This is a genomic window from Donghicola mangrovi (assembly GCF_013377535.1).
GTDB lineage: Bacteria > Pseudomonadota > Alphaproteobacteria > Rhodobacterales > Rhodobacteraceae > Donghicola > Donghicola mangrovi.
The window spans coordinates 57,672-111,307 of record NZ_JABCJE010000005.1 but is presented as its reverse complement, the minus strand read 5'-3'; the positions used below and the strand labels follow the sequence as shown (position 1 = coordinate 111,307).

The window sequence follows — 53,636 nt, the reverse complement described above, 5'->3', positions numbered from 1 at the left end:
TCAGCCCCTGCCCCCGCAGCCCTCGGCCAACGAGATCCCTGCCGAGGCTCTGGCCAAGGTGAGTGAAGTCGAGAAGAAGGCAAAGCGCCTGACCCTGATGGAGCTGACCGAGCGCACCTGCAAATGGCCCGTGGGCGATCCGGCGACCCCGGACTTCTGGTTCTGCGGCCACCCTGTCCAGCAGGGCAAGCCCTATTGCGAGGCACATGTTGGCGTGGCGTTCCAGCCCGTGAACAACAAGCGGGACCGTCGCCGCTGAACTCTTGGCGCCGGTGCCCTGTGGGTGGCGGCGCGTTAATGAGTATTTAAAGCAAAGAAGAAGCAGGGGGCTGGATCAGGCCCCTTTCGTCGTTTTTGGTTGCAAGGTGGTGTTGCCTTGTGGCCGCTAGCCGGTGGACCGACCATGAGCCAGAACCCCCCGAACCTGCGACCCGACCTTGCGCCCCGTGCGCTGATCCGTGACGAGGCCCGCCCCGGCCAGCCGACCATCGGGATGGTGTCCTTGGGCTGTCCCAAGGCGCTGGTGGACAGCGAGCGCATTCTGACCCGCCTGCGGGCCGAAGGCTATGCGATCAGCCCTGACTATTCTGGCGCGGATGCGGTGATCGTGAACACCTGCGGGTTTCTGGATTCGGCCAAGGCAGAGTCTTTGGAAGCGATCGGCGAGGCGCTGGCCGAGAATGGCCGCGTGATCGTGACCGGCTGTCTGGGGGCAGAGCCCGAATACATCACCGGCCACCACCCCAAGGTTCTGGCCGTCACCGGCCCGCACCAGTACGAGCAGGTGCTGGATGCGGTGCACGGGGCGGTGCCCCCCAGCCCCGATCCGTTTGTGGATCTGCTGCCTGCCAGCGGGGTCAGCCTGACGCCCCGCCACTACAGCTATCTCAAGATTTCCGAGGGCTGTAACCACAAGTGCAAATTCTGCATCATCCCCGATATGCGCGGCCGCTTGGTCAGCCGTCCGGCTCATGCCGTCGTGCGCGAGGCCGAGAAACTGGTGCAGAACGGGGTCAAGGAACTGCTGGTGATTTCACAGGACACCAGCGCCTATGGCGTCGACATCAAGCACGCCGAGGAGCGCGGCCACCGCGCCCACATCAAGGACTTGGCGCGCGATCTGGGGTCCTTGGGGGCGTGGGTGCGGTTGCACTATGTCTACCCCTACCCCCATGTGCGTGACCTGATCCCGCTGATGGCAGACGGGCTGATCCTGCCCTATCTGGACATCCCCTTCCAGCACGCGCACCCTGACACGCTGAAGCGGATGGCGCGCCCTGCCGCTGCCGCCAAGACGCTGGACGAGATCGCCGCTTGGCGCGACGTGTGCCCCGACATCACCCTGCGCAGCACCTTTATCGTCGGCTACCCCGGCGAGACCGAGGCAGAGTTCCAGACCCTGCTGGATTGGTTAGATGAAGCACAGCTGGATCGCGTCGGTTGCTTCCAATACGAAAACGCCGCGGGCGCCCGTTCCAACGATTTGCCCGACCATGTGCCCGACGAAATCAAGCAAGAGCGCTGGGAACGCTTCATGGAAAAGGCTCAGGCCATTTCCGAAGCCAAGCTCGAGGCCAAAGTTGGCAAGACGCTGGAAGCGATTGTTGACGAAATCGACGAAGACGGGATCGCTACCTGCCGCACCTGGGCCGACGCCCCCGAGATCGACGGCAACCTCTTTATCGACGAGAGCACCGAGAATCTGTCAGTCGGTGACATCGTTAAGGTCGAGGTCGACGAGGCCGGAGAGTATGATCTTTGGGGAAAAATATCCGACTGAGAACGAAGCACCCCTAGGGACGAATCTTGGAAAAGCGGCGCAAAAGCGCCGCTTTTTCCGTTTTCAGGGCAGGTCCGTACAGTTTGACCCATTCGCCCTATTGTTCACGTATCGAGAACAAGCAAAAACCACAATCGGCCCTCAGACTTTTATTCAAAGTTCCGATTAATTTCCCTTTGTTTTCATGAGGATGGATTTATCCGCGAAACAATCCCGTCCCTAGGCGTTTATTTTTTCGTAATTTTTTCAAATAGCCCCTAAACAGAAGAAAATTTGATGGCACAATAAGTTGGTCCTGAAATGTACGGGGCGTTCCAATTTGAGGATTAATTTATGCTAAAGTTTCTGAGTGCAGCTGGAATGTGCCTGCTTCTGGCCACCGGCGCGCAGGCGACGACCGTGAATTTCGCGGGTCCCTACGGGTCGACCGGCACCTTCGAAGACAACGGCGGTAACGGTTGGTACAAGGATAAGTCTGCCACTTATCCCGGTACCGATTTCCTGTATCGCCTGAAAGGTTCGAACAGCAAGTCCGACACCAACATCATCACCTCGCTGACCTTCACCGGCTTTACCGGTGTGGTCGCGCTGACCACCCAGTGGGTCTATGGCACCTACGACAAGAACGGCGCAAGCAACGACCCGTTCGGTCTGATCATCAACGGCAAGAAGGTGCAGCTGTCCGACGACGCCGGCATCAGCCTGCAGGGCGGCAAGTACGAATTCACCGTCAAGCCGACCGACAGCTTCTCGTTCTACATCGACTCGCTGGATGACAAATTCGGCAAAGCGGTCGCGACGATCTACGGCAAGGGCGACCTTGCTCCGATCCCGCTGCCCGCAGCACTGCCCATGGCCGCAGCTGGCCTGATGGTTCTGGGTGGCTTTGCCTCCCGCCGTAAAAAGCGCAAACTGGCGTAATCTCCAACTACGTCTGGATGTGCTTTGGGCGGCCCGGCCCCAACCGGGTCGCCTTTTTCCGGGTCAGGTCGCGAAGGCGTCCAGCCATTCGCGCACACAGGTCTGGACATGGCGGAAGCGATCACCCCCCAGATGCTTTCCGCCATACCACCGCGTGACCACGATCACCGTATCGCGGACGTCATCGCGCTCCAGCATCCGCAGGATCACCATGCCTGCGCCGCTTTCTCCGTCATCGTTTTTCAAGGGTTCGCCATCGGACGGCAAAAGCGCCCACGTGTTGTGGGTCGCTTTGGCGTATTTCTTGTCCCGCTTCAGCTCTTTCAGGAAAGCTTCGGCCTCGGCCTTGTTACGGGCGGCCCCACCCGAGACCGCGTATTTCGATCCGCGGTCTGTCACGACTTGTTCCAGCTGTTTCATGCCCCCGCCATAGCAGGCGCGGGCGCGGGTGCGGAACCCTAGATCTTCAGCTTGGCAAAGGTGTCCGCGTTCCGGCAGAAGTCGGGGGTCGCGTCGGCACCGTCCTTGTGGGCGGCCAGCCAGTCGTTGCACTCGCAGGGGCTGGTGCAGCCGGTGCACTTGTTCACCATCTGGCGCAGGTCCTCGCCGTCCAGATTGCCGCGTTGCATGGTCTCGATCAGGTCAACGCCAAGGGTGTCCGCCATTTCGGCAACCAGCTTGGCATGGTGTTCAAAGCGTTCGGATACAGACATTCGGGGCCTCCAGCACATAAGGTTCCCCGGCAGTGCAACATTAGTTGCGCCCCGATACGTTGACCCAGATCAATAACCCACCAGGGCGGCGGCTTCCCGCACAACCTGCAGGCGTTGGGCATTCGGCGGATGAGAGCCCAGGAACCGGTCACCGGGATCAGGGATACGGGCAAAGAATTGCGCGCCCCGCACGGGGTTATACCCGGCCTCGGCGGCGATCAGCGTACCCAGTCGGTCGGCCTCTAGCTCGTAGCGTTTGGCATAGTAGCGCGAGCCCACGATCGCCCCCAGATTGACCGCATCCTCAAGCGCCTTGTCCTGCAACCCACTGGCACTGGCCAGATTTCCAAAGATCACAGCGCCGGCTTTGGCGCCCTCGGTGCTTTTCTTGATGTGCCCCAGCAGGTGGTGAGAGGCCTCGTGCCCCAGCACAAAAGCCAGCTCGTCCTCGTTCCGGGCGTCGGCGATCAGAGCGACGGTAAAGATGATGATCGGACGGCCCCAGCGGTCCTGCGTCTGATAGGCGTTGGGCGGCGCGTTCGGGTCCGCATCCACCATGATCGTCAGATCGCACAGAAACCGCTCGGTCTCCTCTCGGCAGATCGATTCGGCCACGGGCTCGACCCGCGACACCACACGCACGAATCTCTCGGCTGCCGCATCGGCCTGCGCAGAGATCCCCGCCGTCTGATCGGGGGCGCCGGTATACCCGCGGGCGTCGGGTTCTTCTGGAAGGGGCACAGCACAAGCGGCCAGCAAGGCCAGCACAGGAAAGAGGAAGAAGTGTTTCATGTCAGAGAGAGAATGGCGTGTTCGGCGCGCCTGTTCCAGCGCGTTTAGTCTTACCGATACGTATGGGTAGAAGGCCATTTTCACCGAAAATAAAGGAAAAATTCATCTTTTACAAAGATAGTGCGCCCCCTGTGGCAGGCAATCCACCACGATGTCGCGAAGGGGGACCATTTCCCTTTTGCATCAATCCCTTAGGTAGATATGCACCAAAGTACAGGGTGCTATGATGCGAATGCGTTCATCTAAATGTCATGCAAGGCTTGATTGCCGCTAACAGCAGGGTACGCTTGGCATATGTTTTCGATAGAGCACGAGTTTGACGCAACTGTTGTAACCTTGGTCGATGAGGGCCCCTCCCCCTTCGCCGAGGATGTGATCATCAACGCCTTCGAGGATTGCGTCACACTAGAACAATATGACCAGCGAACCGATCAGGTGATGAAAGTCACCCTGAGCCTGAGCCAGCTGCGCGACCTTGGGGCCGCGCTCGACCTACCCGAAGGGGTCTATACGCTGCGCCGGGCCGAGGCCTGATCACAGGACGCGAAAAACCTTGTCACGGCTGGTATGCCCTCTTACCAGCTCTAGCCGTGATTTCGGTACGCCAACCGCTTTGGAGAGCAGCTTCACCACAGCGGCATTGGCCTTGCCATCCTCTGGCACGGTCGTGACATAGACGCGCAGCGCGCCGTCCTCTTCCTTGATCGCGTTGCGCGACGCCTTGGGGGTAACGCGGATTGCGATTTCGGTGCCTACTTGGGCCAGATGGGTCAGGTCGGGATCAGCCATAATTGCCCTCTAGCACTCTGGTGCGCCCCCGCCTAGTCTGACCGGAAATTTCGGGGGTTAGACTGATGGCTACAGGATTTTTCTGGGACGAAGGGTGTTTCTGGCACGGGGGCGGGCACTATGCGTTCACCTATCCGGTGGGCGGCTGGGTGCAGCCCCTCGTCGCGGGCGGCCTGCCCGAGGCACCGGAAACCAAGCGCCGTCTGAAAAACCTGATCGACCGCTCCGGCCTGTCCAAGGAACTGCGCATGTCCGGCGCCGATCCCGTGACGTGGTCGGAAATGCTGCACGTCCACCCTGAGCCGTTCCTCAGCGAATTCAAACGCCTGTCCGATAACGGCGGCGGAGAGTTGGGGGAACAGGCCCCCTTTGGCCCCGGTGGTTTCGAGATTTGCGCGCAGTCCGCAGGCTTGGTGCGCGGCGCGCTGTTCTCGGTCCTGACCGGCCAGACTGCCAACGCCTATGCCCTATCGCGCCCACCGGGCCACCACGCCCTGCCCGATCACCCCAACGGCTTCTGCATCTTGGCGAACGTCGCCATCGCCACCGAATGCGCCATCGCCGAAGGGTTGGCCGGCCGCGTCGCCATCATCGACTGGGACGTGCACCACGGCAACGGGACCGAGGCGATCTTCTATGACCGCCCCGATGTGCTGACCATCAGCCTCCATCAGGACCGCAACTACCCCGAGGACACTGGCGCCTATACCGATCGCGGCGCAGGCCCGGGCGAGGGGTTCAACATCAACATCCCCCTGCCCCCCGGCACCGGCCATCACGGCTACCTCTATGCGTTTGATCAGATCGTCCGCCCCGCGCTGGATGAATTCCGCCCCGACGTGATCATCGTCGCCTGCGGGTTCGATGCGGCGATTGTGGACCCCCTGTCGCGCATGATGTGCACCGCCGAGACCTATCGCCTGATGACCCGCAGCCTGATGGAAGCCGCCGAAGAGCATTGCGAAGGCCGCCTCGTGATGGCACACGAAGGGGGCTACTCGGAATTTTACGTCCCCTTCTGCGGCCATGCCGTGCTTGAGGAGATGTCAGGCAGCACAATCACCGTTCCCGACCCCTTGGCCGAAACCTATGACGCCCGCCAGCCCGGCCCGCGACATGATGCCATGGTCGAAGCGGAAATTAACGATATCGCCGCGCACGTTCTGCCCTAAAGGGTTGAACTGACGCGCCCCACTGCCGACATAGGCCCTAGTAATTTTAGGACGACCGATGACCGAGAAAAACCAAGCCGCCCTCGATTTCCTGCTGACCCGTCAGAGCTATCCCATTCTGGCGCTGCAACAGCCCGCACCGGACCGCGAGACCCTGACCACCATCCTCACCGCCGCCGCCCGCACCCCCGACCACGGGAAACTGGTGCCTTGGCGCTTTGTCGTGCTGGAGAAAGCCGCGCTGGAGCGCGTGTCGGGCATGATCGCGAAACGCGGGCCGGAACTGGGGATCGAGCAGGCCAAGATCGACAAGCCCGTCGGCGTCTACGGCAAAAGCCCCGTCGCCGTTGTCGTTCTGGAAAGCCCCGTGGACAGCGACAAAGTCCCCGCGGTCGAGCAGACCTATTCCACCGGCGCCGTCTGTCTGGCGCTTGTGAACGCCGCGACTGCCGCCGGTTTCGGCGCGAACTGGGTGTCGAACTGGTTCAGCCATGATCGTCAGTTCATCACCGAAGCCTTCGGTGCCGAACCTCACGAGCGTGTCGCTGGCATCATCCACATCGGCACCAAAGGCCCCGAGGCCCCCGACCGTCCGCGCCCCGATCTGGAGCAGATCGTCACTTGGGTTGCTGAATGACCCAGATCCTCAAGGCCCTGTCGCTGAGCCTCGCACAGCTCAGCGATCCGCGCTTCCGGTCGGTCCTCCTCAAGGGGATCGGCCTTGCCATCGCTCTGCTGGCAGGCATCTACGCCATCGTCATGTGGATCGTCGGCTGGCTCTTGGGGGACTCGGTCACCCTGCCGTTTATTGGCGAGGTCACTTGGGTCGATAACGTGGTGTCGTGGGGCTCGATCCCGCTGATGCTGCTGCTCTCGACGTTCCTGATGGTGCCCGTGGCCTCGGCCATGACCGGCATCTTTCTGGACGACGTGGCCGACGCGGTCGAGGATCAGCACTACGCCGGTCTGCCCCCCGCACAGCACGTCCGTCTGGCAACCAATATCGGGGACTCCCTGCGCTTTATGGGCGTCATCGTGGTGGCGAACCTTCTGGCGCTGGTGCTGTATCTGATCTTTGCGCCCTTTGCGCCGCTGATCTTCTGGGCCCTGAACGGGTTCCTGCTCAGCCGCGAATATTTCCAGATGGTCGCTGTGCGCCGCACGGACCGCGCCGGAATGAAGAAGATGCGCCGCAAGAACGCGCTCAGCCTGTGGCTGGCGGGCGGGCTGATGGCCCTGCCCCTGTCGATCCCGCTGTTGAACCTGCTGGTTCCGGTGGTGGGCTGCGCCGTGTTCACCCACCTGTATCATCGTCTGCCGCGTTAACCGCGGCAGACCAATTTACTTGCCCACCTCGATGGGCTGGGGGCGGATGGATTTCCACGGGTCCATGTCCCGAATGGACAGACCGCCAAACACAATCACCGATGCAATCGCTGCCCAGATGAGCGTGCCCCAGATGGTCACGATCAGCGCCACGCGCTTGGGCTTGAAATCTGCCGGTGCGCCCGCAGGCGTGCCGGGCACAACCTCGCCTTCATCCCCTTGGGTCCGCAGTTTCAGCGGCAGGGTGATAAACAGGGTCATAAACCAGCAGATCGCATATAGAACGATGGCCGCGGTGATCGTCATCAGACTTGCTCCAGTTCCACGAGGCAGCCGTTAAAGTCCTTGGGGTGCAAGAACAGGACGGGCTTGCCATGGGCGCCGATCTTGGGCTCGCCCGAGCCCAGAACACGTGCGCCGGTTGCTTTCAGGTGATCGCGTGCCGCGATAATATCGTCCACCTCATAGCAGACATGGTGGATGCCGCCAGAGGGGTTCTTTTCCAGAAAGCCGTTGATCGGGCTGTTCTCACCCAAAGGGTAGAGTAGCTCGATCTTGGTGTTCGGCAATTCGATGAAGATCACGGTCACGCCGTGGTCGGGTTCGTCCTGAGGCTCGCCCACTTTGGCACCCAGCGCGGTGCGGTACTGTTCGGCGGCGGCCTGCAAATCGGGCACTGCAATAGCGACGTGGTTCAAACGTCCGATCATAATGTCGTCTCCTCCTGTTGGGTCGGGGGTAGTTATCGCGCCGCACCGCAGCGCTTGTCCAGCGCCGCCAAGGTCGCAGGGCGTTAACCCCACGTTATCCATGCGGCCGGTATCCTGAAGGAAATCGCCCCAGTCCCCGAGTCGAGGAGAAACCCGATGAACGATGACGACCTGCGTAACCGGATGACCCGCCCCACCCCGACGCGCCCCCTGAACGGCCTGAGCCTGCTGCTGGTCGAAGACAGCCGCTTTACCTGCGAGGCGCTGCGCCTGATGTGTATGCGCTCTGGCGCCCGCATCCGCCGCGCCGACTGCCTGCGGTCTGCCCACCGGCACCTTAGCATCTATCGCCCCGATTGCCTGATGGTGGATCTGGGCCTGCCCGACGGCAACGGTTGTGAGCTGCTTCAGGAACTGACCGACACCGGCACCCGCCCGCCCGTGCTGATCGCCATCTCGGGCGACGTCTCGCAACGCCAAGCGGCGCTGGACGCGGGCGCCCACGCCTTTCTGGCCAAGCCGCTGTCGTCGCTGGCGGTGTTTCAGGAAACCATCCTTGGGCACCTGCCCCTGAACCGCCACCCCACCGGCCCCCGCATGATCAACGAAGAAACCATCCGTCCCGATCAGCTGGCCTATTACGACGACCTCAGCCATGTGGTGCACATGCTGGACGAGGGCCGCGAAACCATCGGGGACAAGCTGGGTTACGCCCTGCAATTCCTGCGCGGCGTTGCGATCAGCGCCGACGACACCCCGATCTCTGACGCGGTCGAGGAACTGTCGCGCGCAGTCAGTGGCGGGCATGCCATCGGCACCGCCCGCGCCAATCTGGCCGCGCTCTTGCAACAGCGGATGAACGCGCTGGCCGTGGCCTGATCACAGGATCAGGTTCGGATCGTTCCCCATGTCCAGACCGGGGAACACGCTGGTTTCCAGCAAGGTCCGGTCGATCCCGAACAAAGACCGCAGCGTCCACGCCGCGTGGGCGCGCACATCGCGGGTCGGCATCAGATCGCGCCGCGCATACAGGTCGCTGTCCCCCAGCCCCGGCCAATCGGCCCAGACCTGACCGCCGCGCAGCGCGCCGCCCGCCATCACCATCGCACTGCCCGTCCCGTGGTCCGTTCCGGCCGAGCCATTGACCCGCGCCGTCCGCCCGAATTCGGTCATCGCCAGCACCACGGTCTTGCCCCAGACATCGGGGCCCAAACGGTCGTGCAGCAGACCGATCACCTCGGCCAACTGGGTGCCAGAGCGGGCAATCGCCTTGGCCTGCCCCTTGTGGGTGTCCCACCCGTTCAGCGAAAAGGCCGCGATCCGCGCCTCTTCCTTCAGCCGTGCGGCGGCGAATTCCGCCAGCATGGTGTGCCCGTCCGCCGCCTGTTTGCGGCTGGCCTCGGCGCGCTCCATCACCATTTCTTGGGCGTCCATGACGTTTTCGGGCACGTCGATCAGCCCCAGACTTTCCGCAATATGGATCGCGTCCGACACCGCGCCCGCGAACAGCGGGTCATCGTGGTGAACGGTTTCCAGCAGCAACCGCGCCTGAGGGCTCAGGTTCAGGTCCGACTCGGGCGCCCAAGTGCTGACCGGCGCATCGCCCCGCATCAGCAGCATCCGGTCGCGCCCTAGCGCAAAGCTGGTCTCGCCTGTCACGCCGGGCACGCTTTGCAGCAGGCGATTCAGCCAGCCATCCCGCCGCGCCGCGCCATCCAGCCCGACGGTGCCGGCCTCTAGCAGGTCCTGCCCGTCAAAGTGGCTGCGCTGGTCGCGGTATGGCGTGCTGACCGCATGGGCAAAGCCCAACCCGCCCTGTTTCCACAGGGGGCGCAGGGGCTCTAGCGACGGGTGCAGCGCATAGAACCCGTCCAAATCCGCCTCTCCGACCGAGCCGCCGGTCAGCCCGCCCCGCAGCGCCGCATACTCGCGGTCGCCGTAAGGGCGCACCATATCCAGCCCGTCCATCGCCCCGCGCAGGATGATCACCACCAACCGCGCATCCCAAGGCGCCGAGGCCAACGCCACCGGCGTCATAAACGGCGAAGCCGCCGCCGAGCAGCCCAGAATAGCGGACCGGATCAGGAAATCACGTCTCTTCATAGGCTTATCTCCTCTGGAACGCGGGCGAGGACAGGATCAAGCCCACGCCTTCCCACTCGGTTTCGGCCGCCTTGGCGGCAAACTGCACGGCCTCAGGGGCGCGGTCCCCCAGCGCCACCTGCACAAAGGCCCGCGGGTCCGGCAGCCGCGTCGTCAGGGTTTGCGGCGCGGTCATGGACCACTGGATGCGCTCGGCCAGACCTTGGGGGCTGATCCAGCGATCATCCGCCTCGGGGAAACCATCGGGGCCGTTAGGCCGCTGCCACGACTGCCCCATCAAGGACATGGGCAGCAGGAACAGCGCCTGAATATTGCGGGGGTTCATGCGCTCCAGCATGGCGGGGTGCACGTCCAGCGCCCGCATTGCGGACACCATGAAATCAAAGGGCGGCTTCACATTCGCGGGCGCCTCGTCCCACGACACGGGGTGTTCCAGCATCGCGCGGTAGCCTGCGCTCAGGTCCCCATCCGCCCCGATCATCGCCGCCGCCATATGCTCGACCAAGCCTTCGTCCGGCTGGTCAGCTACGAAATGCACCGCCAGCTTGCGGGCCAAGTGGCGCAGGGTCACGGGATTGCGCGCCAGATCCTCGATGAACTCGCGGATATCGGCCTCGCGCGTTTTGGGGTCCCCGCCCCAACTGCGGCCCAAAATCTGGAACGGCCCGCGCTCGGCATAGTTCGGGCGCACCACCATATCGGTGTCTTCGTTGATGTTCAGGCCGGTCAGCAGCCCCGCCAACCCCGTCACATCCGCCTGAGTATACCCGCCGCCGACGCCCAGCGTGTGCAGCTCCAGCATCTCGCGGGCGAGGTTCTCGTTCAGGCCCAGCTTCTTTTTGGGGCGCTTTTCGGCGGCCACGCTGGTGGGGCCAAAGTTGCGCTGCTGGTCCAGATAGACCTGCATCACCGGATGGGTCGCCGCGGCCCACAACATATCGGCAAAGCGCCCCGCCACATGGGGCCGGATCGCCTGTTCGGGATAGGCGGCCATCGAATGCTGATAGAGCTGACTGCGCGGCGCGGTGGCAAAATGGTCCGACCAGAACCACACCAACCGTTCGCGCAACCCGTCTTCGGTCATCACCCCGCGCAAAAGCTGCGCACGGATCATGTCGATCTCACCCTGCCGCAGCTTGCGCTTCTGGGCGGTCAGCGCCTTGCGAGCGGGCTCTTCGGCCTCGGTGTCGCGGACGGCGTTGCGGGCCTTCAAGAGGTCGCGGTATTCGCGGATGTCTGCGCCCCCCTGCCCGTCGAAACGCGGGATGGGATAGGACTGCGCCATCTGGTCGGAACCCGCCAGACGACGCAGCATATCGTCTATCCCCTGCGGAGCGGCCACGCGCGGGGACAGACCGGTACCAAACCGGATTTCCGCCAAGGCTGGATCGAACACCATGCAAAACCTCTGGAATCTACAGCAATTTCAGCGCCCAGCATGAACAAAGGCAGCGCGATTCGCATCGCACTGCCTCGTGATCGTTTGTAATATCGGCACAATCGCGCCGTTTGGACCTTAATCCTGCGGAATGACGCGCAGGTTCAGCTCCATCAGCTGGTCCGAGGTCGGATCGCTGGGGGCGTTCATCATCAGGTCTTCAGCGCGCTGGTTCATCGGGAACATGATGACTTCGCGGATGTTGGCCTCGTCGGCCAGCAGCATGACGATGCGGTCGATACCGGCCGCGCAACCACCGTGCGGAGGCGCGCCGTATTTGAACGCGTTAACCATACCGCCGAAACGCTTATTGACCTCGTCGGCGCCATAGCCAGCGATTTCAAAGGCGCGGTACATGATTTCCGGCTTGTGGTTCCGGATTGCGCCCGACACCAGCTCGTAGCCGTTACACGCCAGATCGTACTGGTAGCCGCGCACGTCCAGCGGGTTGCCTTCCAGCGCTTCCATGCCGCCTTGGGGCATCGAGAACGGGTTGTGTTCAAAGTCGATCTTGCCGGTCTCTTCGTCGGCCGCATAGATCGGGAAGTCCACGATCCAAGCAAACGCAAAGCGGTCCTTGTCGGTCAGGCCCAGCTCTTCGCCGATGACGGTGCGGGCCTTGCCTGCCACGCGCTCGAAGCTGGCGGGTTTCCCACCCAAGAAGAACGCGGCATCTCCCACGTCCAGTCCCAGCTGCTGACGGATCGCTTCGGTACGCTCGGGGCCGATGTTTTTCGCCAGCGGGCCGGCGGCTTCCATCTCGCCGTTGTCGCCTGCGCGCCAGAAGATATAGCCCATACCGGGCAGACCTTCCTTCTGGGCAAAGGCGTTCATGCGGTCACAGAACTTGCGGCTGCCGCCGGTGGGCGCGGGGATCGCGCGGATTTCGGTGCCGTCCTGCTCCAGCAGCTTGGCGAAAATCGCAAAGCCCGAGCCACGGAAGTGGTCCGAAACAACCTGCATCTTGATGGGGTTACGCAGGTCGGGCTTGTCGGTGCCGTACCACAGCGCCGCGTCCTTGTAGCTGATCTGTTCCCAGTCAGCCGCTGCGTCCACTTTCTTGCCGCCGCCGAATTCTTCGAAGATGCCAGCGATGACGGGCGCGATGGTGTCGAACACGTCCTGCTGGGTCACGAACGACATTTCCATGTCGAGCTGGTAGAAGTCGGTGGGCGAACGGTCCGCACGGGGGTCTTCGTCACGGAAGCAGGGCGCGATCTGGAAGTATTTGTCGTAGCCCGACACCATGATCAGCTGCTTGAACTGCTGGGGTGCCTGCGGCAGCGCATAGAACTTGCCGGGGTGCAGACGCGACGGCACGAGGAAGTCGCGCGCGCCTTCGGGCGACGATGCGGTGATGATCGGGGTCTGGTATTCGCGGAACTTCTTGTCCCACATCCGGCGGCGCATGGACGCAACCACGTCAGAACGCAGGGTCATGTTGCGCTGCAGCTTCTCGCGGCGCAGATCGAGGTAACGGTACCGCAGGCGGGTTTCCTCGGGGTATTCCTGATCACCGAACACCATCAGCGGCAGTTCTTCGGCTTTGCCCAGAACTTCGATGTCACGGACAAAGACTTCGACTTCGCCGGTCGGGATCTTGGGGTTCACCAGCTCGGGGTCACGCGCTTTGACGTTGCCGTCGATGCGGATACACCATTCGCTGCGGACCTTCTCGACGTCCTTGAAAACGGGGCTGTCGGGGTCACACAGAACCTGCGTCACGCCATAGTGGTCGCGCAGGTCGATAAACAGAATGCCGCCGTGGTCACGGACACGGTGCACCCAGCCCGACAGGCGGACGGTTTCACCAACGTTGTCTTTGTTCAGGTCAGCGCAGGTGTGGCTGCGATAGGTGTGCATCAGGCTCTCCCGGACGGGTGGTATCAAGTTGCAGCCGATACACATGCCCGCGCCCCAGAAGTCAAGAGAAGCCGCCCGTTTTGGCGGCTCCAAGGCCCGTTTCAGGCGCCAGCGCGCTCGGCCATGGCCGCCGCCCAGCTGTCCGCCGTGATGGTGTAGCACTCATAAAGGGCCAGACCGGTACCCAGATCCAGTTCCGCGTCATACTGGTGCACGGCCCCCAGACGGGTGCTGGCAATCTGCGAGCGCAGGTTATCAGGCGCAATATGCAGCCAGACGCGGGGGCGGCTCTCCAGCACATGGCCCACCATCAGCGCCTTCATCCGCCGGTTCCACGACCCGCCCCAATAGGCACAGTCCAAAAAGGTGAACCCGATCGCCACATCCCCGGGCTGGTCCGGCACCGCGTAAAACCGCGAACACCCGATGATGCGCCCGCTCTCGGCCTCGACCGCAACCAGCACATCCCCCGCATGAAGTAGGAAATCGAAATAGGGCCAAAAGGCCTCGCGCTGGTACCGGCCCTTGGCGGGATGCTGCGCCCACGTGGCCGGATCAGAGGCCGCCTGATACAGGCCCTCGCGGTCTTCGATGGTCAAAGGGCGCATTTCCAGCACCCCGTCCGCCACTTTTATATCAGAAAAAAATCCGTCCATTCCGGCACCCTCGCGCAGACAGTCTAACAGATCAGGGCAATAGCCTGCACCCGACTCTGCCGCCATGTCCACATTTTCAACTGAGGACAGGTCCAATCGGCGCTCGCGGCCAATCGCGGCGCATCACACAAAGGTGACGGAAACTTACCGCCGGTCATGCGTTCACCTAACTGAATATGAACGACCACCGCGACGGGGCACGAAAACCGCCCCGTACTATCACCCAGCGACCCGACAGGGCCACAACCACAGGACCGTCAGCCAGACCGGACTTCATGATCTGCTCCTGACCATTGCGCCGCGTTACCGGCAAAGAAACAGAGGCCAACCCATGCTCCAGTCCCCGACCCGCGAGATTGCCAAAAGCTGGTTCACCACCAGCCCGGACGCCACCGAGAGCCGCGCCATCGCGATCATCCCCGGCCATAACGGAGCCCCGCCCCTGCCCGCGCACATGCTGTCCCTGATTGCGGACAAACTGGATGCGCCGGTAGAGCTCTATTTTTCCTCTGCCGCCGAAGCGCAGGCCTACCTAGCCTCGGACGCCCACAGCGCCGAGATCGCCCTCATCATCAGCGACGCCCCCCTGAGCGGCCCCTTGGCCACCCTACCGGCGCTCTGCACCACAGACCTGACGCCCGCGACCCCGCTGCCGGACCTGCTGCGCCAGATCAACGCCCTGACCGGCCGCGCCGCCCCCCGCCGCGCCGCCTGACTTTGACGATTACCTGCCTGACTGCCGACTAACGGGCGCCCACCAATGCTGGTGTGGCGCCTCTTTTTTCGGTCGGGATATTTTGAGTATTTTAAGCAAAAAGAAGCCGGAACCTTTCGCTTCTTTTTGCTCTAAATACTCAACTGCACTGGCGTTTTCGCAGCGCAAACTTCTGAGGTGACGCTCTGTCAGACCAGCCGTACGCGGATCAACCCGCGCAGGGAGTTGCCGACATAGAGCGCGGCTGCGGACTTCAGATCATCCAGCGTCAGGTGCCCGATCCGCGCCTCGCCCGCGCAGATCATGGTGGACCGCAGCACTCCGGGCAGGAGGCCGTCCGAGATGGGCGGCGTGATCAGTCCTTGGCCCAGATCGGCGAAGATGTTGGTGATGGTGCCTTCGCACACGTTCCCGCCTGTGTTCAGGTAGATCAGTTCGTCCACATCCGCGGGCAAGGCCGCGCGATCGGTGTCGTAAAGCTGTCTTTGGGTGGTTTTCACGCCCAGCCACGGGTTCGCCGCATCGAGCCGCGTGTCGGCGATGGCCAGCCGCCAGACGGTGCCTTCGGGGAACGGGGTATAGGGGCCAGAGGTAATCTCGGCCTGCCCTTTTGCGTCCACCGTCAGGCGCACCCGTGCGGGGCCGTTGGCGGTGAAGGTGGACAGTACGCCCTCCACCCCGACCGGAGTGATCCCCAGTCGCCCAGCCGCGTGGGCCAGACGTTTCAGGTGGGTGCTACCGCGCTGGAACCCGCCTTCGGGGGTCCAGAGCATCGTTTCGATCAGACGGAAGCCGGGATCGGCAGGCGGGCGTAGCGGGCTTTCCATAGGGCTTCCTCGTATTCGCTATCGGCGGTGGAGTCCCAGACGACCCCGCCCCCCACGTTCAAGGTCACATCCGCGCCGTCCACCAGCAAGGTCCGGATCGCCACGTTGAATTCCGACCGCCCGTCAGGGGCCATCCAGCCGATGGACCCGCAGTAGATATCACGGGGCCCATGTTCCAACTCGTGGATGATTTCCATGGCGCGGACCTTGGGCGCGCCGGTGATCGATCCGCAGGGAAACAGCGCAGTCATAATGTCAGCGAAACCAACACCATCGCGCAGCTGCGCCCGCACCAGAGAGGTCATCTGGTGCACCGTCGCATAGCTTTCCACGTGAAAGAGTTCGGGCACTTTGACCGATCCGGCCACCGACACGCGGCTGACGTCATTGCGCAGAAGGTCCACGATCATCAGGTTCTCGGCGCGGTTCTTGTCGTCCTGAGCCAGCCAAGCCTTGCGGCGCGCATCCTCGGTGGCGTCATCACTACGGGGCTGGGTGCCCTTCATCGGGCGGGTCTCGATCACGCCATCCGCCGAAGTGCGGAAGAACAGCTCGGGGCTGCGCGACAGCAGGGCGGGCAGATCGCCTTGGACCACCAGCGCCCCGTGTTTGACCGGCTGCACATCGGCCAAGGCCGCATAGAGGGCCTCGGGCGTGCCCGAACACCGCGCCGTCATCGGAAACGTCAGGTTCACCTGATAGATGTCGCCCGCACCGATATAGTCATGGAGCCGCCCGAACGCCGCCGCATAGGCGCCCGCGTCCCACACAGGGGCCACATCCGTGAGCCCCGCATCGCCCCGAGCCAGCCCGCGCGCCACGGGTGCCTCGTACACCCCGAACCGCATCAGCGGCAGCGGACGCCCCGTCGGCATCAGCGCGGCCAAGCGCGGCTCCAAAGCATATCCCAGCTCATAGGTCGCATAGCCCGCAACCCACGCGCCCTCTGCCCGCGCCGCATCCACGGCGGCCAAAGCAGCGGTCACCTGATCTGCCGACCACGCCTCGATCACCGACGCGGGGGCGTCGAAACAGGTGCCTTCCCCTGCTGGTCCATGATCGAAACGAATCTGCAACACACATTCCCCTTGGGTCTTGTTCGCGGGACTTAGGGGATTACACGCGCAAGGACAGGAAAGAAAACGCCCCCCGCGCGATTTTTTCCGTCCTTTTTGCGGTTATCCCGCCGAATGCCCTTTTGCGATCTTTACCGCAGGCCAACTTAGGGCCTATCCCCCCTTGCGAACGGGGCGTCGATGTCTATAACGCACGACAATTTGCGCGACCCCTTCCGCGCCCGATCTGCCAGCCTGAGGATACCGAACATGCCGAAAAGAACCGATATCAGCTCGATCATGATCATCGGAGCCGGACCGATCATCATTGGTCAGGCCTGCGAATTCGACTACTCTGGCGCACAGGCTTGTAAAGCCCTGCGCGAAGAAGGCTACCGCGTCATCCTCGTGAACTCGAACCCGGCGACCATCATGACCGACCCCGGTCTGGCCGACGCCACCTACATCGAGCCCATCACCCCCGAGGTCGTCGCCAAGATCATCGAAAAAGAGCGCCCCGATGCGCTGCTGCCCACCATGGGCGGCCAAACCGGCCTGAACACCGCACTGGCGCTGGCCGACATGGGCGTTCTCGAAGAGTTCGGCGTTGAACTGATCGGCGCCAACCGCGAAGCCATTGAAAAGGCCGAAGACCGCGCCCTGTTCCGCGTTGCGATGGAAAAGATCGGTCTGGAAAACCCCCGCGCGACCATCATCACCGCGCCCAAAAACGGCAAGACCTTCGACCTCGAGGCCGGCGTTGCCAAGGCGCTCGAGGCGCTGGAAGAGATCGGTCTGCCCGCGATCATCCGCCCTGCCTTTACCCTTGGCGGCACCGGCGGCGGCGTGGCGTACAACCGCGAAGACTACATCCACTACTGCCGCACCGGCATGGACGCGTCCCCCGTGGGTCAGATCCTTGTCGATGAATCGCTGCTGGGCTGGAAAGAATACGAGATGGAAGTGGTCCGCGACAAAGCGGATAACGCCATCATCGTTTGCTCGATCGAAAACATCGACCCCATGGGCGTGCACACCGGCGACTCGATCACCGTGGCTCCTGCGCTGACCCTGACCGACAAAGAATACCAGATGATGCGCACCGCCTCGATCGCAGTTCTGCGCGAGATCGGCGTTGAAACCGGCGGTTCGAACGTTCAGTGGGCCGTGAACCCCAAGGACGGCCGCATGGTCGTCATCGAAATGAACCCCCGCGTGTCGCGTTCGTCGGCGCTGGCGTCCAAGGCCACCGGCTTCCCCATCGCGAAAATCGCGGCGAAGCTGGCTGTCGGCTACACACTGGACGAGCTGGACAACGACATCACCAAAGTGACCCCTGCGTCGTTCGAACCCACCATCGACTACGTCGTCACCAAAATCCCGCGCTTCGCGTTCGAGAAATTCCCCGGCTCCGAGCCGAACCTGACCACCGCAATGAAGTCGGTCGGTGAGGCAATGGCGATCGGCCGCACCATCCACGAGTCGATGCAGAAAGCACTGGCCTCGCTGGAAACCGGCCTGACCGGCTTTGACGAGATCGAAATCCCCGGCGCGCCCGACGTGGCTGCCGTGGTCAAGAAGCTGTCGGAAAAGACCCCCGATCGTCTGCGCGTGATCGCTCAGGCCATGCGCGAAGGTCTGTCGAACGACCAGATCCAGGCGGCCACCGCCTTTGATCCGTGGTTCCTGGCCCGCATCCGCGAAATCGTGGACGCCGAAGCCGAGATCAAGAAAAACGGCCTGCCCGTCACCGAAGAAGGCCTGCGCCGCGTCAAGATGCTGGGCTTCACCGATGCCCGTCTGGCCAAGCTGACCGGCCGCGACGAAGCGCAGGTTCGCCGCGCCCGCCGCAATCTGGGCGTTGTCGCCCAGTTCAAGCGCATCGACACCTGCGCCGCCGAATTCGAGGCGCAGACCCCCTACATGTACTCGACCTACGAGACCCCCGTCATGGGCGAGCCCGAGTGCGAGGCACGCCCCAGCGACCGCAAAAAGGTCGTCATCCTTGGCGGTGGCCCGAACCGTATCGGTCAGGGCATCGAGTTCGACTACTGCTGCTGTCACGCCTGCTACGCGCTCAGCGATGTTGGTTATGAAACCATCATGATCAACTGCAACCCCGAGACCGTGTCCACCGACTACGACACCTCGGACCGTCTGTACTTCGAGCCCCTGACGCTGGAGCACGTGCTGGAAATCCTGCGCGTCGAGATGTCGAACGGCAACCTGCAGGGCGTCATCGTCCAGTTCGGCGGCCAGACCCCGCTGAAGCTGGCCAATGCTCTGGAAGAAGAAGGTATCCCGATCCTCGGCACCTCGCCCGACGCGATCGACCTTGCCGAAGACCGCGAGCGTTTCCAGGATCTGGTGAACCGTCTGGGCCTCAAGCAGCCCAACAACGGCATCGCCTCGACCGACGAAGAAGCCTTCAAGATCGCTGAACAGATCGGTTACCCGCTGGTGATCCGCCCCTCCTATGTTCTGGGTGGCCGCGCCATGGAAATCGTCCGCGACCTGCCCCAGCTGCAGCGCTACATCCGCGAGGCCGTCGTCGTCTCCGGTGACAGCCCCGTCCTGCTGGACAGCTACCTGTCGGGCGCAACCGAGATCGACGTCGACGCCCTGTCCGACGGCACCAACGTGCACGTCACCGGCATCATGCAGCACATCGAAGAGGCCGGCGTTCATTCGGGCGACTCTGCCTGTTCGCTGCCCCCCTACTCGCTGCCCAAAGACATCGTCGAAGAGATCAAGCGTCAGGCCGTCGCTCTGGCCCTCGAACTGAACGTCGTCGGCCTGATGAACGTCCAGTTCGCGGTCAAAGACGGCGAGGTCTACCTGATCGAAGTGAACCCCCGCGCCAGCCGCACCGTTCCCTTCGTCGCCAAGGCCACCGACAGCGCCATCGCCTCGATCGCAGCCCGCGTCATGGCAGGCGAGCCGCTGACCAACTTCCCGATGCGCGCCCCCTACCCCGCGGGCACCGACGTGGACACCGAGCTGCCGATCGCCGACCAGATGACTCTGGCCGACCCGAACATGCCCTGGTTCTCCGTCAAAGAGGCCGTGCTGCCCTTCGCCCGTTTCCCCGGCGTTGACACCATCCTCGGGCCGGAAATGCGCTCCACCGGCGAAGTCATGGGCTGGGACCGCAGCTTCCCCCGCGCCTTCCTCAAGGCCCAGCTGGGCGCCGGCACCATCCTCCCCGAGGAAGGCCGCGTGTTCATCTCGATCAAGAACGACGACAAGACCGCCCAGATGCTCGAGGCCGCACAGATCCTCGTGAAAATGGGCTTCGAGATCGTCGCGACCCGTGGCACCGCCCAGTGGCTGAACGGCCACGAGGTTCCCGCCACCGAGATCGCCAAAGTCTATGAGGGCCGCCCCAACATCGTCGACATGATGAAGGACGGGCGCATTGATCTGGTCTTCAACACCACCGAAGGCGCACAATCCGTGGCCGACAGCCGCGAAATCCGCTCGGTGGCGCTCTATGACAAGATCCCCTACTTCACCACCGCCGCCGGCGCCCACGCCGCCACGCTGGCCATGCAGGCCCGCGAAGAAGGCGATATCGAAGTGAGATCGCTTCAGGGTTGACAGGCACAACCTAATAGTGAAATGACCTCTCTGTTACGGCAGGGAGGTCATTTTGAATTTCAAGACCAAAGAAAAAATAAAGACCTATGCGACGCGCGCATTGGTGTTTTATGCCGTCGCTATTATTTACTTTACATTCTTTAATTACGGCGACACGCTTCTCAGCAATATACTCGGCTCATACAATAAGCCATCCTTCGCCGTACAAGCTGGCTCCCTATTACTCTTCTCCACCCTTGCATTTTTTGTTGCAGTGACGCCTTTTTATTTGCTGCGTCGGATACTGACTGGAGGAAAGAAAGATGAGCGTTCATACGAATCCATTCGAAATGATCACGTTGACTTAAAAACGAGTAGTGAACTCAATCCCAACGGAACGGATCATCTGAAATTCAAATCCGCTGACGGCGATACAAATGCAGACACTGAAATATTCAGAATTCTTTCCGAATTGCGTCAAAGATTGAGCGAACAGCCCGAGATACTTGGACGCAGAGCAAATTTCTCATTAATTATTGGAGTTATGATAGCATTCTTAGTTATGGTTGCTTTTGGCGTGCTATCAGGAGTTTTCTCTATCCCATTAGATCTACTCTCCGCTGCAAGCACGAACAACGCTAATGGCGCCGGAGAATTCGACAAAAGCACTAGCCCCACTGAAGCTATTCTACATTACCTCCCAAAGCTATCTCTTCTCATAATCGGGGAAACTGTTGCTTTCTTTTTTCTCCGCCTGCACTCAAGGACGATTTCAGAAATCAGATTTTTTCAAAATGAACTCTCTAGTATTGAACTAAAATTGCTTTCGTTTTTGCAAATAAGACAAAACGGAACAAAGGAGCAGGCAATGCAAATTTGCGAAGCACTCATTCTGTGTGAGCGAAATACGCATCTAGCGAATGGAGAGACGACTGTTGAAATAGAGCTGGAAAAAGCAAATCAGAGATCTTTCGAAAACTACTCCTCACAACTTAGCAAAGTACTGAAGAGCGCAAGCAACCGCCCCAAGCAATAGCACAGCCCCTCGATCTGATCAAAATTGCGAAACCTCTGATCGTTCCATCACTCGCTGTTTGTCTGTAGTTGCGATATGTCATATGCGTAGTGTTCTAGAGAATTTGCAGATAGTCCTCACACAAATTCTCCATTTCATATGTGTATTGAGCTTTTCCGACTGTATCTCGCTCTCTCACCCATCCCCCTTCTTCGCCCGCCGAGCCTCAGCCCGCCGGTCGATCTCCGCATCAAACGCCGCCTCGGCCCGATCATAATCCCCGAACTGTGGGCGCATCTCGTCCTTGCGCTGGATATTGCTTTCCTGAAATTCCTCGGTGGTATCCCGTGCGTGGATCAGCCCCGACAGGCGCGCCAGCATAAAGGCCACCAGCACATCGTTCATCCGCGTGGTGTACCCTGCCCCCTGTTTTTTAAAGAACCGCACCACGTCCTCTTCGACCCACAGGGTGACCTTCTTTTTGCGTCCTGCGTGGCGGCGGGAATAGATTTCGCGCCATTCGTCGGGGATGCGGTTGCCGCTGATGATCGGTTGGTGCAGGTCCCATTCCAGTTGGGCTAGGACATCCATCAGGTAGCCGTGGTTCTGGCGTTGGGTTCGGGTTTTGATATCGGGGATGATCAAGGGGCACCTCTGGGTCGGTTTGGGTGGCTAACCGTCCGCAAATTTGCTTAAGAGGGGCCCAAGGCAGCGTGCGGAACGTCATGACGGGTGCCATACGCCAGCCAGACCGGAACCAGACCTCGGAAGACGACCCATGGCGAAGCTCTATTTCCACTATTCCACAATGAATGCGGGCAAATCGACCGTATTGCTGCAAGCATCGCATAACTACTTGGAAAGAGGCATGAAAACCTACCTCCTCACCGCCGCCATCGACGGCCGCGCAGGGGTGGGACGCATCGCCAGCCGCATTGGCATCAGCGCCGAGGCCGATGTGTTTAACCCACTGGAAAACCTACAGGAAAAAGTCCTGAACCGCCTCAAAGAGGGCGAAATCACCTGCATTTTCGTGGACGAAGCCCAGTTCCTGACCGAAGACCAAGTATGGCAACTTGCCCGTATCGTCGACGATTTGACGATACCGGTCATGTGCTACGGCTTACGCGTTGATTTTCTTGGAAAACTCTTCCCCGGCTCCGCAGCTCTGCTCGCGATCGCCGACGAAATGCGAGAAGTCCGCACAATCTGTCATTGCGGCAAAAAAGCCACCATGGTGATCCGAAAATCCCCCGACGGCACCGTCCAAACCTCTGGAAACCAAGTACAAATTGGCGGCAACGAAACCTACATCAGCCTCTGCCGCCGCCACTTCCGAGAGGCCACGGGCGACGCCAATATCGCCCCCTAACCTCTTTCTTGGCCCAAATACCCAAATTCAAACCGGATTCAACAATTCCCGCCCTTCAGCGAACGCAACCAAATTCGCCACAGCCACCATCCCCATCGCCTCGCGCACTGCCAACGCTGCCGTCCCTAAATGAGGAAGCAGTACAACGTCGGGCCGCGCAATTAACGCTTCGGGAACCTCTGGCTCGTATTCATAGACATCAAGGCCAGCGCCCGCGATTTCCCCGGCCTCTAGCGCCGCGATCAAGGCAGCCTCATCCACCACGTCGCCTCGAGCGATGTTAACCAGGTAACCCTTCGGTCCCAGCGCCTTTAACACGTCCGCATTTACCAGATGGCGCGTCTCTGCGCCGCCGGGAACAGCCACGACCAACACATCCACTGCGGCGGCCAGCTCTGCCGCTGACGGGTGCCACGACGTTTCCATCACCGCCTCCTTGGGCGATCGGGAACAATAGTGCACCGACATATCGAAGCCATAGTGGCACCGGCGCGCAATCGCTTGGCCGATCCGACCCATGCCCAGAATGCCCACGCGCTTGCCCGTCAGGTGCATCCCCAGCATCTGGGTGGGGTGCCAGCCGGTCCAGCCACCAGAGCGTACCAGACGCTCGCCCTCGCCTGCGCGGCGGGTCGCAATCAGCATTAACGTCAGCGCAATATCCGCCGTTGCATCAGTTACAGCGCCGGGTGTGTTGGTCACCAAGACCCCGGCAGCCCGCGCAGCACCCACATCAATGTGATTAAACCCGACGCCAAAGTTCGCCAGCAGCCGACAACGGGGCGCGTCCACCGCAGAAAACACCTCTGCGCTGTAAAGATCGCGAAGGGTCGGCAAAACCACGTCATAATCGCGCAAACTGGCCGTCATTTCATCGAAAGACATGGGCAATTCGCTGGAACGCACCGTCATGTCAAAACGGCCTTTCAACGCTTCCAGTACTTTTTCAGGCAGCGGACGGGTCACAAACAGCTTCAGCATAGGCGGGCTCCTTCGGGGGCGTCTTTGTCGGGAACGGCCAGAACGACGGCGTCACTCTCATCGTGGAAACCCAGCACCAGAACCTCGGACATGAACTTGCCGATCTGGCGCGGAGGGAAATTCACCACGCCCATCACCCGTTTCCCAATCAGGTCCTCGGGGGTGTAGTGGACAGTGATCTGGGCCGAACTGCGCTTCTCGCCGATCTCGGGGCCGAAATCGATCCAAAGCTTGATCGCGGGCTTGCGGGCCTCGGGGTAAGGCTCCGCCCGCACGATGCGGCCTACGCGGATGTCGACTTTGGCGAAGTCCTCATAGGTGATCTCAGCCACGACCCAGCTCCCGGCTACGCTCTGCGGCGGCGGCAACGGTCGCACGGACCAAGAACGGCAGGCCGCTTTCGCCATTCATCAGAACCTCGAGCCCCGCTTGGGTGGTGCCGTTCGGGCTGGTCACGTTCACACGCAGCTGCGCGGGGCTTTCGTCCGCAGCCTCGGCCAGCGCGCCAGAGCCTGCGACGGTCGCCTTGGCCAGCTTCATTGCCAGTCCGGGCGACAACCCCTCGGCCTCACCAGCCGCGGCAAGGCATTCGATCATATGGAACACATAGGCCGGTCCCGACCCCGACAGAGCCGTTACAGCGTCCATCTGATCCTCGGCCTCCAGCCGCACGGTCTGACCGACGGCCTGCAAGAGGGCCTCGGACAGGGCCAGCTGATCTTCGGAAACGTTGGCATTGCCGATCAGGGCGGTGATCCCCTGCCCCACGGCAGCGGGGGTGTTGGGCATACAGCGGACGATCGCACTGTCCGCGCCCAATGCGGCCTCGTAGGTGGCCAGAGAGGTGCCCGCAGCCACCGATACAAACAGCGTATTGCTGCCCATCGCGGCCAAGGTCGGCAGGGCCTCGCCCATCATCTGGGGCTTCACAGCGATCAGAACCAAGGCGGGATTGGCGGGCAATTCGGCGTTCACATGGACGCCCTGCGCCTGCACCCAATCCGAGGGGAACGGGTCGATCACCCAGACCGACGTGTTCGGCAAGCCGCCCTTCAGCCAGCCCGCCAACATCGCCGAGCCCATCTTACCACATCCCAGCAGAACAAGGCCGCGTTCGGCCACGTCTTTCATATCCATAAGGAAATCCCCGTAGTTCAGGGGCAGACCACGCCCGCCCCGCCTGAATTCGGGGACAGGTTAGGCGCGCCCGTACGCCTCTGCAATGGCGACTTGCAGGCCGTCTGCGGGCTCTCGTCCACCCCAGGCCACCAGCTGCATCGCAGGGTAGAAGCGTTCGGCATTCGCAACCGCGCCGCTGATCATCAGGTCCACCTGCTCGGGGGTGGCGCACTGACCGCCCGCCATCAGCAGACCATAGCGATAGACCATCAGGCGATGCTTTTCCCAATAGCTGAACGCGCCGGTCCAGACCTGGTCGTTGATCAGGTTCAGGGTCTCATAGACCTGCGGCATCCGATGGAACGGCGGATCCATTTCGAACGTGCAGACCAGACGCAGGGTCTCATCGTAATCCGACCACGCAAGGGTGATCGAATACGTGCGCCACTGGCCCGTAATCGCCATGGCGATCTGGTTGTCGCCAACGCGGTCGAAATCCCAAGCACGATGTTCGGCCAAGGTCTCAACGATGTCGATCGGGTGCAGATCTTCCCCCAGGAATTCTTCCGATAGTGCCATGCCGCCACCTCATTATCTGATTAGTCTTGGGGCGTGGCAGCGCCCCAAGCGCTCGGTGCCTGCTCAAGGAAAAGTGACGCATCGCGTCGACTTCTACGACATATGGTGAGGGTAAATGATTCGCTCGTCCAGCGGTTTTTGCGCACTGAGTCGCAATAAGTTGTGGATAGATCAAAGGCCTAGCCACAGCCAAATCACCAAAACCCCGTTATCCACAAAAGTCAAGGGGCGATACGCATGTACCGCCCCAAGCAAAAAATGCACCCTGATTTCGGGTAAGTGACTCTTAATTCTGGCCTTTTTCCAGCGTGTCCAGACGGGCCTTCAGGGCCTCGTTCTCTTCGCGGGCTTTCTGGGCCATGGCGCGGACCGCGTCGAACTCTTCGCGGGTCACAAAGTCGCGGTCGGCCAGCCAACGGTCCAGCATCGAGCTGACAGCCGTCTCGGCCTCTTGCTTGGCGCCTTGGGCGACACCCATGGCGTTGGTCATCAGTTGCGAAAGATCGTCGAAAATCTTGCCCTTGGTTTGCATTGGTGTCTCCGGCGTTACATTTGCCACCTATATGGGCCTTGGCAGCGGTTTCCTCAACCTTGACTTCGCCTGAAAGACAACGGCACACAGACGCACATGCAGGCTATTATCCCGTACCCCAATTTTTCGCCCGAACTGTTCTCGATCGAGATCGGCGGGTTCGCTTTTGCTCTGCGCTGGTATGCACTGGCCTATATCGCGGGATTGCTGATCGGCTGGCAGCTGATCGTGCAGGCGCTGAAATCGCCCCGCCTGTGGCCCGGTGAACAGCCCCCCATGCCCCCCCGTCAGGTCGAAGACCTGCTGACGTGGATCATCATCGGTGTGATCCTTGGCGGGCGTCTGGGCTTTGTTCTGCTCTACAAGCCCGCCTATTACATGGCCAACCCGTCCGAGATTCTGATGGTCTGGCATGGCGGCATGGCCTTTCACGGCGGGTTCATCGGGGTTGTCGTGGCCTCGTGGCTTTATGCGTCCAAGTACAGCATCCCCAAATGGCAGATGGCCGACGCGCTGGCGATGGCCACCCCTGCGGGCCTGATGCTGGGCCGCATCGCAAACTTCATCAACGCCGAGCTGTGGGGCCGCCCCACCAATGTGCCATGGGCGATGATCTTTCCGACCGACCATCTGGGCCTGCCCCGCCACCCCAGCCAGCTCTACGAAGCGGGCCTCGAGGGGCTCTTGCTGGGCTCTGTCATTCTGTGGATGGTCTGGGGCCGCAAGGTCACCCGCACCCCCGGCATCGTGGCTGGCACCTTCTTTCTGGGCTACGGCCTGTCGCGCTTTGTCGTCGAGTTCTTCCGCGAGAGCGACCCCCAGTTCTACGAGGCAAACCCCCACGGCTATGCCCTATGGGTCGGGGATTTCGGCGTCAGCATGGGTCAGCTTCTGTCCCTGCCCATGGTGATCATCGGCATTTTCATCATTGTCTACGCCCGCAGCCGCAATAGCATCCGCCCATGACCGAACTGCTGAATCATCTTCTGGCGCGCATTGCGTCGCAGGGGCCCATCTCGCTGGCCGAGTATATGAGCACCTGCCTCCTGCACCCCGAGCACGGCTATTACACCACCCGTGACCCCTTGGGCGCGCGCGGCGATTTCACCACCGCGCCGGAAATCAGCCAGATGTTCGGCGAAGTCATCGGCCTTGGCCTTGCCCAAGCGTGGCTGGATCAGGACACCCCCGAACACTTTGTGCTGGCCGAACTGGGGCCGGGCCGCGGATCGCTGATGGCCGACATCCTGCGCGCCACCCGCCGCGTTCCGGGCTTTCACGCCGCCGCCAAGGTCCATCTGGTCGAAGCCTCGCCCGCCCTGCGCAAGGCTCAGGCCGCGCGGCTGGCCGGGTACGCCCCCACATGGCACGACACCGCCGCCGAGTTGCCCGACGATGTGCCGCTCTATCTGGTGGCAAACGAGTTCTTTGACGCCCTGCCGATCCGCCAGTTCCAGCGCACCGCTGACAACTGGAGCGAAATTCTGGTCACCGCGACCGAAGGCCGCCTGACCCGCGCCCGCGCCACCCCCGCGCCGCTGGACGCACTGGCGAACCGCTTGGCCGACACCGCCGAGGGCGATCTGGTCGAAACCTGCGCCCCCGCCCAAGCCATCGCCGCCGAGATCGGCCACCGCATCGCCACCCAAGGCGGCGTCGCGCTGATCATCGATTACGGGGACTGGCGTTCGCAAGGGGACACGTTTCAGGCACTGCGCCGGCATGAATACGCCGATCCCTTGGAAATGCCCGGCCACTCGGACCTGACCGCCCACGTGGATTTCGAGGCCATCGCGCAGGCCGCCGCCCCAGCAAAATATACCCGTCTGACCGGTCAGGGCCTGTTTCTAGAGCGTCTCGGGATCACTGCCCGCGCCCAAGCCTTGGCCCAACACCTGTCTGGCACACCGCTGGAAAACCATATCTCTGCGCATCGCCGCTTGACCCACCCCGAAGAAATGGGAACGCTCTTCAAAGTTCTCGGGCTCTACCCCGAGGGCGCGACACTCCCCGCAGGACTTAGCGAATAACCATGACGCTCGACATTATCTCCCATGATTTGCTGGAACCCACACGCCACGGATTTTTCGGGCGAAAGGGCGGCGCCTCTTCGGGGATTTTTGCGGGCCTGAACTGCGGCGCCGGATCGTCCGACCAAAAGGACATCGTGGCCATCAACCGCGCCCGCGTCGCTGACGCGATGGGGGTCGAGCGCACCAATCTGGTCACCGTCCACCAGACCCACTCGGCCGACGCCATCGTGGTGGACGGCCCGCTGGATGCTCCGGTCGAGGCGGACGGCATCGTCACCCGCACCCCCGGCATCGCCATCGCCATCCTGACCGCCGACTGCCAGCCCGTGCTGTTCCACGACCCCGAGGCAGGCGTGATCGGCGCAGCCCACGCTGGCTGGAAAGGTGCGGTTTCGGGAATTCTGGACGCGACCCTTGATGCAATGGAAAGCATCGGCGCGACCCGTGCTAACATCCGCGCCCTGATCGGCCCCACCATCAGCCAGCGCGCCTACGAAGTTGGCCCTGAATTCTTTGACAATTTCATCGCTGATGATGCGGACAACACCCGCTTCTTTGCCCAAGGCAACGGCGACCGGATGCTGTTCGACCTGCCCTCCTATGGCCTGCACCGCCTGCGCAGCGCGGGCGTCGGCGAGGCGCAATGGACCGGCCACTGCACCTATTCGGACGCGGATCGATTCTACTCGTTCCGCCGCACTTGCCACGCCGGAGAAGCCGATTACGGGCGTCTGATTTCGGCCATTCGCCTCTAGGCTGTGCCTCCCTTGGTGATCCTTGCAAAAACATCAGATCACCACCCTGAATCCCACAACACGCCACAGGTTTGCCGCATTCTCCGGTCAAGCTTCTCGTAAGCAAGAATTAAAGCAACGAGAGCGGTACCCATGAAAGCCAAGACCCGTTTTATCCAGTCGGTCCTGAAAACATCCGCAGATCAAGCAATCGGGCCGATGCCGTGGTCGCGTGGCAAGCCTCGCAAGGCGCAGACCACCAAGCGCATCGAAGAGATCAGAAAGTCTGCCTAAACGAATCACGCGCTCCCGCAAAGCTGCCTTACAGATGCAGCAATTTGCAGAAACGCGAAAACATTAGGTCAGGATTTCAGAACAATTTCACCGGTCCACCCGCCATTGACCACCCATTGGGCGCGGATCTTGGGATTCAATGAAATCTTGCGTCAAATCTTTGACACGCCTGCCGAATTAAGGCATGAATGGGGCAACCTCACCGCAAAGTGAGCTGTCTGCCCCAGCGGGGCAGTCCTTCCAGACCGCAGGCCTCGCGGTTTTTGCCGGAAACGGCGTGTTGAAGTAAAGAGCGATCCCGACGGAGCCTCAACCGTCACACGGGGTCGCTTTTTTCTTTTCCCCTTAGCGTCAACCGAAGGTGCCAAACGAAAACACCCCGCGTCAGGGACAGCGGGGCGTTCATCAAATCTGTGGTAAAACGATCAAGCGTTGCGGCTCAGGCGCTCTTCCAGAACGTCAAAGGGCACGCCGGGCTCGTCCTTTTCGCCGCGAATAACCAGCGATGTCTTCACGCTGGCCACATTATCGGCCTTCAGCAGCTGTTCGGTCAGGAACGACTGGAAGGTGGACAGGTCGGGCGCCACGCATTTCAGCAGGAAATCAACCTCGCCGTTCAGCATGTGGCATTCGCGAACCAGCGGCCAAGCACGGCAACGGGCCTCAAAGGCGCTCAGATCGGCTTCGGCTTGGCTGATCAGACCGACGTTGGCGAAAACCTTGACCTCGAACCCCAGCGCGCGGGCGTCCACATCGGCGTGATAGCCCTTGATGTAGCCGGCCTCTTCGAGCGTGCGAACGCGGCGCAAACACGGCGGCGCAGAGATTCCAACGCGTTTTGCCAGTTCGACATTGGTCATGCGGCCATCTGCCTGCAACTCGGCCAGGATTCTACGATCAATGGGATCTAGTCGTGTTCCGGGCATGGGGCTTTCCTGCTTTTTTGCGAACCTTACACCCACTTACCCTGCTTGCGCAACAATATTTCAACAAAGCGCAAGAAAGTTAAGCGGACTTTCGCGGCCGTTTACCCAAGGTCAGTCACTCTTTGACGACTGCCTCTTTAACCACCGCGGCGGGGCGTCTATATCGTGCGCCTGAGACAAAGACGCAAGACAGAAAGGTGCCCTATGGCCGAGACCCGTCACACCAAGGTTCTGATCATCGGCTCCGGCCCTGCAGGTTACACCGCAGGTGTCTATGCCAGCCGTGCCATGCTGCAGCCCCTGCTGGTTCAGGGCCTCGAGCCCGGCGGTCAGCTGACCACCACCACCGAGGTCGAGAACTGGCCCGGCCACACCGAAATTCAAGGCCCCGAGCTGATGACCAACATGGAAGCCCACGCGCGCGCCATGGGCACCGAAATCATCAGCGATTACATCAGCAAGCTGCATCTGGACGTGCACCCCTTTGTGGCCCACGGCGACAGCGGCACCACCTACACCGCCGATGCGGTCATTCTGGCCACCGGCGCCCGCGCGAAATGGCTGGGCCTGCCGTCGGAAGAAAAGTTCAAAGGTTTCGGCGTGTCTGCTTGCGCGACCTGTGACGGCTTCTTCTATCGCGGCAAAGAGATCGTGGTTATCGGCGGAGGCAACACCGCAGTCGAAGAGGCGCTGTTCCTGACCAACTTCGCCTCCAAAGTGACCCTGATTCACCGCCGCGACTCGCTGCGCGCCGAAAAGATCCTGCAGGACCGCCTGTTCAAGCACGAGAAGATCGAGGTTCTGTGGAACCACTCGATCGAAGAGGTTCTGGGCACCGAAGCCCCCCTCGGCGTCACCGGCGTCAAGGCCAAGCACGTGGACACCGGCGAAATCACCGAAATCCCCTGCGACGGTTTCTTTGTGGCGATCGGCCACGCGCCCGCGAACGAACTGGTCAAGGACGTGCTGGAGCTGCACTCCGGCGGCTACGTGGTTACCAAACCCGACAGCACCGCGACCTCGATCCCCGGTGTGTTCGCGGCGGGCGACCTGACCGACGACAAATACCGTCAGGCGATCACCTCGGCCGGGATGGGCTGTATGGCCGCGCTGGAAGCCGAGCGTTGGCTGGCCGAGCAAGGCGAATAAGACAAAACGGGCCGTCCTTCAGGGCGGCCTTTTTCATTTCAGACCACAGTATATTGGAGATATCCCTTTGAAAGCCCTGATCATTATCGACATGCAGATGGAAATGCAGCGCCGACTCGACGCAGGCCGCGACTGCGTGAACGGCGACGCCCCCTCGCGGATCGCGGCTTTGGCAGCGGCCTATCGCGAACGCAGCCTGCCGGTCCTCCATATCCGCCACCGCGAGGATGATCCCGCCTCGCCCGTGCATGCGGACGCCGCCGGATACCCCCCGATGCCCTGCGCCGAGGCCGTCGGGGACGAGCCCGTGTTCATCAAACAAACCTCCTCCGCTTTTGCCTCGACCGACCTTGCCGCGCATTTGCAGCAGCAGGGGATCACCGAATTGGTCGTCACCGGCGCGGTCGCGGGGTTTTGCGTGAACAGCACGGTGCGCAACGGCTCTGATTTGGGGTTCACCATGACCGTGGTGCAGGATGCGGTGATCGGCTTTGACCTGCCCAAGACCGGTCTGTCCGCACAGGTGATCTTTGACGTGACCATGGCCCATCTTCAGGCCGAGTTTGCGCGGCTGGAGGACACCGAAACCGAACTGAACGCACTCGGCAACCTTGTTTAGCAGGTCCGTTAGCGCCATCAGTCACACATGAACGCGCACCCTGCCCTTTCTGGAATCGCCCTGCGACTGGTAGCGGTCTTTCTGATCACTGCCATGTCCGCCTTGGTGCACGAGGTCGGCACGCGGGCTGCGCTGGGGCAGATCATCTTCTGGCGCTCTAGCGTGGCGCTGATCCCGATCCTTGGCTACATGGCGCTGCGCTCTGAACTGCCCAAGGGCCTACAGACCAAACATCCGCGCCTTCACCTGACCCGAGGGCTCTTTGGCGCAGCCTCCATGGCGTTCAGCTTTGTTTCGTTGATCTATCTGCCCGTAGCGAATGCGCAGGCGCTGGCCTATCTGGCCCCTGTGCTGACCCTGCCCTTGGCGGCGCTGCACCTGCGCGAACCCCTGCGCCCGCTGACGGTTCTGGCCGTGGCCTTGGGCTTTGGCGGCGCACTAATGATGCTGTGGCACGCGCTGGACGGGGGGCAAACCGCGCTGATCGGCGTGGCGGCGGGCATCGCCTATGCCCTGACGATGGCCGTGGTCCGCGTCCATATCAAAGCGATGACCCGCACCGAAAGCGCCGCCACCATCGCCCTATATTTTGCGTTGATTTGCAGTGGTATCGGTCTGGCGACCCTGCCCCTTGGCTGGCCCGCGCTGTCCGGCACCGACCTGATCCTTCTGGCCATCGCTGGCTTGCTCGGCGGCCTTGCCCACATCGCCAGCACCGAGGCCGTGGCCCGCGCGCCCGTCTCTACCGTCGCGCCCTTTGATTTCACGGGATTAATCTGGGCTCTGGGGATTGATGCGCTGCTGTTCCGGATCATGCCGACGCCGCTGGCGCTGGCGGGCATGGGGGTGATCCTGCTGGCGGGCCTGATCGTGATCCGTCAGGAAATGCGCCCCGCCAAACCCTGAACCCCAAATACAAAAGGCGGCCCCCAAAGGCCGCCCCTCTTGCCCCTTTATCGGGCGAATTCAGTGCACCGCGACCGGCGCCATATCGTTCTGCAGGGCCAGTGCATAGGCCATCTGGCGGTCACGCACCAAGGCCAGACGCTCTCCGTCTGTGTTATGGAGCGCGTAGAGGGTTTGCAGCCCATCGGCTTGTTCCTGGACCTCCTCGGGAAGGTCAGAAACCTTGACGGAACGCACGTAGACGATCTTGGGCTCAACACCGCTGATGAAGTCGACTTTGGTATCCATGGTCTTACCCCTTTCGGATTTTGATCTCTTGTACAACGGTGTCAGGCACCGTTCGGTTCAGATCGATATGCAAAAGGCCGTTTTCCATGCTGGCCTCACCCACGTCGACTCCGTCCGCTAGTACAAAGCTACGCTGGAATTGACGTGCGGCAATGCCCCTATGCAGAAAAACCCGCTCTGCACTGTCATCTTGCTGCCTGCCACGCACAACAAGTTGGCGATCTTCGACAGTTATGGACAAATCCTCCTCTCGGAACCCGGCCAAAGCCAAGGTGATCCGGTAGGACCGGTCGGACGTTTGTTCGATGTTATAGGGGGGATAGCCCTCGTTCCCGCTTTTGGCGGTACGTTCCACGAGGCGTTCCAGCTGTTCGAACCCCAGCAAATAGGGGTGCGCACCAAGAGTAAGTTTCGTCATAGACATGCCCTTTTATCAAGCGACCGTCCGGCGGGCCCCATAGCGGCGACCTGCCTTGTCCCTCTAAATATGGTAGCCCGACATTCGGTGCGCAAGACCTTTGCGAAACATCTAACGACTTGGTAATATGGGAGTCTGTTTTAAGGTCCGGTGTACAAAATGAACGCACGCAGCGATATTTCCATGACCGAAGAGGAAGTGCTCCGGTACGAGCTCGAGGTTTACAAGGTCAAACACCGCGATCTGGACGAGGCGATCACCGCCCTTCAGGAAAAAGGCACGGCGGATGCCCTGACCCTGCAGCGTCTCAAGCGCGAGAAACTGGCGCTGAAAGACCGGATCGAGCGGATTCGCGACGCCCTGACCCCTGACATTATTGCGTAATCCCCAGCGTGCGCTATAACGCGCACTCAATTTGCTAGAGGATTGCCAATGACCCAGCCGCGCGTAGGGATCATCATGGGCAGCCAGTCGGACTGGCCCACCATGAAAGAAGCCGCCGATATGCTTGATGCCCTCGGGATCGAACACGAGATCAAGATCGTTTCGGCTCACCGCACCCCCGACCGTCTGTGGGACTATGGCAAGACCGCCGTCAAACGCGGCCTGCACGTGATCATCGCGGGCGCTGGCGGCGCGGCGCACCTGCCCGGCATGATGGCCTCGAAAACCCGTGTGCCGGTGATCGGCGTGCCGGTTCAGACCAAGGCGCTGTCGGGCGTCGATAGCCTCTATTCGATCCTGCAGATGCCCCGCGGTTTCCCCGTGGCGACCATGGCGATCGGCGCAGCCGGTGCCGCCAACGCAGGTCTGATGGCTGCTGGCATTCTGGCGATCAACGATCCCGAACTGGCCGAGCGTCTGGACAAATGGCGCGACGACCTGTCGGCCTCCATCCCCGAGGAGCCCGTCCGTGACTGAGCCCCTCGCCCCCGGTAGCACCATTGGCATTTTGGGCGGCGGCCAGCTTGGCCGGATGCTCGCACTGGCTGCGGCCCGTCTGGGTCTGCGCACCGCGATCTTTGATCCCGACCCGAACGCCCCCGCTGGCCAAGTCAGCGACAGCCTGACCACCGCCGCCTACACCGACGCTAACGCCCTGAAATCATGGGTGGAAACCGTCGATGTCGTCACCTACGAGTTCGAGAATATCCCGACCGAGGCGCTGGACATTCTGGAATCGGCCAAGCCGATCCATCCCAACCGCAAGGCGCTGGCTGTTTCGCAGGACCGCCTGACCGAAAAGGCGTTTCTGTCCGATCTGGGCCTGAAAACCGCGCCCTTCGCCGCGATCGACGACATGGATGACATGGCCGAGGCGCTCGAGGAAATCGGCGCCCCCGCGATCCTGAAAACCCGCCGCTTCGGTTACGACGGCAAAGGTCAGGCCCGCATCATGGCCCCCGAGGACGCCGAGCAGGCGCTGGCCGACATGAACGGTGCCCCCGCGATCTTCGAAGGGTTCGTGAACTTCACCCACGAGGTGTCCGTGATCGCCGCCCGTGGCACCACCGGCGAGGTCGCGTGCTTTGATCCCGGTGAGAACGTGCACGTCAACGGCATCCTGCACACCACCACCGTTCCCGCGAACCTGACCGGCAAGCAGCGCACCGACGCCGTTCTGCTGGCGGGTCAGATCCTGAACCGTCTGGGCTATGTCGGCGTGATGGGTGTGGAACTTTTCGTGACGCCCCAAGGGCTTGTGGTGAACGAGATCGCGCCCCGCGTGCACAACTCGGGTCACTGGACCCAAGCAGGCTGCGCTGTCGATCAGTTCGAACAGCACATCCGCGCCGTTGCGGGCTGGCCCCTTGGCGATGGCGCGCGCCACGCTGATGTGGTCATGACCAACCTGATCGGCGACGACGCGCACACTTGGCCGGAATTGGCCAAAGAGGCGGACACCCAGATCCACCTCTATGGCAAAGCCGAGGCTCGCGCTGGCCGCAAAATGGGCCACGTGAACCGCGTGATCCGCTCTAAATAAAACGCTCCGCGAGCGGAGAGGTCATATAGGTGATCTTTCCGCCCGCCATCGTCGCGCCCACTCGGCCCGTTTCGCGGTCGAAAATCACCAGATCGGCGCGCTTTCCAGCTTCAATCACACCGCGATCCGTCAGACCCAGCACCTTGGCCGGCCCCTCTGACACAAGCCGCCACGCGGCGGGCAGATCGCAGATGCCCTTTTTCACTAGCTCCAGCGCCGCATAACGCGGGCTCGGATAATGGTAATCGGACGCCAGTGCATCACACAGCCCCATCGCCACAATCTCTCGCGCGCTGACCTTGCCCGCGTGGCTGGCCCCCCGCACGATATTGGGTGATCCCATCACTACCAAATCGCCCGCGTCCCGCGCCGCCTGCGCGGCCTCAATCGTTTCGGGGAATTCACTGACATTCGCACCCAAACTGCGAAACTTCGCGCGTTTCTCGGCGGTGTCGTCGTCGTGGCTGCCAATCTGCACACCACGCCTCGTCAATTCAGCAGAAAAGGCCTGCAATTCGCCAAATACGCGGTCAGTTAGCCCATGGAGCCGTTTCATGTTCTCCAGATGCGCCTCTGGGCTCCGTCCGGACTTCAAAGCCTGCCCCGTCAGCCGCGGGGGCGTTTTTCCGGCCGCCAAACGGTCATGTGGCAAATGGTCATTGAAAACGACGTATCGCAGCCCTGTCCTGTCGATTAGCCGAAGCACATCGTCGAATTGCTCGAACAGGTGCGTCTCCAGCCGCAACTGCAACTGCAAATCCGTTTTGACCTGCGGCGCGGCCTGTTCCCACGCGGCAAACAGGCGATCGGCGAACTCCGGGCCCCGCATTCCGCCTTCCCAGCTGTAAAACTGGGCCAAAACGGCTGTGGTGATGCCATTTGCGGCCAATTCGGCCTCAACGCTGAACAAACCATGCTCCATCGCGGTCAGCGCACCGCGCCGCACCGCCACATGGCGTTCGAACCCGTCTCCGTGGACGTCCACGATGCCAGGGGCCACGGTCCAGCCGCTCAGATCAACTTTCCGCCCACCCATGTCGGCAATTCCGCCATCATCCCCTGCGTTTCCACAGAGAACGTCGGCGATTTGACCATCCGCGATCAGCAGGCTACCTTGCCACAGGGCATCGCGCCCCAAAACATCCCCGTTTTCAAGGATCAAAGCTTGATTTGACATGGGCGGTCCCTGCCCTTCCTGTGTAGTAACGTCCAGACTCGCCCTCGCTATAGCCTCCAATGCGCACAAAGACCATGAAGCCCAGATCCCCCCGCGTTGCCGTACGTGCCGTCATTCTGCACGACGACAAACTGCTGTTGGTGAATGCGTGGCCGAACGGGCGCAGCGATCTGCTATGCGCACCCGGGGGCGGCGTGGACGCAGGCCAAAGCCTGCCCGACGCCCTGCGGCGCGAGATGAAAGAAGAAACGGGCTTGGATGTGACAGTCCACCAGCCCTGCTTGGTGAACGAATTCCACGACCCCAAATCGGGATTCCATCAGGTCGAGGTGTTTTTCCGCTGCACCATCGACGATGCAACGCTGGACCCCACATGGCAGGACCCAGAGGGCGTTGTAACCCAGCGGCGCTGGGTATATCGCTATGAAATCAATGAGTTAAGGGTCAAGCCCAGCAGCCTTGCCGCTGTGGCGTGGGGCGAAAGCGGGCTTACTTACGACCCGCTCGAACCCATCCAGAGCTGAGCGACAGCGCCACCCCGCCCAAAACCAGCGCGCCCGACAGGATCAGGCGCAGGCTTGGCGCTTCGGCCAGCAGCAGCGCCCCGCCGAGCCCCGCAATCACCGGCACCGTTAACTGAGCCACCGCCGCGCGGCTGGCCCCCAATTGCGGCACCAGCCGATACCACAGCGCATATCCCATGCCAGAGGTCACAGCCCCCGACAGCACGGCCAAGCCGATGCCCGCCGCAGACAATCCGCCGCCACCGACCAAGGCCCAAGCCACCAGCCCCAAGGGCGCCGCCAAAACGAAATTCGCGGCCGTTCCTGCGACCGCGTCCGGCTCTCCTCGGCCCGCCAGCGAATAAAATCCCCACGCGATCCCCGCGAAAGCCATCGCCATCGCAGGCCCGATCGGCACCGCCCCTTCTCCGGGGCTCAGCAGCCACACGAGGCCACCAAAGGCCAATGCCCCGCCGATCCACCGCTGCAAGGGCACCTCATCGCGCCCCAGAACCGCCGCCGCGAACATGGTCACCTGCACCATCCCGAACAGGATCAGCGCCCCTAAGCCCGCATCCAGCGTCCCATAAGCCAGCGAAAACCCGACCGCGTAGGTCAGCAGCGCCAGCACCCCAACCCCGCGCCTTCGCCCCCTGAAAACCAGCGATCCACGGGCCAGCACGAACAGCACCAGCGCCCCCGACACCAGCCGCACGGCAGCAAATGCCATCGGCGCCATCCCCACCCCGTCAACCGCCATCCGGTTCAGGATCGAGTTCGCCGCAAAGGCCATCATGGTTAGCGTGGTCAGTAAAATCAGCTGCATAACTTCATCCTATGCAAGATTAAGGCCGACCATCATTGCACTTTGGATCAACATGGCGCGATCCCGCCCATCGGCGGCCAAAGCAACCTCGACCCGCGCAGGCAATTGCACCGGCAACCGTCGCCCAATCGCTGGCACCGGACCCACCCCCAAATCCTCCCGCGCCAAGCCCGCCTCAACAGCCCGCCGCACCATATCCCCTAAACTGCGCCGCCCCCTGCGCCGTTCATAAAGATGCGCCTCGACCTCCGGCTCCAGCACCACATAGGTCACACAGCGGCGATCCTTGCGGCTCATCCCAGTGCTCCGAACGCCTTGGGATATTCCAGCGCCACAGGACCCTTCACGGCCCCGACACCCGCAAACAAAGTGTGATCCGCGTCATAGGGCGTCGTCAGATCCACGCCATCTATCGTCGAAAAGCCGCATGATTTATAAAAATCAACGTCCCCTAAAACGCAAACTGACGATCCCACAGCCTCAGCCCACGCCACAAGCTGCTTCACCATCCGGCGCCCGTGCCCGCGCCCCTGCCAGTCCGGATCAATGGCCACCGGTGCCAGACAAAGCCACCCCTTTGGCCCCTTCATCGCGCTCAACGCATAGTACCCAACGACACCGCCCTCGAACGGCAGCACCATCTCGCCAGCCATAGCCCCGGACTTCCGCAAAGCTTCAACCAGCCGCGCCTCATCGGCACCGCCAAAGGCCCGCCGCAACAGCGCATCCACTGCAGCCTCTTCCCCGCGCCGCATCTCGCGCACAAATTCCGGCATTTTCAGCACAGGCCTGCCCTCTTCTTTTTGCAAAAAATACTCACGGCACCACGATAACCACACCCACACCGCAAAAGAAAAGGGCGCCCCGCAGGACGCCCTTCCCAAATCCAAAAGGATCGGCAGATTACATCATGCCGCCCATGCCGCCCATGTCGGGCATTGCAGGTGCTGCGCCTTCTTTGGCGGGCTTGTCAGCAACCATGGCTTCGGTGGTGATCAGCAGGCCAGCAACCGATGCCGCGTCTTCCAGAGCGGTACGGGTCACTTTGGCGGGGTCGATCACGCCGAACTTGAACATGTCGCCATATTCGTCGGTCTGAGCGTTGTAGCCGAACTTCAGGTCTTCGCTTTCGCGGACTTTGCCGGCAACAACCGAACCGTCCACGCCTGCGTTCTCGGCGATCTGGCGCAGCGGTGCTTCCAGAGCTTTGCGAACGATTGCGATACCTGCGTTCTGGTCAGCGTTGATGCCTTCCAGACCTGCCAGCGACTTGCCTGCCTGAACCAGAGCAACGCCACCGCCAACAACGATGCCTTCCTGAACGGCCGCGCGGGTCGCGTTCAGAGCGTCATCAACGCGGTCTTTGCGCTCTTTGACTTCGACTTCGGTCATGCCGCCGACGCGGATGACTGCAACGCCGCCTGCCAGCTTGGCAACGCGTTCCTGCAGCTTCTCGCGGTCGTAGTCCGACGAGGTCTCTTCGATCTGGGTGCGGATCTGGCCAACGCGGGCTTCGATCTCTGCCTTGTCGCCTGCGCCGTCAACGATGGTGGTGTTGTCTTTGCTGATCGACACTTTCTTGGCGTTGCCCAGCATGTCCATGGTGACCGACTCGAGCTTCATGCCCAGGTCTTCGCTGATGACCTGACCGCCGGTCAGGATCGCGATGTCCTGCAGCATGGCTTTGCGGCGATCGCCGAAGCCGGGTGCCTTGACAGCAGCAATTTTCAGACCGCCGCGCAGTTTGTTGACAACCAGAGTTGCCAGCGCTTCGCCTTCTACGTCCTCTGCGATGATCAGCAGGGGCTTCTGCGACTGGATGACCTGCTCGAGCAGGGGAACCATCGGCTGCAGCGACGACAGTTTCTTCTCGTGCAGCAGGATCAGTGCGTCATCGAGGTCTGCCAGCATCTTGTCAGCGTTGGTGACAAAGTAGGGCGACAGGTAGCCGCGGTCGAACTGCATGCCTTCGACGACATCGGTCTCGGTTTCCAGACCTTTGTTCTCTTCGACGGTGATCACGCCTTCGTTGCCGACTTTCTGCATCGCGTCTGCGATCTGACGGCCGATTTCTGCTTCGCCGTTGGCCGAGATGGTGCCAACCTGAGCAACTTCGTCGGTGCCTTCAACGGGGCGCGCTGCCGACTTGATCGCTTCGACGACTTTGGCGGTTGCCAGGTCGATGCCGCGCTTCAGGTCCATCGGGTTCATGCCAGCTGCAACAGCTTTCATGCCTTCTTTGACGATTGCTTGCGCCAGAACGGTCGCGGTGGTGGTGCCGTCACCTGCTTCGTCGTTGGTACGCGAAGCAACTTCTTTCACCATCTGCGCGCCCATGTTCTCGAACTTGTCTTCCAGTTCGATCTCTTTGGCAACCGATACACCGTCTTTGGTGATGCGGGGGGCGCCGAACGACTTTTCCAGAACCACGTTGCGGCCTTTGGGGCCTAGGGTGACCTTCACGGCGTCTGCCAGAATGTTCACGCCTTTCAGCATACGGTTACGGGCGTCGGTGTTAAACTTGACGTCTTTAGCAGCCATTGTGCTTTTCCTCGTCTGAATGGGTTTGCGTTAGAAGGCGGACGATCAGGCGATAACGCCCAGGATGTCGCTTTCTTTCATGATCAGCAGTTCTTTGCCGTCGACGGTCACTTCGGTGCCGGACCACTTGCCGAACAGAACGCGGTCGCCAGCTTTTACGTCCAGCTCGACGCGTGCGCCTTTGTCATCGCGGACGCCTGCGCCAACTGCGATAACTTCACCCTCTGCGGGCTTCTCTTTCGCGCTATCGGGAATGATCAGACCGCCAGCGGTTTTTTCTTCGCTCTCTACGCGACGGACCAGCACACGGTCGTGAAGCGGGGTAAATGCCATCTCTGAGGCTCCTTGGCTCAAAGTTAAATTCCTATTGTCCCCCGGCAGGACCGGGGCGTTATCACTCGTTCCTCCCGAGTGCTAACGGAGCGAAAGCTAGGTATCGCCCAAGGATGTGTCAAGAACTCTGTGTGCAGATTTTTTCGCAAAATTTCGGGCGGTGATCCGAGACAAATAGTCATGGTTTTGTCATACCTTAATCTCCCCTTCCGCCCACCGGAGAGAACATGCCGCGCCTCATCGCCCTCGTTTTTCTGAGCCTTTTCCAGACGCTTCCGGCATTTGCGGCCTGTGGCACCGGCCCTGACCTGAGCCACCTGCTGACCCCCGCCGAACAGGCCGAGGTCGCCGCAGAAGAGGCCGCGACCCCCAACGGCACCGGCACCCTGTGGAAGGCAACCAAAGACGAACAGACGGTTTTTCTGGTCGGCACGATGCACCTGCCCGACCCGCGCCACAGCAAAACCATGGAGGCCCTGCGCCCCATCCTGAAGGGAATCAGCGCCCTGTACCTAGAGACCGCCAGCGATGGCGAGGCGCAGATGGAGGCCGAAATCGCCAAGAACCCCGCCCTGATGTTCACCGTCAGCGGCCCCACCCTGCCCGATCTGCTGGACGACGCCACTTGGGCCGTACTGCGCGACGGAATGGCGACCCGCGGCGTCCCCGCCCCCCTCACCGCCAAGATGCGCCCGTGGTATGTCTCGATGCTGATGTCCATGCCCCCCTGCGCGATCGAGAGCATCAATTCCGGCGTTGGCGGGCTGGATATGATGGCTGAACGTGCGGCCAAGGCGCTGGATATCCCCGTCCGCAGCCTCGAGGAGTGGCAGACCCTGTTTACCGCCTTTGACCAGATCCCCTACCAAGAGCAGGTGGACCTGATGGCCCTGTCCCTCATGCCCGACGATCTGTCCGAGGCCGCCTTTACCGCCACCCTCGACGCCTATTTCGACCAGAACCACGCCCGCGCCTGGGCTCTGTCCGATGTCCTTGGCAAACGCATCCCCGGCATGTCCCCCGACCGCGTCGAGGCCGAGTCCGCCCGCATGAAGGACCTGTTTCTGGACAGCCGCAACACCGCTTGGGTGCCGGTGATTCTCGACGGTGCGAAGGACGGCCCGATCCTGATTGCCGTAGGCGCCGCCCACCTGATCGGCGAAAAAGGTCTGGTCGCCCTGCTGGAAAACGAAGGTTTCTCGCTAACACGCCTGCCCTTGTGACAACCTGTCCCTTCGGCCCGCGTGACACGGGGGCAGATGCTTTTTATAAGGCGCGCGACAGTTCAATCCGCCAAGGGACATTTTTCAATGACCACACTCGTTTTCGGCCACAAGGCACCCGACACCGACTCGACCGGCAGCCCGATCATCTGGTCGTGGTACCTGAACGAAGTTAAAGGCGTCGCCGCCAAGCCCGTTCTGCTGGGTGAACCCAACACCGAGGCCGCCTTTGTCCTGACCCGCTGGAACCTCGACAAGCCCGAGATCGTGTCCGAAGTCGCGGCAGGCACCTCTGTTGTGATCGTTGACACCAACAACCCCGCCGAGCTGCCCGCCGGCATCAACGACACCGACATCACCGCGATCATCGACCACCACAAACTGGTTGGCGGTCTGGAAACCAAAGGCCCGATCGACATCACCATCCGTCCGCTGGCCTGCACCGCGACCATCATGATCGACCTGATGGGCGATGACGCCGCCAAGATGCCCGAAGCCATCAAAGGCGCCGCTCTGTCGTGCATCCTGTCCGACACGCTGGAATTCCGCAGCCCCACCACCACCGACCACGACCGCGCCGTTGCCGAAAAGCTGGCCGCTGATCTGGGCATCAACATCGCCGACTACGCAGCCGAGCTGTTCGCCGCGAAATCCGACGTGTCGGCGTTCTCGGACGCGGAACTGATCCGCATGGACTCCAAGGAATACGAAGTCGCCGGCAAGAAATTCCGCGTCTCGGTTCTGGAAACCACCGCGCCCCAGATCCCGCTGGACCGCAAAGCCAGCCTGATGGAAACCTTCAAAACCGTCGAAGCCGAAGACGGCGTTGATCAGGTTCTGCTGTTCGTCGTGGACATCATCAAAGAAGAGGCGACCTTGCTGGTCCCCAACGATCTGGTGAAAACCGTGGCCGAGAAAAGCTTTGGCGCGACCGTCGAAGGCGACGCAGTCGTTCTGCCCGGCATCATGAGCCGCAAAAAGCAGATCATCCCCGCGCTGGCGCTCTGATCTGACACGATCCGAATGACAGGGCCGGTTCCCCCGCGGGACCGGCCCTTTTTCATGCGGCAAAGCGCGCGGTGCCCCTGCCCTGCCCGCAGCCTATGGTTGCGCCAGCAAAGGAGTCGCGCCATGCAATTGCCCCCGAACGCAGCCCTCGTCGCCCCCCGTGAACAGCTGGATTACTTCCACGTCCGCAGCCACCCTCTGCCCCGCGATATGACGGCGCTAGAGGCTTGGAATGCCGTGATGTCCCGCCCCCTGCCGCTGATGGGCACGGCCTTCAAAATCCGCGACGCCATTTCCAAGCGGTTCGGGGTCAAGCAGATCGGCGGCTTCACCGGTGCCCGCCAGACCGAAGTGGCCGAGGGTGAGCATCTGGACTTTTTCCTCGTCGAAGGCGTCTCCCCCGACCGCCTGATCCTGACCGAGCGCGACCGCCATCTAGATGTGATGACCTGCATCGCGATCCACGACCGGACGCTCTTCATCATTTCGTCGGTGAAAACGCACAACCTTTTTGGCCGCGCCTACATGATCCCCGTGGGCCCCGCGCACCGTCTGATCGTGTGGGCGATGTTGCGCGGGCTCGACACCACTTTGGCCGCTCCGCAAGCGGTCCATTAAAGGGGTTTCACCATCGCAGGGAACCGACTACCCACGTCATGACGTTTGCCATACGCAAACCGTACGTTTGTCAGACCCTGAAAAAGGTGCCTACATGACCCGCATCATCGAGTCCCTCGCCGAAGTTTCCGCCAACTACGACGCCCTGTTTTGTGACCTCTGGGGGTGCGTCCACGACGGCATCACCGGCTATCCCGAAGCCATCGAGGCCCTGCGTGCGTTCCGCGCCAAAGGCGGCATCGTCGTGCTGGTCACCAACAGCCCCCGTCCCCGCGCCGGTGTGAAAAAGCAGTTGATTGAACAGTTTAACGTCCCCGAAGATTGCTGGGACACCATCGCCACCAGCGGTGACAGCGCCCGTGCCGCCATGCTGACCGGCGCCGTCGGGGAAAAGGTCTTTCACATCGGAACCCCTTGGGATGAGCCGTTTTTCGAGCCCCTGAAGCTGATCAAAGACCCCGTCAACATCCAGCGCGTCCCGCTGGAAGAGGCCGAAGGCATCGTCTGCACCGGCCCCTTTGACCCTATGGCCGACCCCAACGATCTGCGCCCCCAACTGCTCTACGCCAAGCAGATGGGTCTCAAGCTGCTGTGCGCCAACCCCGACATCGTAGTGGACCGCGGCGAGACCCGCGAATGGTGCGCGGGCGCGGTCGCAAAGCTTTATTCAGAAATGGGTGGTGAAAGTCTGTACTTCGGCAAGCCGCATCCGCCCATCTACGATCTGGCCCGCCGCCGTTTGGCAGAAATCGACGCGACGATTGCCGACAGCACGATTCTGGCCGTAGGCGATGGCATCCACACCGATATCTTGGGCGCGATCGGCGAAAACATCGATTCGATCTTCATTTCGGGCGGTTTGGCCCGCGATATTACCAAAACGTCGCATCAGCCCGACCCGGAGGCACTAAGCCTTTATTTAGACGAAGAAAAATCGAATCCGACCTACGCAATCGGGTACTTGCGGTAAGCGAAAGACGTTTCACGGGGCTTGATTTTCTGCGATTGCAAAGTAATAAAGTTGCCAAGTCGTAGCTTACTGGTGCCAGAAAATTACCCCTTCAGATTGGCATCCAGATCGGAGGACCCGAATGTTGGATAACATGCCCCGTGGAACTATCTGCATCGAAGACATCGAGATGGGCATGACCCGTCACCTGCACAAAGTGGTGACGGACCGTGACATCGAACTTTTCGCGGAGGTGTCCACCGACCGGAACCCCGTGCACCTGGATGACGATTACGCGAACGACACCATCTTTGGCGGCCGTATCGCGCACGGCATGCTGACCGCTGGCCTGATCTCGGCCGTGATTGGTGAACAGCTGCCCGGTCATGGCACCGTCTATCTGGGCCAGACCCTGAAATTCCTGGCCCCCGTCCGCCCCGGCGATCTGGTCAAGGCGCAGGTCACCGTCACCGACATCGACCATGCCAAGCGCCGCGTCACCCTGGATTGCGTCTGTGAAATCGACGGCAAACCCGTGCTCAAGGGCGAGGCAAAAGTGCTCGCTCCCAGCCGCAAGTTCGACTGAGCCTTGCGTCGCCGCATCAGGGGCGCTAACTGCCCCTTATGCGCATCATTCGCGATCATCAGTTCATCGCACCGGAAAACAGAGGTGCCAGCGTCGCCATCGGGAATTTCGATGGCGTCCATTTGGGCCATCAAGCGGTCATCGACTTGGCCCGCGCCGCTGCGGAACGTCTGAACGCCCCCTTGGGCGTCATGACCTTTGAACCACATCCCCGCCAGTTCTTTGCCCCCAAGGGCACGCCCTTCCGCCTCATGAGCGCCGAAGCCCGTGCCGCGCGTCTGGCGAAGCTGGGGGTCGATATTCTGTATGAATTGCCGTTCAACGGCCCGCTCGCCGGCCTGAGCGCCGAGGCCTTTGCCCATGACGTGATCAAGGGGCTTGGCCTGTGCCACGTAGTGGTGGGCAACGATTTCCAGTTCGGCAAGGGCCGCAGTGGCACCGCCGAAGACCTGTCCCGCATGGGCGCTGAAATGGGGTTCGAAGTGACGATTGCCGATATGATTCAAGGCTCTCAGGGCCGAGTATCCTCGACCGCGATCCGTCAGGCACTGGCCGACGGCAACCCGCGCCACGCCGCCGAAATGCTGGGCCACTGGCACCGCATCGACGGTCCCGTGATCAGCGGCGAACAGCGCGGCCGCGATCTGGGCTACCCTACCGCGAACATGTCCGTGGATGGCTTGCACCTGCCCAAACTCGGCGTCTATGCCGTCTTGGTCGAGGTCAAGGAAGGCCCCCACAAAGGCAACTACCACGGCGTCGCCTCGCTGGGTGTGCGTCCGATGTTCGGGGAAAACACCCCCAACCTCGAGACCTTTATCTTTGATTTCAAGGGCGATCTCTACGGCACCCATCTGTCTGTCGGCCTCGTCGACTACCTGCGTCCCGAGCTGAAGTTCGACAGCCTTGAGGCGCTGATCACCCAGATGGATGCAGACAGCGCCAAATCGCGCGAAATTCTGGCCGCCCTATGAAAGACCCGATCAACCGCAAGAAAATCCGCCCCCGGTTCTGGGAACGCTTTCCTCTGGACAAGCTGACCGAGACCGAATGGGAAGCCCTCTGTGACGGCTGCGGCAAGTGCTGCCTGAACAAGCTCGAGGATCCCGACACCGGCGAAGTTGCCTTGACCAAGGTCGCCTGCCGCCTGCTGGACGACCAGTCCTGCCGCTGCAGCCAGTACCCGATCCGCCACCAGTTTGTGCCCGAATGCATCGTCCTGCGCCCCGAGACGCTGGACCAGCACGCTTACTGGATGCCGGAGACCTGTGCCTACCGCCTTTTGTTCCAGAACCGCCCCCTGCCCGACTGGCACCCCCTGCTGACAGGGACGCCGCAATCGGTCCACGACGCGGGCGTGTCGGTCCAAGGGTGGACAGTCCCCGAATTCGAAGTCGATGAAGAGGACTGGGAAGACTATATTATCGAGGAACCGATCTGATGTACCTAGCCTCTGACAACACCGGCCCCATCCATCCCCAAATCATGGAGGCGCTGACAGAGGCCAATCAGGGTTACGCGCTTCCTTACGGGAACGATCCGTTCACCCACCGCGCCGTCACCGCCATCCGCGAACTGTTCGAGGCCCCGCAGGCCGAGGTTTTCTTTGTCCCCACGGGCACCTCGGGCAACGCGCTGGCGCTGTCCACCCTGTGCCAGCCCTACCAGTCCGTCCTGTGCACCCCCGTCGCCCACATCCACGAGGATGAGTGTGGCGCGCCCGAGTTCTATGGCGTGGGCAAGACCTATCTGGTGGGCGAAGGCGACCTGATGGACCCCGATGCGCTGGCGGTCCTGCTGCGCGAACTGGCCGAAGGCGGCGTCCACACCGCCCAACCCGGAGCGGTCAGCATCACCTCGGTCACCGAGCGCGGCCAAGTCTACGAGATTGACCGTATCCAGTCCATCGCCACCATCGCCCATTCCGCAGGCCTACCCCTGCATCTGGACGGCGCCCGCTTTGCCAACGCCGCTGCGGCGCTGGAGTGCACTCCGGCCGAGATGTCGTGGCAGGCTGGCGTCGATGTGGTGACCTTTGGCGGCACCAAATCCGGCTGCATGGGCGTCGAAGCGGTGATCTTCTTCAACTCCGACCGCGCCCGAGGCTTCGCCCCCCGCCGCAAACGCGCCGGTCACCTGTTCTCGAAGAACCGCTTCCTGGCCGCACAGATGCTTGGATATGTGAAAAACGACCTCTGGCGCACTCTGGGGGCCGCCGCCAACGCCCGTGGCCAATATCTGGCCGAGGCAATGTGCATGGACATGCGCATCCAGTGGCCCTATGCGCCACGTGCCAACATGCTGTTCCCCAAGCTGCCCCGCAGCGTGCTCCAGAACCTCGCCACCTCGGGGGTCGCGTTCAACAACTGGGGCAACCGCGACATCGGCTCGCCCGACGAAATGCTGCTCACGCGCTTTGTTTGCGACTGGTCCATCCCCTATCAGGACCTCGACCAGTTCCTCGCCGTCCTGCGCACGGCCTGACCCTTCATCTTGGCGAAAATACCCCCGCCGAAGGCATCGCCCGGACCGACAGTCCGGGCGACCTCAGTTCAGAGCTCTCCGGCCAGAAACGCATCCAGATCGTCCAAGCGGTCCTGTCCCCAGAACTTCTCGGTCTTGTCCACGATGTAAAAGGGCGAGCCAAACACGCCCATACTCACGGCCTCTTCCAGATTGGCGGCATAGGTCTCTGCCCCCACCAGCAGGCCGCTATCAGCCAGCTTCGGATCAAAGCCCGCGCCCTCTAGCGCGGCCTTCACCACGCCGTCCTCTGCGATGTCCTTCTCCTCGGCCCAAGTGGCGCGCAGCACCGAGCGCACCAAGGCCCCCACATCGCCGCCTCCGGCCTTCTGCGCCGCGATAATCGCATAGCTCGACGGGGCCGCGTTGGTGGGCCAGAACATCGGTCTCAAGTTGAACGGCAAACCGGATTTCTTGGCCTGACGCGGCAACTCTTGGGCGCGGTATTCCAGACGCGCGGGATGGCGATCCTTGGGCGGGGTGCCTCCGGTGCGGGGGAACAGCGCCATGATATCCACGGGCTTGTAAGTGACCGTTGCACTGTGTTTGGCCGCGATCTCCTCCAGACGTTGTCCCGCAAGGTACGCATATGGGGAAAGAGTAGAAAAATAGTAGTCGATATGCGGCATTGAAGCCCTCCCTCGTTTCGGTTGCTTGGCGCGACCGTATCTGCATGTTAAGGCGAGCCCACGTCACGATTCCGTCACAACTTCCCCTCCAGGACGCTGCCCATGCCCTCTTTGACCGAACCTAAGCTGATTTCCGGCAATGCCAATATGAGCCTTGCCAAGTCGATTGCCCGTCGGATGTCGATGCATCGCGGGATGAATGTCGGCCTCGTCGACGCACGCGTCGAACGTTTCAACGACGCCGAGATTTTCGTCGAAGTCTACGAGAACGTCCGCGGCGAGGATATGTTCATTCTCCAGTCGACCTCGAAGCCAGCAAACGACCACCTGATGGAACTGCTGATCATGGCTGACGCCCTACGCCGTTCGTCGGCTGGCCGCATCACCGCTGTGATCCCATACTTCGGCTATGCCCGTCAGGACCGCCGCACCAAGGCCCGCACCCCCATCAGCGCCAAGCTGGTCGCCAACATGCTGGTCGGCGCAGGCATCGAACGCATCCTGACCATGGACCTGCACGCCGCGCAGATTCAGGGCTTCTTCGACATTCCAGTCGACAACCTCTATGCCGCTCCGATCTTCGCGCTGGATATCCAGCACCACTTCGGCAGCATGGAAGACGTCATGGTGATTTCGCCGGACGTTGGCGGTGTGGCCCGTGCGCGCGAGCTGGCCAAGCGTATCAACGCCCCCCTCGCCATCGTGGACAAGCGCCGCGAGAAGCCCGGTGAAGTCGCCGAAATGACCGTGATCGGTGACGTGACCGGCAAGCGCTGCATCATCGTAGACGACCTTTGCGACACCGCTGGCACCCTGTGCAAAGCCGCCGAGGTTCTGATGGCTGCTGGCGCGACCGAAGTGCACAGCTACATCACGCACGGCGTTATGTCCGGCCCCGCGGTCGAGCGTGTGAGCAAGTCGGTCATGAAGAGCCTCGTGATCACCGACACCATCGAGCCCACCAAAGCGATTCTGGACTGCCCGAACATCCGCATCGTGCCGACCGCACCGGTGTTCGCGCAGGGTATCCTGAACATCTGGAATGGTACTTCGGTGTCGTCGCTGTTCGAAACCGATACGCTGGTTCCGATCTACGAAGGTCTCTACAACGGCCACAGCGCCTAATAGAGCTGCCAGTCATCCTGGTGTGGCAGGCTGCCAATGGCCTGCCACGACGCCCGCGCCCGGGCGATTCGCGTGTCCCCCCATGTGCGGAACACCAGATCAAATCCCGTTACAGTGATATTCTCGGCGACCAGCTCGACACGCACGTTCGTGTCCGAGTCCAGATCCCATAGCGACAGCCCCACGGTGACCGATGGCGCGTCCTGATATTCTGCTGAAAAACGGATCTTTTTGACCCGATCGCGGGGGCCAGAGCCGCGCCACATCTCTCCTCCCTCTTCGAAATCCGAAAAGAGCACAACGTCGCCGCTGTCGATCCCGATTTGAAAGGTGTTCAGACGTTTCATGAGTCTTGAGATACTGCGTAACTATTTAAAACAAAACTAACCTTAGCCCGAAAACATAAAAGGCCCGCCTTCTGGATACAAGGCGGGCCTTTAGTATAACTTAGGTAGTCGGACCTTAGTCCATCTGGTCGATCAGGTGAACCAGATCGGCAACAAAGCGTTCCAGACCGTGACGCTCTTCGTCCTCGGCGGCCTGCTCCATCCGGTCGCGTGCCTCATCGAGGATCGCTTCCAGATCGGGGCGGGCAACGTCAGCGGCAGCAAAAGCGCGCTCGGCGATCACCGAAACCGACTGGGCCGAGATTTCGACGAACCCGTGGGTTACGACGAAATCCTGTGCCCCGCCTTCCATCTCCGCCCGGAGGAAACCGGGACGGAGGGTGGTCAGCATCGGCTCGTGGCCGGGACCCGCGGTCAGTTCGCCCTCGGAGCCGGGGATCAGCACTTCGCTGGCTTTGCCCGATGCGAGGCTACGCTCGGGGCAGACCAGATCGAATTGAACCATATCAGCCATTCAGGGCCTCCTTACGCAGGTTATTAGGCAGCAGAAGCTGCCAGCTTCTCGGCTTTCGCGATCACTTCATCGATGTCGCCAACCATGTAGAAGGCTGCTTCGGGCAGGTGGTCGTATTCGCCGGCAACAACCGCTTTGAACGAAGCGATGGTTTTTTCCAGCGGAACCTGAACACCGTCCGAACCGGTGAAGACTTTTGCCACGTCGAAGGGCTGCGACAGGAAGCGCTGGATCTTACGCGCACGCTGAACGGTCAGCTTATCTTCTTCGCTCAGTTCGTCCATGCCAAGGATGGCGATGATGTCCTGCAGCGACTTGTACTTCTGCAGGATACCCTGAACGTCACGAGCAACCTGGTAGTGCTCTTCGCCAACAACCGCGGGGTCAAGGATACGCGACGACGAGTCCAGCGGGTCAACCGCGGGGTAGATGCCGAGTTCCGAGATCGCACGCGACAGAACGGTGGTTGCGTCGAGGTGTGCGAAGGTGGTTGCAGGTGCGGGGTCGGTAAGGTCGTCCGCGGGAACGTAGACGGCCTGGATCGAGGTGATCGAACCCTGCTTGGTCGAGGTGATGCGTTCCTGCATCGCGCCCATGTCGGTCGCCAGGGTCGGCTGGTAGCCCACCGCCGAAGGAATACGACCCAGCAGAGCCGACACTTCCGAACCCGCCTGGGTGAAGCGGAAGATGTTGTCGACGAAGAACAGAACGTCGGTACCGGACTGGTCACGGAACTGTTCTGCCAGGGTCAGACCGGTCAGAGCAACACGTGCACGTGCTCCCGGAGGTTCGTTCATCTGGCCGTAAACCAGAGCCACCTGCGACTCGCCCAGGTTGTCGGGCTTAATAACGTTCGATTCGATCATCTCGTGGTAAAGGTCGTTGCCCTCACGAGTACGCTCGCCAACACCCGCGAACACCGAGAAACCCGAGTGCACTTTTGCGATGTTGTTGATGAGTTCCATGATCAGAACGGTTTTGCCCACGCCGGCGCCGCCGAACAGACCGATCTTACCACCCTTGGAGTAGGGCGCCAGCAGGTCGATAACCTTGATGCCGGTAACCAGAATTTCCGAAGCAGTCGACTGCTCGATGAATTCGGGTGCGGGCTGGTGGATCGCACGGGTTTCGGTTGCTTCCAGCGGGCCTTTTTCGTCGATGGGCTCGCCCACAACGTTGATGATACGGCCCAGGGTCGCGTTACCAACCGGAACGGCGATCGGTTCGCCAAGGTCGGTTACTTGCTGGCCACGGACCAGACCTTCGGTGCCGTCCATTGCGATAGTACGCACGGTGTTTTCACCGAGGTGCTGTGCAACTTCCAGAACCAGACGCTTACCATTGTTGCTAGTCTCGAGCGCGTTCAGAATGGCCGGGAGGGCATCCTCGAACTGCACGTCAACGACCGCGCCGATGACCTGCGTAATTTTGCCGACTGCGTTTGCCATGTCGTTGTTTCTCCGATTTCCTTAGAGCGCCTCGGCGCCCGAGATAATTTCGATCAGCTCGTTGGTGATAACGGCCTGACGCGAGCGGTTGAATTCGATGGTCAGTCTATCGATCATGTCGCCCGCGTTGCGGGTTGCGTTGTCCATAGCCGACATACGAGCGCCCTGCTCCGATGCGCCGTTCTCCAGCAGAGCCGCAAAGATCTGGGTCGCTACACCACGGGGCAGCAGGTCGGCCAGGATGGCCTCTTCGCTGGGCTCGTAGTCGTAGAGCGGACCGGCTTCCTCGGCAGTTGTTTCGAACTGCGCGGGGATGATCTGCTGTGCGGTCGGGACCTGTGCGATCACCGACTGGAACTTGGCGTAGAAGATGGTCGCCACATCGAACTCGCCAGCGTCGAAACGCGCCAGCACGTCCTTTGCGATGGCCTGAGCATTGTCATAACCGATACGCTTCACCTCGGAGAGGTCCACGTGGCCGATCATGAGGTCACCCAGATCACGCTTGAGCTGCTCGCGGCCTTTTTTGCCAACGGTCAGAATTTTAACCGTCTTGCCAGCTTTGATCAGTTCGTTGGCCTTGGTACGGGCCAGCTTCACGATCGAGCTGTTGAAGCCGCCGCAAAGACCGCGCTCTGCGGTCATCACGATGAGAAGTTGCACCTGGTCCGACCCAGTCCCCGCCAGAAGGCGGGGCGCAGTGTCAGAACCACCAACCGATGCAGCAAGGCTAGCCATGACAGCATTGAAACGCTCCGAGTAGGGGCGCGCTGCCTCGGCTGCATCCTGTGCCCGCCGCAGTTTTGCGGCGGCCACCATCTGCATGGCCTTGGTGATCTTGCGCGTGGATTTCACGCTCGCGATCCGGTTTTTAAGGTCCTTAAGGCTTGGCATAATCCAGTCCTTTCAGAGCTTATGCGAAGGTCTTGGCGTATTCGTCGAGAACCGCTTTGATCTTGTCCGCTGCATCACCCTTGATCTTGGGATCTTCGTTGGTGATCCAGTCCAGAAGGTCTTTCTTCTGGGTGCGCAGGAACTTCAGCAGACCGGCTTCGTAGCGACCGACTTCTTTGACGGCAACTTTGTCCAGGTAGCCCTGAGTACCGGCGAAGATCACAACAACGATCTCTGCGTTGGTCAGCGGTGCGTACTGGGGCTGCTTCATCAGCTCGGTCAGACGTGCGCCACGGTTCAGCAGCTTCTGGGTTGCGGCGTCGAGGTCCGAGCCGAACTGAGCAAATGCTGCCATTTCGCGGTACTGAGCCAGTTCCAGCTTAACCGGACCTGCAACAGTTTTCATTGCGTTGGTCTGAGCGGACGAACCCACACGCGAAACCGACAGACCGGTGTTCACAGCGGGGCGGATGCCCTGGTAGAACAGGTCGGTTTCAAGGAAGATCTGGCCGTCGGTGATCGAGATCACGTTGGTCGGGATGAACGCCGAAACGTCGCCACCCTGGGTTTCGATGATCGGCAGTGCGGTCAGCGAACCGTTGCCGTGATCGTCGCCCATTTTCGCCGAACGCTCGAGCAGACGCGAGTGGAGATAGAAAACGTCGCCGGGGTACGCTTCACGTCCCGGGGGACGACGGAGCAGCAGCGACATCTGACGGTAAGACACAGCCTGCTTCGACAGGTCATCGTAGATGATCAGGGCGTGCTTGCCGTTGTCACGGAAGTATTCAGCCATTGCGGTCGCGGCGTAGGGCGCCAGGAACTGCATGGGTGCGGGGTCCGAAGCGGTTGCCGCAACGACGATCGAGTATTCAATCGCGCCGGTTTCTTCCAGCTTCTTCACCAGCTGCGCAACGGTCGAGCGCTTCTGGCCGACTGCAACGTAGATGCAGTACAGTTTCTTGCTGTCGTCGCCGCCAGCTGCGTCGTTGTACGACTTC

65 protein-coding genes (2 of these 65 cut by a window edge) are annotated in these 53,636 nt (G+C 61.5%); 32 read left to right on the top strand and 33 right to left on the bottom strand.

The window, feature by feature from the left end:
* The 3 genes from HJ536_RS12405 to HJ536_RS12395 form a co-directional block, all read left to right on the top strand.
* Window positions 1-259, top strand: partial view of a GcrA family cell cycle regulator gene (locus tag HJ536_RS12405; RefSeq protein ID WP_176854982.1) — the 3' portion only. The gene continues 335 nt to the left of window position 1, outside the view; the window shows 259 of its 594 coding nt (coding positions 336-594); its start codon lies off the left edge, out of view; it ends in the stop codon at window positions 257-259.
* Window positions 260-403: 144 nt separating this feature from the next.
* Window positions 404-1,780: a 30S ribosomal protein S12 methylthiotransferase RimO gene (gene rimO / locus HJ536_RS12400; RefSeq protein ID WP_177157948.1), complete on the top strand. Its 1,377-nt coding sequence runs from the start codon at window positions 404-406 to the stop codon at window positions 1,778-1,780.
* Window positions 1,781-2,113: 333 nt separating this feature from the next.
* The gene (locus HJ536_RS12395; protein WP_176854980.1) at window positions 2,114-2,701 is read left to right on the top strand and encodes a hypothetical protein; all 588 of its coding nucleotides are present in this window, start codon (window positions 2,114-2,116) and stop codon (window positions 2,699-2,701) included.
* Between the two features lie 63 nt (window positions 2,702-2,764).
* Here HJ536_RS12395 and HJ536_RS12390 read toward each other — a convergent pair whose 3' ends face one another.
* From HJ536_RS12390 to HJ536_RS12380, 3 genes are all read right to left on the bottom strand, one after another.
* Window positions 2,765-3,121, bottom strand: a complete 357-nt coding sequence (locus tag HJ536_RS12390; RefSeq protein ID WP_177157947.1) for a YigZ family protein — start codon at window positions 3,119-3,121, stop codon at window positions 2,765-2,767.
* Between the two features lie 38 nt (window positions 3,122-3,159).
* On the bottom strand, window positions 3,160-3,414 hold the full coding sequence (locus HJ536_RS12385; protein WP_176854978.1) for a DUF6455 family protein: 255 nt from the start codon (window positions 3,412-3,414) through the stop codon (window positions 3,160-3,162).
* Window positions 3,415-3,483: 69 nt separating this feature from the next.
* Window positions 3,484-4,206, bottom strand: a complete 723-nt coding sequence (locus tag HJ536_RS12380) for a M48 family metallopeptidase (RefSeq protein ID WP_176854977.1) — start codon at window positions 4,204-4,206, stop codon at window positions 3,484-3,486.
* A 294-nt stretch (window positions 4,207-4,500) separates the two neighbouring features.
* Between HJ536_RS12380 and HJ536_RS12375 the strand changes: the two genes are divergently transcribed.
* Window positions 4,501-4,740, top strand: a complete 240-nt coding sequence (locus HJ536_RS12375) for a hypothetical protein (RefSeq protein WP_176854976.1) — start codon at window positions 4,501-4,503, stop codon at window positions 4,738-4,740.
* On the opposite strand, the gene HJ536_RS12370 is transcribed toward HJ536_RS12375, so the two are convergent.
* The gene (locus HJ536_RS12370) at window positions 4,741-4,995 is read right to left on the bottom strand and encodes a DUF167 domain-containing protein (RefSeq protein ID WP_176854975.1); all 255 of its coding nucleotides are present in this window, start codon (window positions 4,993-4,995) and stop codon (window positions 4,741-4,743) included.
* Between the two features lie 65 nt (window positions 4,996-5,060).
* Here HJ536_RS12370 and HJ536_RS12365 point away from each other — a divergent pair, with 65 nt between their 5' ends.
* Genes HJ536_RS12365 through HJ536_RS12355 form a run of 3 tightly spaced genes read left to right on the top strand, consistent with a single transcriptional unit; the run spans window position 5,061 to window position 7,493 of the window.
* A complete protein-coding gene (locus HJ536_RS12365; protein ID WP_177157946.1) occupies window positions 5,061-6,167 on the top strand; it encodes a class II histone deacetylase in 1,107 nt (368 codons plus the stop codon).
* Window positions 6,168-6,225: 58 nt separating this feature from the next.
* Window positions 6,226-6,804, top strand: coding sequence for a nitroreductase family protein (locus tag HJ536_RS12360; RefSeq protein WP_177157945.1), 579 nt, complete (start codon window positions 6,226-6,228; stop codon window positions 6,802-6,804).
* The gene (locus HJ536_RS12355) at window positions 6,801-7,493 is read left to right on the top strand and encodes an EI24 domain-containing protein (protein ID WP_177157944.1); all 693 of its coding nucleotides are present in this window, start codon (window positions 6,801-6,803) and stop codon (window positions 7,491-7,493) included. The genes HJ536_RS12360 and HJ536_RS12355 overlap by 4 nt, the downstream gene beginning before the upstream one ends.
* Before the next feature lie 15 nt (window positions 7,494-7,508).
* Here HJ536_RS12355 and HJ536_RS12350 read toward each other — a convergent pair whose 3' ends face one another.
* Both HJ536_RS12350 and mce read right to left on the bottom strand, forming a co-directional pair.
* On the bottom strand, window positions 7,509-7,799 hold the full coding sequence (locus HJ536_RS12350) for a DUF1467 family protein (RefSeq protein ID WP_176854971.1): 291 nt from the start codon (window positions 7,797-7,799) through the stop codon (window positions 7,509-7,511).
* The gene (gene mce / locus HJ536_RS12345) at window positions 7,799-8,203 is read right to left on the bottom strand and encodes a methylmalonyl-CoA epimerase (protein ID WP_176854970.1); all 405 of its coding nucleotides are present in this window, start codon (window positions 8,201-8,203) and stop codon (window positions 7,799-7,801) included. The genes HJ536_RS12350 and mce overlap by 1 nt, the downstream gene beginning before the upstream one ends.
* Window positions 8,204-8,359: 156 nt before the next feature.
* Here mce and HJ536_RS12340 point away from each other — a divergent pair, with 156 nt between their 5' ends.
* Window positions 8,360-9,082 carry a response regulator gene (locus HJ536_RS12340; protein ID WP_177157943.1) on the top strand — a complete coding sequence of 241 codons (723 nt, stop codon included), beginning with the start codon at window positions 8,360-8,362 and terminating at the stop codon, window positions 9,080-9,082.
* On the opposite strand, the gene HJ536_RS12335 is transcribed toward HJ536_RS12340, so the two are convergent.
* From HJ536_RS12335 to HJ536_RS12320, 4 genes are all read right to left on the bottom strand, one after another.
* Complete coding sequence (locus tag HJ536_RS12335) at window positions 9,083-10,306, bottom strand: DUF1501 domain-containing protein (RefSeq protein WP_177157942.1); 1,224 nt, start codon at window positions 10,304-10,306, stop codon at window positions 9,083-9,085.
* Between the two features lie 4 nt (window positions 10,307-10,310).
* Entirely contained in the window at window positions 10,311-11,705 is a 1,395-nt protein-coding gene (locus HJ536_RS12330) for a DUF1800 domain-containing protein (protein WP_177157941.1), read from the bottom strand.
* Window positions 11,706-11,822: 117 nt separating this feature from the next.
* The gene (gene aspS, locus HJ536_RS12325; protein ID WP_176854966.1) at window positions 11,823-13,607 is read right to left on the bottom strand and encodes an aspartate--tRNA ligase; all 1,785 of its coding nucleotides are present in this window, start codon (window positions 13,605-13,607) and stop codon (window positions 11,823-11,825) included.
* A gap of 101 nt (window positions 13,608-13,708) precedes the next feature.
* Window positions 13,709-14,263 (bottom strand): GNAT family N-acetyltransferase, encoded by a 555-nt coding sequence (locus HJ536_RS12320; protein ID WP_177157940.1) that lies wholly within the window; start codon window positions 14,261-14,263, stop codon window positions 13,709-13,711.
* 331 nt (window positions 14,264-14,594) lie between these two features.
* On the opposite strand from HJ536_RS12320, the gene HJ536_RS12315 reads away from it, so the two are divergent.
* On the top strand, window positions 14,595-14,978 hold the full coding sequence (locus tag HJ536_RS12315) for a hypothetical protein (RefSeq protein ID WP_177157939.1): 384 nt from the start codon (window positions 14,595-14,597) through the stop codon (window positions 14,976-14,978).
* 188 nt (window positions 14,979-15,166) lie between these two features.
* On the opposite strand, the gene HJ536_RS12310 is transcribed toward HJ536_RS12315, so the two are convergent.
* Window positions 15,167-15,805: an aminotransferase class IV family protein gene (locus tag HJ536_RS12310; protein ID WP_177157938.1), complete on the bottom strand. Its 639-nt coding sequence runs from the start codon at window positions 15,803-15,805 to the stop codon at window positions 15,167-15,169.
* Window positions 15,760-16,881: an aminodeoxychorismate synthase component I gene (locus HJ536_RS12305; protein WP_177157937.1), complete on the bottom strand. Its 1,122-nt coding sequence runs from the start codon at window positions 16,879-16,881 to the stop codon at window positions 15,760-15,762. Before HJ536_RS12305 ends, HJ536_RS12310 begins: the two co-directional genes overlap by 46 nt.
* Before the next feature lie 249 nt (window positions 16,882-17,130).
* Here HJ536_RS12305 and carB point away from each other — a divergent pair, with 249 nt between their 5' ends.
* Both carB and HJ536_RS12295 read left to right on the top strand, forming a co-directional pair.
* Window positions 17,131-20,460: a carbamoyl-phosphate synthase large subunit gene (gene carB, locus HJ536_RS12300; protein WP_177157936.1), complete on the top strand. Its 3,330-nt coding sequence runs from the start codon at window positions 17,131-17,133 to the stop codon at window positions 20,458-20,460.
* 52 nt (window positions 20,461-20,512) lie between these two features.
* Window positions 20,513-21,475, top strand: a complete 963-nt coding sequence (locus HJ536_RS12295; RefSeq protein WP_177157935.1) for a hypothetical protein — start codon at window positions 20,513-20,515, stop codon at window positions 21,473-21,475.
* Window positions 21,476-21,649: 174 nt separating this feature from the next.
* Here HJ536_RS12295 and HJ536_RS12290 read toward each other — a convergent pair whose 3' ends face one another.
* Window positions 21,650-22,099, bottom strand: coding sequence for a BrnA antitoxin family protein (locus tag HJ536_RS12290; protein ID WP_177157934.1), 450 nt, complete (start codon window positions 22,097-22,099; stop codon window positions 21,650-21,652).
* Window positions 22,100-22,232: 133 nt separating this feature from the next.
* On the opposite strand from HJ536_RS12290, the gene HJ536_RS12285 reads away from it, so the two are divergent.
* On the top strand, window positions 22,233-22,826 hold the full coding sequence (locus tag HJ536_RS12285; RefSeq protein WP_177157933.1) for a thymidine kinase: 594 nt from the start codon (window positions 22,233-22,235) through the stop codon (window positions 22,824-22,826).
* Between the two features lie 27 nt (window positions 22,827-22,853).
* On the opposite strand, the gene HJ536_RS12280 is transcribed toward HJ536_RS12285, so the two are convergent.
* The 5 genes from HJ536_RS12280 to HJ536_RS12260 all read right to left on the bottom strand — a co-directional run bounded on the left by HJ536_RS12280 (window position 22,854) and on the right by HJ536_RS12260 (window position 26,037).
* The gene (locus HJ536_RS12280; protein WP_177157932.1) at window positions 22,854-23,807 is read right to left on the bottom strand and encodes a 2-hydroxyacid dehydrogenase; all 954 of its coding nucleotides are present in this window, start codon (window positions 23,805-23,807) and stop codon (window positions 22,854-22,856) included.
* Entirely contained in the window at window positions 23,801-24,139 is a 339-nt protein-coding gene (locus tag HJ536_RS12275; RefSeq protein WP_177157931.1) for a tRNA-binding protein, read from the bottom strand. The genes HJ536_RS12280 and HJ536_RS12275 overlap by 7 nt, the downstream gene beginning before the upstream one ends.
* Window positions 24,132-24,944 (bottom strand): pyrroline-5-carboxylate reductase, encoded by an 813-nt coding sequence (gene proC, locus HJ536_RS12270; RefSeq protein ID WP_177157930.1) that lies wholly within the window; start codon window positions 24,942-24,944, stop codon window positions 24,132-24,134. Before proC ends, HJ536_RS12275 begins: the two co-directional genes overlap by 8 nt.
* Before the next feature lie 60 nt (window positions 24,945-25,004).
* Window positions 25,005-25,505 (bottom strand): type III secretion system chaperone family protein, encoded by a 501-nt coding sequence (locus tag HJ536_RS12265; RefSeq protein ID WP_176854953.1) that lies wholly within the window; start codon window positions 25,503-25,505, stop codon window positions 25,005-25,007.
* A gap of 286 nt (window positions 25,506-25,791) precedes the next feature.
* Window positions 25,792-26,037: an accessory factor UbiK family protein gene (locus HJ536_RS12260; RefSeq protein WP_177157929.1), complete on the bottom strand. Its 246-nt coding sequence runs from the start codon at window positions 26,035-26,037 to the stop codon at window positions 25,792-25,794.
* Between the two features lie 96 nt (window positions 26,038-26,133).
* Here HJ536_RS12260 and lgt point away from each other — a divergent pair, with 96 nt between their 5' ends.
* From lgt to HJ536_RS12240, 4 genes are all read left to right on the top strand, one after another.
* Window positions 26,134-27,003, top strand: coding sequence for a prolipoprotein diacylglyceryl transferase (lgt, locus tag HJ536_RS12255; protein WP_177157928.1), 870 nt, complete (start codon window positions 26,134-26,136; stop codon window positions 27,001-27,003).
* Entirely contained in the window at window positions 27,000-28,067 is a 1,068-nt protein-coding gene (locus HJ536_RS12250; protein WP_177157927.1) for a class I SAM-dependent methyltransferase, read from the top strand. Before lgt ends, HJ536_RS12250 begins: the two co-directional genes overlap by 4 nt.
* Window positions 28,068-28,069: 2 nt before the next feature.
* A complete protein-coding gene (pgeF, locus tag HJ536_RS12245) occupies window positions 28,070-28,825 on the top strand; it encodes a peptidoglycan editing factor PgeF (RefSeq protein ID WP_176854949.1) in 756 nt (251 codons plus the stop codon).
* 132 nt (window positions 28,826-28,957) lie between these two features.
* Window positions 28,958-29,098, top strand: a complete 141-nt coding sequence (locus tag HJ536_RS12240; protein WP_177157926.1) for a hypothetical protein — start codon at window positions 28,958-28,960, stop codon at window positions 29,096-29,098.
* Between the two features lie 425 nt (window positions 29,099-29,523).
* On the opposite strand, the gene HJ536_RS12235 is transcribed toward HJ536_RS12240, so the two are convergent.
* Entirely contained in the window at window positions 29,524-30,024 is a 501-nt protein-coding gene (locus tag HJ536_RS12235) for an Lrp/AsnC family transcriptional regulator (protein ID WP_176854947.1), read from the bottom strand.
* Between the two features lie 204 nt (window positions 30,025-30,228).
* Between HJ536_RS12235 and trxB the strand changes: the two genes are divergently transcribed.
* From trxB to HJ536_RS12220, 3 genes are all read left to right on the top strand, one after another.
* On the top strand, window positions 30,229-31,173 hold the full coding sequence (gene trxB, locus HJ536_RS12230; RefSeq protein WP_177157925.1) for a thioredoxin-disulfide reductase: 945 nt from the start codon (window positions 30,229-30,231) through the stop codon (window positions 31,171-31,173).
* A 67-nt stretch (window positions 31,174-31,240) separates the two neighbouring features.
* The gene (locus tag HJ536_RS12225) at window positions 31,241-31,792 is read left to right on the top strand and encodes an isochorismatase family protein (RefSeq protein WP_177157924.1); all 552 of its coding nucleotides are present in this window, start codon (window positions 31,241-31,243) and stop codon (window positions 31,790-31,792) included.
* Between the two features lie 27 nt (window positions 31,793-31,819).
* Complete coding sequence (locus HJ536_RS12220) at window positions 31,820-32,698, top strand: DMT family transporter (protein ID WP_177157923.1); 879 nt, start codon at window positions 31,820-31,822, stop codon at window positions 32,696-32,698.
* A 60-nt stretch (window positions 32,699-32,758) separates the two neighbouring features.
* Here the strand turns inward: HJ536_RS12220 and HJ536_RS12215 are convergent, their stop codons facing one another.
* Both HJ536_RS12215 and HJ536_RS12210 read right to left on the bottom strand, forming a co-directional pair.
* Window positions 32,759-32,986, bottom strand: coding sequence for a DUF1150 family protein (locus tag HJ536_RS12215; protein ID WP_176854943.1), 228 nt, complete (start codon window positions 32,984-32,986; stop codon window positions 32,759-32,761).
* 4 nt (window positions 32,987-32,990) lie between these two features.
* The gene (locus HJ536_RS12210) at window positions 32,991-33,404 is read right to left on the bottom strand and encodes an Hsp20 family protein (protein WP_176854942.1); all 414 of its coding nucleotides are present in this window, start codon (window positions 33,402-33,404) and stop codon (window positions 32,991-32,993) included.
* A 159-nt stretch (window positions 33,405-33,563) separates the two neighbouring features.
* On the opposite strand from HJ536_RS12210, the gene HJ536_RS12205 reads away from it, so the two are divergent.
* The 3 genes from HJ536_RS12205 to HJ536_RS12195 are packed head-to-tail and all read left to right on the top strand — an operon-like array spanning window position 33,564 to window position 35,391.
* Window positions 33,564-33,788, top strand: coding sequence for a YdcH family protein (locus tag HJ536_RS12205; protein WP_176854941.1), 225 nt, complete (start codon window positions 33,564-33,566; stop codon window positions 33,786-33,788).
* A gap of 48 nt (window positions 33,789-33,836) precedes the next feature.
* On the top strand, window positions 33,837-34,325 hold the full coding sequence (gene purE, locus HJ536_RS12200) for a 5-(carboxyamino)imidazole ribonucleotide mutase (protein WP_176854940.1): 489 nt from the start codon (window positions 33,837-33,839) through the stop codon (window positions 34,323-34,325).
* On the top strand, window positions 34,318-35,391 hold the full coding sequence (locus HJ536_RS12195; RefSeq protein ID WP_177157922.1) for a 5-(carboxyamino)imidazole ribonucleotide synthase: 1,074 nt from the start codon (window positions 34,318-34,320) through the stop codon (window positions 35,389-35,391). Before purE ends, HJ536_RS12195 begins: the two co-directional genes overlap by 8 nt.
* Here the strand turns inward: HJ536_RS12195 and HJ536_RS12190 are convergent.
* Window positions 35,384-36,568 carry an alpha-D-ribose 1-methylphosphonate 5-triphosphate diphosphatase gene (locus tag HJ536_RS12190; protein ID WP_177157921.1) on the bottom strand — a complete coding sequence of 395 codons (1,185 nt, stop codon included), beginning with the start codon at window positions 36,566-36,568 and terminating at the stop codon, window positions 35,384-35,386. The genes HJ536_RS12195 and HJ536_RS12190 overlap by 8 nt on opposite strands.
* A gap of 74 nt (window positions 36,569-36,642) precedes the next feature.
* Here HJ536_RS12190 and HJ536_RS12185 point away from each other — a divergent pair, with 74 nt between their 5' ends.
* Window positions 36,643-37,092: an NUDIX domain-containing protein gene (locus HJ536_RS12185; protein ID WP_177157920.1), complete on the top strand. Its 450-nt coding sequence runs from the start codon at window positions 36,643-36,645 to the stop codon at window positions 37,090-37,092.
* Here HJ536_RS12185 and HJ536_RS12180 read toward each other — a convergent pair.
* From HJ536_RS12180 to groES, 5 genes are all read right to left on the bottom strand, one after another.
* Complete coding sequence (locus HJ536_RS12180; RefSeq protein ID WP_177157919.1) at window positions 37,058-37,897, bottom strand: DMT family transporter; 840 nt, start codon at window positions 37,895-37,897, stop codon at window positions 37,058-37,060. The genes HJ536_RS12185 and HJ536_RS12180 overlap by 35 nt on opposite strands.
* A 9-nt stretch (window positions 37,898-37,906) precedes the next feature.
* Window positions 37,907-38,194 (bottom strand): hypothetical protein, encoded by a 288-nt coding sequence (locus HJ536_RS12175; RefSeq protein ID WP_177157918.1) that lies wholly within the window; start codon window positions 38,192-38,194, stop codon window positions 37,907-37,909.
* A complete protein-coding gene (locus HJ536_RS12170) occupies window positions 38,191-38,673 on the bottom strand; it encodes a GNAT family N-acetyltransferase (protein WP_228028716.1) in 483 nt (160 codons plus the stop codon). The genes HJ536_RS12175 and HJ536_RS12170 overlap by 4 nt, the downstream gene beginning before the upstream one ends.
* Before the next feature lie 127 nt (window positions 38,674-38,800).
* Window positions 38,801-40,438, bottom strand: coding sequence for a chaperonin GroEL (gene groL / locus HJ536_RS12165; protein WP_177157917.1), 1,638 nt, complete (start codon window positions 40,436-40,438; stop codon window positions 38,801-38,803).
* Between the two features lie 45 nt (window positions 40,439-40,483).
* A complete protein-coding gene (gene groES, locus HJ536_RS12160; RefSeq protein WP_176854934.1) occupies window positions 40,484-40,771 on the bottom strand; it encodes a co-chaperone GroES in 288 nt (95 codons plus the stop codon).
* A gap of 227 nt (window positions 40,772-40,998) precedes the next feature.
* Between groES and HJ536_RS12155 the strand changes: the two genes are divergently transcribed.
* The 8 genes from HJ536_RS12155 (at window position 40,999) to HJ536_RS12120 (ending at window position 47,639) form a co-directional block, all read left to right on the top strand.
* Window positions 40,999-41,994 (top strand): TraB/GumN family protein, encoded by a 996-nt coding sequence (locus HJ536_RS12155; RefSeq protein WP_177157916.1) that lies wholly within the window; start codon window positions 40,999-41,001, stop codon window positions 41,992-41,994.
* An 87-nt stretch (window positions 41,995-42,081) separates the two neighbouring features.
* Window positions 42,082-43,002 (top strand): manganese-dependent inorganic pyrophosphatase, encoded by a 921-nt coding sequence (locus tag HJ536_RS12150; RefSeq protein ID WP_176854932.1) that lies wholly within the window; start codon window positions 42,082-42,084, stop codon window positions 43,000-43,002.
* Window positions 43,003-43,125: 123 nt separating this feature from the next.
* Window positions 43,126-43,620 (top strand): DUF2867 domain-containing protein, encoded by a 495-nt coding sequence (locus HJ536_RS12145; RefSeq protein WP_177157915.1) that lies wholly within the window; start codon window positions 43,126-43,128, stop codon window positions 43,618-43,620.
* A gap of 94 nt (window positions 43,621-43,714) precedes the next feature.
* Window positions 43,715-44,590: a TIGR01459 family HAD-type hydrolase gene (locus HJ536_RS12140; protein ID WP_177157914.1), complete on the top strand. Its 876-nt coding sequence runs from the start codon at window positions 43,715-43,717 to the stop codon at window positions 44,588-44,590.
* Window positions 44,591-44,711: 121 nt separating this feature from the next.
* A complete protein-coding gene (locus HJ536_RS12135) occupies window positions 44,712-45,155 on the top strand; it encodes a MaoC family dehydratase (protein ID WP_176854929.1) in 444 nt (147 codons plus the stop codon).
* A 38-nt stretch (window positions 45,156-45,193) separates the two neighbouring features.
* Window positions 45,194-46,129, top strand: coding sequence for a bifunctional riboflavin kinase/FAD synthetase (locus HJ536_RS12130; protein WP_176854928.1), 936 nt, complete (start codon window positions 45,194-45,196; stop codon window positions 46,127-46,129).
* Entirely contained in the window at window positions 46,126-46,596 is a 471-nt protein-coding gene (locus HJ536_RS12125; RefSeq protein WP_177157913.1) for a YcgN family cysteine cluster protein, read from the top strand. The genes HJ536_RS12130 and HJ536_RS12125 overlap by 4 nt, the downstream gene beginning before the upstream one ends.
* Window positions 46,596-47,639 carry a threonine aldolase family protein gene (locus HJ536_RS12120; protein ID WP_177157912.1) on the top strand — a complete coding sequence of 348 codons (1,044 nt, stop codon included), beginning with the start codon at window positions 46,596-46,598 and terminating at the stop codon, window positions 47,637-47,639. The genes HJ536_RS12125 and HJ536_RS12120 overlap by 1 nt, the downstream gene beginning before the upstream one ends.
* Window positions 47,640-47,707: 68 nt before the next feature.
* Here HJ536_RS12120 and HJ536_RS12115 read toward each other — a convergent pair whose 3' ends face one another.
* Window positions 47,708-48,307 carry a 2-hydroxychromene-2-carboxylate isomerase gene (locus HJ536_RS12115; RefSeq protein ID WP_177157911.1) on the bottom strand — a complete coding sequence of 200 codons (600 nt, stop codon included), beginning with the start codon at window positions 48,305-48,307 and terminating at the stop codon, window positions 47,708-47,710.
* Window positions 48,308-48,409: 102 nt separating this feature from the next.
* Here HJ536_RS12115 and HJ536_RS12110 point away from each other — a divergent pair, with 102 nt between their 5' ends.
* Entirely contained in the window at window positions 48,410-49,432 is a 1,023-nt protein-coding gene (locus tag HJ536_RS12110) for a ribose-phosphate pyrophosphokinase (RefSeq protein ID WP_176854924.1), read from the top strand.
* On the opposite strand, the gene HJ536_RS12105 is transcribed toward HJ536_RS12110, so the two are convergent.
* The 5 genes from HJ536_RS12105 to atpA form a co-directional block, all read right to left on the bottom strand.
* Window positions 49,429-49,779: an H-type lectin domain-containing protein gene (locus HJ536_RS12105; protein WP_176854923.1), complete on the bottom strand. Its 351-nt coding sequence runs from the start codon at window positions 49,777-49,779 to the stop codon at window positions 49,429-49,431. The genes HJ536_RS12110 and HJ536_RS12105 overlap by 4 nt on opposite strands.
* Window positions 49,780-49,894: 115 nt before the next feature.
* Complete coding sequence (gene atpC, locus HJ536_RS12100) at window positions 49,895-50,293, bottom strand: ATP synthase F1 subunit epsilon (RefSeq protein ID WP_177157910.1); 399 nt, start codon at window positions 50,291-50,293, stop codon at window positions 49,895-49,897.
* Window positions 50,294-50,316: 23 nt separating this feature from the next.
* Entirely contained in the window at window positions 50,317-51,741 is a 1,425-nt protein-coding gene (gene atpD, locus HJ536_RS12095; RefSeq protein ID WP_176854921.1) for a F0F1 ATP synthase subunit beta, read from the bottom strand.
* A gap of 21 nt (window positions 51,742-51,762) precedes the next feature.
* Complete coding sequence (locus HJ536_RS12090; protein ID WP_176854920.1) at window positions 51,763-52,635, bottom strand: F0F1 ATP synthase subunit gamma; 873 nt, start codon at window positions 52,633-52,635, stop codon at window positions 51,763-51,765.
* Window positions 52,636-52,654: 19 nt separating this feature from the next.
* Window positions 52,655-53,636, bottom strand: the 3' portion of a protein-coding gene (gene atpA, locus HJ536_RS12085) for a F0F1 ATP synthase subunit alpha (protein ID WP_176854919.1). The gene runs 557 nt beyond the window's last position; only the last 982 of its 1,539 coding nucleotides appear in the window; the start codon falls outside the window, past its right edge; its stop codon occupies window positions 52,655-52,657.

Bases quoted from the DNA above. Each gene is read 5' to 3' on its own strand.
- rimO (WP_177157948.1), top strand. From the start codon at position 404: ATGAGCCAGAACCCCCCGAACCTGCGACCCGACCTTGCGCCCCGTGCG.
- HJ536_RS12395 (WP_176854980.1), top strand. From the start codon at position 2,114: ATGCTAAAGTTTCTGAGTGCAGCTGGAATGTGCCTGCTTCTGGCCACC.
- HJ536_RS12390 (WP_177157947.1), bottom strand. From the start codon at position 3,121: ATGAAACAGCTGGAACAAGTCGTGACAGACCGCGGATCGAAATACGCG.
- HJ536_RS12385 (WP_176854978.1), bottom strand. From the start codon at position 3,414: ATGTCTGTATCCGAACGCTTTGAACACCATGCCAAGCTGGTTGCCGAA.
- HJ536_RS12380 (WP_176854977.1), bottom strand. From the start codon at position 4,206: ATGAAACACTTCTTCCTCTTTCCTGTGCTGGCCTTGCTGGCCGCTTGT.
- HJ536_RS12375 (WP_176854976.1), top strand. From the start codon at position 4,501: ATGTTTTCGATAGAGCACGAGTTTGACGCAACTGTTGTAACCTTGGTC.
- HJ536_RS12370 (WP_176854975.1), bottom strand. From the start codon at position 4,995: ATGGCTGATCCCGACCTGACCCATCTGGCCCAAGTAGGCACCGAAATC.
- HJ536_RS12365 (WP_177157946.1), top strand. From the start codon at position 5,061: ATGGCTACAGGATTTTTCTGGGACGAAGGGTGTTTCTGGCACGGGGGC.
- HJ536_RS12360 (WP_177157945.1), top strand. From the start codon at position 6,226: ATGACCGAGAAAAACCAAGCCGCCCTCGATTTCCTGCTGACCCGTCAG.
- HJ536_RS12355 (WP_177157944.1), top strand. From the start codon at position 6,801: ATGACCCAGATCCTCAAGGCCCTGTCGCTGAGCCTCGCACAGCTCAGC.
- HJ536_RS12350 (WP_176854971.1), bottom strand. From the start codon at position 7,799: ATGACGATCACCGCGGCCATCGTTCTATATGCGATCTGCTGGTTTATG.
- mce (WP_176854970.1), bottom strand. From the start codon at position 8,203: ATGATCGGACGTTTGAACCACGTCGCTATTGCAGTGCCCGATTTGCAG.
- HJ536_RS12340 (WP_177157943.1), top strand. From the start codon at position 8,360: ATGAACGATGACGACCTGCGTAACCGGATGACCCGCCCCACCCCGACG.
- HJ536_RS12335 (WP_177157942.1), bottom strand. From the start codon at position 10,306: ATGAAGAGACGTGATTTCCTGATCCGGTCCGCTATTCTGGGCTGCTCG.
- HJ536_RS12330 (WP_177157941.1), bottom strand. From the start codon at position 11,705: ATGGTGTTCGATCCAGCCTTGGCGGAAATCCGGTTTGGTACCGGTCTG.
- aspS (WP_176854966.1), bottom strand. From the start codon at position 13,607: ATGCACACCTATCGCAGCCACACCTGCGCTGACCTGAACAAAGACAAC.
- HJ536_RS12320 (WP_177157940.1), bottom strand. From the start codon at position 14,263: ATGGACGGATTTTTTTCTGATATAAAAGTGGCGGACGGGGTGCTGGAA.
- HJ536_RS12315 (WP_177157939.1), top strand. From the start codon at position 14,595: ATGCTCCAGTCCCCGACCCGCGAGATTGCCAAAAGCTGGTTCACCACC.
- HJ536_RS12310 (WP_177157938.1), bottom strand. From the start codon at position 15,805: ATGGAAAGCCCGCTACGCCCGCCTGCCGATCCCGGCTTCCGTCTGATC.
- carB (WP_177157936.1), top strand. From the start codon at position 17,131: ATGCCGAAAAGAACCGATATCAGCTCGATCATGATCATCGGAGCCGGA.
- HJ536_RS12285 (WP_177157933.1), top strand. From the start codon at position 22,233: ATGGCGAAGCTCTATTTCCACTATTCCACAATGAATGCGGGCAAATCG.
- HJ536_RS12280 (WP_177157932.1), bottom strand. From the start codon at position 23,807: ATGCTGAAGCTGTTTGTGACCCGTCCGCTGCCTGAAAAAGTACTGGAA.
- proC (WP_177157930.1), bottom strand. From the start codon at position 24,944: ATGGATATGAAAGACGTGGCCGAACGCGGCCTTGTTCTGCTGGGATGT.
- HJ536_RS12265 (WP_176854953.1), bottom strand. From the start codon at position 25,505: ATGGCACTATCGGAAGAATTCCTGGGGGAAGATCTGCACCCGATCGAC.
- HJ536_RS12260 (WP_177157929.1), bottom strand. From the start codon at position 26,037: ATGCAAACCAAGGGCAAGATTTTCGACGATCTTTCGCAACTGATGACC.
- lgt (WP_177157928.1), top strand. From the start codon at position 26,134: ATGCAGGCTATTATCCCGTACCCCAATTTTTCGCCCGAACTGTTCTCG.
- HJ536_RS12250 (WP_177157927.1), top strand. From the start codon at position 27,000: ATGACCGAACTGCTGAATCATCTTCTGGCGCGCATTGCGTCGCAGGGG.
- pgeF (WP_176854949.1), top strand. From the start codon at position 28,070: ATGACGCTCGACATTATCTCCCATGATTTGCTGGAACCCACACGCCAC.
- HJ536_RS12240 (WP_177157926.1), top strand. From the start codon at position 28,958: ATGAAAGCCAAGACCCGTTTTATCCAGTCGGTCCTGAAAACATCCGCA.
- HJ536_RS12235 (WP_176854947.1), bottom strand. From the start codon at position 30,024: ATGCCCGGAACACGACTAGATCCCATTGATCGTAGAATCCTGGCCGAG.
- trxB (WP_177157925.1), top strand. From the start codon at position 30,229: ATGGCCGAGACCCGTCACACCAAGGTTCTGATCATCGGCTCCGGCCCT.
- HJ536_RS12220 (WP_177157923.1), top strand. From the start codon at position 31,820: ATGAACGCGCACCCTGCCCTTTCTGGAATCGCCCTGCGACTGGTAGCG.
- HJ536_RS12215 (WP_176854943.1), bottom strand. From the start codon at position 32,986: ATGGATACCAAAGTCGACTTCATCAGCGGTGTTGAGCCCAAGATCGTC.
- HJ536_RS12210 (WP_176854942.1), bottom strand. From the start codon at position 33,404: ATGACGAAACTTACTCTTGGTGCGCACCCCTATTTGCTGGGGTTCGAA.
- HJ536_RS12205 (WP_176854941.1), top strand. From the start codon at position 33,564: ATGAACGCACGCAGCGATATTTCCATGACCGAAGAGGAAGTGCTCCGG.
- purE (WP_176854940.1), top strand. From the start codon at position 33,837: ATGACCCAGCCGCGCGTAGGGATCATCATGGGCAGCCAGTCGGACTGG.
- HJ536_RS12190 (WP_177157921.1), bottom strand. From the start codon at position 36,568: ATGTCAAATCAAGCTTTGATCCTTGAAAACGGGGATGTTTTGGGGCGC.
- HJ536_RS12185 (WP_177157920.1), top strand. From the start codon at position 36,643: ATGAAGCCCAGATCCCCCCGCGTTGCCGTACGTGCCGTCATTCTGCAC.
- HJ536_RS12180 (WP_177157919.1), bottom strand. From the start codon at position 37,897: ATGCAGCTGATTTTACTGACCACGCTAACCATGATGGCCTTTGCGGCG.
- HJ536_RS12175 (WP_177157918.1), bottom strand. From the start codon at position 38,194: ATGAGCCGCAAGGATCGCCGCTGTGTGACCTATGTGGTGCTGGAGCCG.
- HJ536_RS12170 (WP_228028716.1), bottom strand. From the start codon at position 38,673: ATGCCGGAATTTGTGCGCGAGATGCGGCGCGGGGAAGAGGCTGCAGTG.
- groL (WP_177157917.1), bottom strand. From the start codon at position 40,438: ATGGCTGCTAAAGACGTCAAGTTTAACACCGACGCCCGTAACCGTATG.
- groES (WP_176854934.1), bottom strand. From the start codon at position 40,771: ATGGCATTTACCCCGCTTCACGACCGTGTGCTGGTCCGTCGCGTAGAG.
- HJ536_RS12155 (WP_177157916.1), top strand. From the start codon at position 40,999: ATGCCGCGCCTCATCGCCCTCGTTTTTCTGAGCCTTTTCCAGACGCTT.
- HJ536_RS12150 (WP_176854932.1), top strand. From the start codon at position 42,082: ATGACCACACTCGTTTTCGGCCACAAGGCACCCGACACCGACTCGACC.
- HJ536_RS12145 (WP_177157915.1), top strand. From the start codon at position 43,126: ATGCAATTGCCCCCGAACGCAGCCCTCGTCGCCCCCCGTGAACAGCTG.
- HJ536_RS12140 (WP_177157914.1), top strand. From the start codon at position 43,715: ATGACCCGCATCATCGAGTCCCTCGCCGAAGTTTCCGCCAACTACGAC.
- HJ536_RS12135 (WP_176854929.1), top strand. From the start codon at position 44,712: ATGTTGGATAACATGCCCCGTGGAACTATCTGCATCGAAGACATCGAG.
- HJ536_RS12130 (WP_176854928.1), top strand. From the start codon at position 45,194: ATGCGCATCATTCGCGATCATCAGTTCATCGCACCGGAAAACAGAGGT.
- HJ536_RS12125 (WP_177157913.1), top strand. From the start codon at position 46,126: ATGAAAGACCCGATCAACCGCAAGAAAATCCGCCCCCGGTTCTGGGAA.
- HJ536_RS12120 (WP_177157912.1), top strand. From the start codon at position 46,596: ATGTACCTAGCCTCTGACAACACCGGCCCCATCCATCCCCAAATCATG.
- HJ536_RS12115 (WP_177157911.1), bottom strand. From the start codon at position 48,307: ATGCCGCATATCGACTACTATTTTTCTACTCTTTCCCCATATGCGTAC.
- HJ536_RS12110 (WP_176854924.1), top strand. From the start codon at position 48,410: ATGCCCTCTTTGACCGAACCTAAGCTGATTTCCGGCAATGCCAATATG.
- HJ536_RS12105 (WP_176854923.1), bottom strand. From the start codon at position 49,779: ATGAAACGTCTGAACACCTTTCAAATCGGGATCGACAGCGGCGACGTT.
- atpC (WP_177157910.1), bottom strand. From the start codon at position 50,293: ATGGCTGATATGGTTCAATTCGATCTGGTCTGCCCCGAGCGTAGCCTC.
- atpD (WP_176854921.1), bottom strand. From the start codon at position 51,741: ATGGCAAACGCAGTCGGCAAAATTACGCAGGTCATCGGCGCGGTCGTT.
- HJ536_RS12090 (WP_176854920.1), bottom strand. From the start codon at position 52,635: ATGCCAAGCCTTAAGGACCTTAAAAACCGGATCGCGAGCGTGAAATCC.